Source organism: Paenibacillus sp. JNUCC 35 (genome assembly GCF_058269095.1).
The window spans coordinates 1,896,310-1,953,980 of the sequence record NZ_CM177771.1; the positions used below are offsets into that span (position 1 = coordinate 1,896,310).

The following is a 57,671-nucleotide window of genomic DNA, read 5'->3' on the forward strand; positions in this document are numbered from 1 at the left end:
CTCGGCAAGGGAACGTACCTGTTCCGTGCCCCGTACGGCGCCGTCAACGATAACGTCAAAGCGGTAGCGGCACAGCAGGGGCAGCTTATCATCGGCTGGTCGATCGATACGAAAGACTGGGCCGGTAATACGCCGGATCAGATTATGAACAATGTGAAACAGCATATTCATCCCGGCAGCATTATTCTGCAGCACAGCTTCGGAGGCAAGGGCGGGGACCTCAGCAATACCGTGGAGGCCACCCGCAGAATTTGCGAGTATCTGCAGGCTCAGGGCTACCAGTTTGTTACCGTGCCGGAATTGTTGGCTGCGAAATAATGAAATGCCCCGGACCGGTTTTGCGGAAGGCTGCCGAACCGGCGGAAGCGAGCCGTCCATGCCGTATTTGCCGGCATCGGGCGGTTTTTTCGTTCGCGTCCATGCAGAATTTTCAGGTCCTGCTTCCGGGGCAGCTTTGCTATAATGGAACCAGCACTAGAAAAGGGGAATGTCATGAAGAGAAGAATCAAATGGATACCGCGACCCGCAGCGGGCCTGCTGACGGCCGGACTCTCCATGCTGCTGCTCAGCGGCTGCCAGCTCATATCTTCTTCTCCCGCCGCTTTGCTGAAGGCTCCGGCCATGAGCTCGAGCCTGTATCAGCTCAAAGAGGCGGTGACCCACTATCTGCCTCCGGGCGCGGTGCTCAACACGCCGCTCAAGCTGCCCGACAACTCGGCGGCCGGCCCGATTTACCAGGTGGACCTTAACGGGGACAACCAGAAGGAAGCCGTGGCCTTTTACAGGCTGCAGAAGAATGAGTTCGAACTCGGGGCCCTCATTCTCGAACAAGTGAACGAAGAATGGCGGAAAGTCACCGATATCCATGAGCTGGGCAGAGAAATCGACCGCGTCGACTTCGTGGACGTTACGGGAGACGGGGCTCCGGAAATGCTCGTAGGCTGGAGTGCCGGAGAAGCTGTCAATCTCAATAAAGAATTGTTCGTTTATTCCATGAAAGGCTCGGTGGTGAGCCAGATGGAGAAAATTCCGTACACCGAGATCGCGATCGGCGATCTGACCGGCGACGGAGTGCCTGAGGTGGCCGCCCTGCTTCTCGACCGCGACAAGCTGGACGCTTCCGCTTCTTTATACTCGTTCAAGAACGGGGAGAAGAAGCTGATGCAGAAGCTGCCTATGGACGGCGGCGTCAACGGTTACTACCAGGTCGTGATCGGCAAAGCGACCGACTCGCAGAACGGGATTTTCGTGGACGCGGGGCTTGGCGCCAATACATCTTATACTTCTCTCTTGGTTTGGAACAACGGCAAACTTAAAGACGTTTTCAGTGCCAAGGACGAACAGGGGAACGTTCAAACCTTCAAGGAATACAAAGGAAGATCCCAAGACGTCAACGGAGACGGTATTATGGAGATCGAGCTGCTCAAGATCCCTCCTTTTATCGAAAACAGCAATCCGACCGATATGCCCTGGATCCACCAGTGGTATCAGTGGGACGGCACGAACGGGCTCAAATGGGTGCACGAAAATTACTACGACAACAACGTCACGTACCGGTTTGATTTTCCCGAATCGTGGAGAGGCAAAATTACGCTGGAACGGTCCAAAAGCGATCGTGCCGACGGGTACACGACTTTTTATTATTTAAGCGCGAACCGCAAGGAAAAAGCGGAGCTGCTGACCATCCGGTATTACCCGACGGAGCAGTGGGAGAACATGAAGAACGAGCTGCAGAAGAAGGAAATCGACTTCGTGGAGCTTGATACGTCGTACGGGCGCAAAACCGTAGCGTTTTTGCCGGAGAAGCCGACGAACCTGTCCGTCAAATCCTTGCAGGAATATAACCAGATGAAACTCGGATTGAAAGATATACAGGAGCGGCTGAAGCCGGTCTATTATTAGAGAAGGGGAGGGAGACCGGAATGAGAGTACTGATTTTGGAAGATGAAGAATCGATCCGCGGATTTATCCGGATTAATCTTAAACGCAACGATATTGATGTTACGGAGGCGGCGACGGGCGAGGAAGCCCTCCAGCTTGTAAAGGATGAAGGCCCTTTTCACATCGCCATTCTGGACGTTATGCTCCCGACTCAATTATCGGGATTCGACGTGTGCGCGCAGCTGCGGAAAATGTACCCGAAAATGGGCATCATCATGCTGACCGCGAAATCGCAGGATACGGACAAAGCCGAAGGTCTGGAGATCGGAGCGGACGATTACGTGACGAAGCCGTTCAGCCCGGTGGAGCTCATCGCGAGAATTAAGGCCCTGTACCGGAGGCTGGAAATTCCCGAGCAGGAATCGGCCAAACAGAGCCTGAGCTCCGGCATCTTTACGCTGCAATTGAAGGAACGGAAACTGTTTAAGGGACGGACCGAAATCGATATCACGCCGACCGAGTTTGCCATTCTGAAGCTGTTCATGGAACAGCCCGACCAGGGGATTTCCCGGGATGAAATTCTGGATGCCGTATGGGGTAAGCATTTTGTCGGCGATTTAAAAATCGTGGACGTCAACATCCGCCGTATCCGCCAAAAAATCGAGGTAGATCCGTCGCACCCTGCACATATCGAAACCGTTTGGGGTTATGGGTACCTCTGGAAGAAGGAATCCGCCCTTGAGCAGCATAAGGAGTAAAGTCGTCTGGAATTTTCTGCTGATCATCGTATTTATTGTGCTGCTTCTCGGAGGCTTGTTTCTGGGAACCATCTACCAATATTATTACGGAAGCGCCCTTCAGGCCTTAAGTGAACGCGCCAAATTCACAGTCGACTACAACAACCGCTACAATTCGCTTTCTCCTCTCCAGGAGAGGGCCCGCAACATTTTAAAAGAGCTTGCAAAGGACGAAATCAGCCGGGTCGAGGTAGTGGACCTGGAAGGGAATCTGATCCGGGATTCGTACGGGTTTACCTCCAAACGCAAAATCGATACGTCGGACGTCCAGTCCGCTCTGCTCGGAGAGCCCGGCAAGTGGATCGGGTTGAATACCGACACCAAAGAGAGGATCATGGCGCTTTCCTATCCCCTCAAGAACGGGGACCGCGTCGTCGGCGTCCTGCGCTACACGACTTCGATCGAGCAGGTCGACCGGATGGTCATGAGGACAGCCTGGATCATCATCGGCATCGGCGTGGCCGTCATTCTCGTATCCCTGGCGGTCAGTCTGCTTCTCGCCAACCGGATCGTCAGACCTATCCGCGAGGTCACGGATGTCGCCCAGAGCATGGCCCAGGGCGATTTCCACAACAAGGCCGTCAAACGGCATGACGACGAGGTCGGGCATCTGGCGGATACGCTCAATTACATGGCGGACGAAATTCTCCGCAACGACCGCCTGAAGAACGAGTTTATCTCCTCGATCTCCCACGAGCTGCGGACACCGTTAACGTCGATTAAAGGCTGGAGCGAGACGCTGGTTTCGGGTGACCTGAACGAGAAGGAAGAAACGCTTACGGGTCTTTCCGTCATTTCCAAAGAAACGGACCGTCTGATCGGGCTGGTCGAAGACCTCCTCGATTTCTCCAAGCTCCAGTCCGGCAATATGAAAATGCACCGTGAACCGGTGGACGTCAACCGCCTCGTGAAAGACATTTACCAGCAGTTTGCGGGGAACTGCCAGAGGCGCAGAATGGAGCTGCAAATCTCCCTTGCGGAGAACAGCCTCTACGTTTTCGGGGATCAGAACCGGCTCAAGCAGGTGTTGATCAACTTGCTTGACAATGCGATGAAATTCACGCAGGAGAACGGGGTAATCCGCATCATGACCCGCGTGGAAGGCAGTCTCGTGCAGCTGATCGTGGAAGATGAGGGCGAAGGGATTTCACCGGAAGCGGTGAAATATGTGACGGAGAAGTTTTACAAGGCCGACAACCGGCAGCCGGGCAGCGGCCTGGGCCTGTCCATTTGCCAGGAAATCGCCCAACTGCACGGAGGAACGCTGCAGGTCACGAGCGAGCTCGGGCAGGGAACGACCGTAACGGTCGAGCTCCCGCGTATGCCGGAAGAGGAGAAGGTCCTGTAAACGGAATGCCGCACGACCTGTCATGAACGTTTGGCGTTCAGACCCACGGGAGATCGCTTCGGCTGGCGGCGTTTGACAAGCAATTTTGCGGCAACGCGGGTTCCCGGCACGCGGCAAGGCGTTACATAACGGTGGTCGGCCTTAAGCGAGCGGCAAGCCAGTTGCTCGTTTCCCGCTTGTTCATTCATCCCTCGGGGCATTACCCGGGACAGAATACACCGACACCTTCAACTGAGAGACCCGATGGAATTCCGTCGGGTCTTTTTTGCCGTTTGCGGCTGAGAGGTAAAAAACAGCTATGAATGATTGTTTCCCGGTTAATTCGGGCCTTTTCCTGCTAGACTGGGAAGCAGATAGGATGAAAGGTGTGTTCACGGATTGAATTTAACTGAATTAGGCTGGAACGAAGAATTCCGGCAAGCTTTGACGGGAATGTCGGCGGAAGGTCTCACGGCAGGCCGCGTCGCGCTTGAACATAAGAGAATGTACAGGGTCAAAACCGATTCCGGCGAAGTGCTCGCCGAGGTGTCGGGCAGTATGCGCTACCAGGCGCGCAGCCGGGGAGATTACCCCGCGGTCGGCGACTGGGTGGCCTTAAGCGTGCGCGAGGAAGAGGGCCGCGCCACCATTCACGGCGTCCTGCCGAGAAAAAGCATGTTCGTCCGCAAAGTGGCGGGCAACGTGATCGAAGAGCAGATTGTCGCCGCGAACGTCGATGTCATCTTCCTCGTTAACGCGCTCAATGCGGATTATAATCTCCGCCGGCTGGAGCGCTACCTCGTCATGGCATGGGAGAGCGGCGCCTCTCCCGTCATCATCCTCAGCAAGGCGGACCTGTGCGCCTCGCCTGAGGAAGTGGCCCTCCGGGTTGCCGAGACGGAGGCCATAGCGCCGGGCGTGCCCGTCCATGCCGTCAGCTCGCTCCTCGGCGAAGGGGTGGAGGGCCTCCGCGCCGCCTACCTCGGTATCGGCCGGACGGCCGCAGTCGCCGGGTCCTCCGGAGCGGGGAAGTCCACGCTCATCAACGCGCTGCTGGGCCGCGAGGCGATGGACACCGGCGCGATCCGCGAGGACGACGCCCGGGGCCGCCATACGACGACCCACCGCGAGCTTCTCCTGCTCCCCGGCGGGGGCGTGCTGATTGATACGCCCGGCATGCGCGAACTTCAGCTGTGGGAGGCGGACAGCGGGCTCAGCCAGTCGTTCGACGATGTCGAGACGCTGGCGGCCTCCTGCCGCTTCCCGGACTGCCGCCACAACAGCGAACCGGGCTGCGCCGTGAGAGGCGCCATAGAAGACGGGACGCTGGACCAGGCGCGCTATGACAGCTACGTCAAGCTGCAGAAGGAGCTGGCCTTCCTGGCCCGCAAGGAGAGCAAATCCCTTCAGACTGCGGAGAAGGACAAGTGGAAGAAGATCCACAAGGAGATGAGGCGCAAGCCCTCCAAGCCATAAAAAGCGGCGGAACCGCTATCCGGGCGCGAGTGCGGACCCGGTTCCGCAGATTCACCTCCCCTCTGGTGGCGCTGACGGTCCTTTCGCTGCTTCCGTACTATTGATACAAAAATCCATAACCGCCTGGGAGAGACATCCGTCTTCCGGCGGTTTTACCTTTTTCTGGAACGACGCTCACTTTTTATTTTCTTTTTGACTCGTTATTCAGTATGATAAAAATATACATACAAATCTATGCACATGAGCATGTACGATTCGATAAAGGAGGAGACGAAACAGTGGATTGCTTATTCTGCAAAATCAGAGACGGACAAATTCCATCCAAGCAGGTATACGAGGACGAGCAGGTGCTGGCTTTTCACGATATCCAGCCGGCCGCTCCGGTTCATATCCTGATCATTCCGAAGAAGCATATCGCCTCGATGAAAGACGCCGGAGAAGAAGACTGGGCGCTGATCGGTTCGGTTCACAAGGCCGCGCAGCAAATCGCCCGGGATTTCGGTATCGAAGAGAGCGGCTACCGGCTCATCAACAACTGCGGACCCGACAGCGGACAAGTGGTTTTCCACATTCATTACCACCTGCTCGGCGGCACGAATTTGGGTCCTCTAGTAGCTCAAAGATAATTCATAGAATTTATTGTCATAGGAGTAAAGCTTTTAGGTTGACACCTAGAAACGTTTTCCCCTATAATGAAGTTTGATGAACCGCTTTGATTGGACGGTCTGTTCGGAGGGAGGGAAAACTGGTGTCAGAAACTCGAGTTCGCAAGAATGAAACCATAGATGCTGCACTTCGCCGCTTTAAGCGTTCCATTGCTAAGGATGGCGTATTGGCGGAGATTAAAAAGCGCAAGCACTACGAGAAGCCGAGCGTTAAGCGCAAAAAGAAATCTGAGGCTGCTCGTAAGAGAAAGTTCTAGGAGGCAACCCAAGTTCATGAGCTTAAGCGAACGTTTGAACGATGATATGAAGCAAGCGATGAAGAGTCAAGACAAGTTTACACTCTCCGTAATCCGTATGGTAAAAGCATCTATCAAGAATATCGAGATAGACCAGCGACGAACCTTAGATGACAATGAAGTGCTTGATGTTCTGAATCGCGAAGTCAAACAACGCAAAGATTCCCTCCAAGAATTTAAAAACGCCGGCCGGGACGATTTGGCCGACAGCCTGCACGCTGAGATCGACATTCTAATGAAGTACCTGCCGCAGCAGTTAACAGAGGAAGAAGTAAGCGCAATTGTAAAGCAGACCATCCAAGAAGTTGGCGCTTCCTCCAAAGCGGATATGGGAAAAGTAATGTCGGCCCTCATGCCGAAAGTTAAAGGTCGGGCTGACGGGAAATTAGTTAACCAACTGGTGCAACAAAACCTGTAATAAACCGACGGGGTCGGAAGCAGTGATGCTTCCGGCCTTTTTTCATAGCCGGAAAACGATAAAACGGAGGCCGCTGCGCAAACAAGCTTAAGCGGCTGCTCCGGCTTGTTCGCGGAACCTGCCGCCAACTTATGAACATTTGGTGAAACGTTTTTTATCCTGTTACGTAAAAAAGACTATAAGACAGTTACAGGGTTAGGAGGAAAAGCCATGATCAGCTTACGGAGAACATTTCTGGGCTCTGCCGCGGTCCTCGGATCAATCGGCTGCCTGCCCGGTTTGGCGGCGGCATCAGCCGGGACTGCGGCGCAGCAGGGCTTTACGAGTGCGCTTGGCGGTTTCCTGACACATCCGGCCGTTGCCGCGATCCTGCTTCTGATCGGGATTGTCGGAATCGGACTCGAGCTGCTTTTCTGGACGTTCGGTCTTCTAGGGTCGATCGGGGTTATCGGATTCGGGCTGTATTTCCTCGGCAATTATCTTGCTGGGGGAGCGGGGTCCGGAGATATCGGGCTGTTCGTTTTGGGCGTGCTGCTTTTGCTGCTTGAACTGATCATTCCGAGCTTCGGCATACTCGGTATAGCCGGTAGTATCTCCTTGTTCAGCGGAGTGATTCTGGCGGCCGAGAACCCTCAGACGGCGGCGCTTTTGCTTGTTATCGCTTTCGTTGCGGCGGCTGTTCTTCTCTTTATCGCCGTCAAGAAGTTTCCGGCGAGGGGAGTATGGAACCGTTTTATCCTCAAGGAGGAGCTAACTACCGAAAAAGGCTTTGTGTCCAGCTCGTTCAAGCTGCATCTTATGGGGCAGACGGGAACTTCACTTACGCCGCTTCGTCCGTCCGGTACGGCCCAATTCGGGGAAGACCGGGTGGATGTGGTAACGGAAGGCGGATTTATTCCTGCCGGACGCTTGGTCAAGGTCGTTCTCGTGGAGGGAAGCAGAGTCGTGGTGCATGAAGAAGAAGCCGGCGCAGAAAAATAAGGTACAGCCGGCAGAGCGCCATTTAATTACGTAAAGGGAGGTTTTTTGACGAATGGAATCTTATTTTTATCTGTTGATTGCCGCTGTGGTTCTGATTTTGTTAATGGTATTTTTCACGTTCGTTCCGGTTATGCTCTGGATTTCCGCACTGGCTTCGGGCGTCCGTATCAGTATTCTTACTCTGGTGGCGATGAGACTGCGGCGTGTTATTCCGAGCCGGATCGTGAATCCGCTCATTAAAGCGATTAAAGCCGGACTGGGGCTGAACATTAATCAACTGGAAAGCCACTATCTGGCGGGCGGTAATGTTGACCGCGTTGTCAATGCCCTGATCGCGGCACACCGTGCAGATATCCAACTGCCGTTCGAGCGGGCGGCTGCCATTGATCTGGCCGGCCGTGACGTGCTCCAGGCCGTTCAAATGAGCGTAAACCCGCGTGTCATCGAGACACCGACCGTTTCCGCGGTGGCCAAAGACGGGATCGAAGTGAAAGTTATCGCCCGGGTAACGGTTCGGGCTAACATCGATCGCCTCGTCGGGGGCGCCGGCGAAGAAACGATTATCGCCCGTGTCGGCGAGGGGATTGTTACGACTGTCGGTTCCAGCGGCTCGCATAAGGACGTTCTTGAAAATCCGGATATGATTTCCCGGACCGTACTCGGTAAAGGTCTGGACGCAGGTACCGCTTTTGAGATCTTGTCTATTGATATCGCGGATGTCGACGTAGGCAAGAACATCGGAGCGCATCTTCAAACCGAGCAAGCCGAAGCCGACAAGCGGATCGCGCAGGCCAAAGCGGAAGAACGCCGCGCCATGGCCGTTGCCCAGGAGCAGGAAATGAAAGCCCGCGTCGTGGAAATGAGAGCAAAAGTTGTGGAGGCCGAATCCGAGGTGCCTCAGGCAATGGCGGATGCTATGCGTAACGGAAAGCTCGGCGTAATGGACTACATGAATTATAAAAATATCGATGCCGATACGCATATGCGCAGTTCCATCGGCAAAATGTCGGAAGAGGGTAAAGAAGCTAAAGAATAAAGGCGGTGAAAATCTCCGGGCTTTGCTCGGCAGATGTGCCGGTTCCACCCGGTCTCGGAGGGAATCGGCATCCCTTTATTAGTTGCTTCACCGAAGTTTACCGGGGCATCTCTTGTCGAGACTGACCCGGGAAAGGGGGCGTGGTGATGGAGCGTCTGATCGAACTGATTGCGAACAATTTCTTTTTCGTTATAATGATCGGTATTTTTCTGGTGTCCATGCTGTCGGGCAAGCGCAAAAAGACCGGCAATCCGAACCGGATGCCGGATTTCAGCGGCCAGGGCCTTCCGCGACGTTCGGCCGCATCTACCCGGCCTTCGTCCGGGACCGGACGGGAGCCCGACCGGCGCGGTGATTGGTCCGCCGAAGATGCGGCGGACGATTGGACGGCGGCCGAGCCAGCAGCGGCCGGGCGCGGGCGCAGCGGCGGCTTTGCCGCGAGCGATGCCCGCGGCAGCTTCGCAACGTCGGCGGAGACGCCGCGCAAGCGTGAAGCGCGCGCCGTGCGCGAAGAGGCTCCCGGCGGCGGGGACTCCGCCGCCGGTGTCGACCTGAACCCGCGTCAGGCGGTGCAGGGGGTTATCTGGGCCGAAATACTCGGCCCACCGCGGGCTAAAAAGCCGTTCCGCCGGTAATACCGGACGGAACGGCTTTTTTGTGCCCGAGCGAGCCGTGCCGCCGGGCTGGCGTCCCAAAGACCGTAGAACGCCCGCAGAGGCATTCTGCGGTCTTTTCCAATATTATACTCATCAGAAAGATTGGCGTCTCCCGAGGGTGTTTGGAGGCGTCTTGCACGTGTGAATCTTTCTCTGTCGCTTCTGCGCATGCCGAAGTAATTTCAGATATAACCTATCGCATCCCTTTATTTACACGCCGATAAACACGAAATGCTCCAATTCGCGGCCCGCAGGATAGGGACGAAACACCGCTCATAAATCACGTGCGTCTCGCATAGATTGGAAAAAGCAGCGTCTGAACAAGAAGCGCCTGAATTTGCGCCTGCGTGCTGAAAGCATGGGGCAAAGGCTGGGAGGGACGAGAGAATGCGCCGGCTCACGCAAAAGTGGAAGCAAATGACTGCTAATATGCTCGACCTTCCGCAGGATGTCGTACAAGATATTCCCCGGATCACGATGATCGGCAACGTCCAGCTTTACGTGGAGAATCACTGCGGCGTTATGCATTTTTCCAGCGAGATGCTGCGTCTGCAGCTTACACGAGGGAAGCTTGAGGTAAGCGGTAAGGAATTGGTGATCCGCGCCATTTTAACGGAAGAAGTACTTATCGAGGGGATTATCGCGGATATCAGATATATGCCATAACGGGTCCGGAAAGGGGAGTTTCGGCGTGCAATCGGCGGTGTTAAAGTGGATACAGGGATACGTGAAGATCGAAGTGAAAGGTGAAAGAGCGGCGGAGTTTATCAACCGCGCACTTTCCAAAGGGTTTTCGTTATGGGACATACGGGTGTCGGGAGACAGGCTGGTCGAGCTCTGCCTGCCTTGCCGGGATGCGCTGCGTCTCAGGCCGCTTCTGAAAGAGACAGGCTGCCGGATGCATCCGCTAAAGCGCGAGGGACTGCCCTTCGCTGCCCGGAAATTGGCCAAGCGTAAAACTTTTCTGGCCGGCGGCGTTGCTTTTATCGCATCCCTTTTCATTCTATCTTCTTTCGTATGGACGATTAAGGTGGAAGGCAACGTAAAGATCGGGACCCAAACGATCCTGGATGCCGCCCGCAAAGAAGGGCTGTACCTCCACCAATGGAAATACCGGATGGGCGATTCCGAGAAGCTTTCGTTCGGCCTGCAAACCCATCTGCCCGGCACATCGTGGGTCGGGGTGGAGATTAAGGGCACCCAGGTTACGATCAAAATCGTCGAAGCGGACAAGCCGGAAGAAAAACCGCTCGTCAGCCCTCGCAATCTTGTGGCGTCCAAACACGCCGTCGTGACGGAAATCCAGGCGAAAAGAGGCCGTCCGCTCGTCCAGCCCAATGCCTACGTCCGCAAAGGGGACGTGCTTATTTCCGGTACGCTCGGCGACGAGGCGAATCAGAAGATCGTCGTAGCGGACGGATATGTGAAAGGCATGGTCTGGTACACCTCCAAAATCGAGGTGCCGATGATCCAAACGTACGAAACGTATACGGGCGATTCGAAGACGCGGAATTATCTCGTGTTCGGCTCCAAAGGGATCCAGGTAAGCGGCTACGGGAAGCTTCCATTCGAACACTATCAGACGATTCCGGAGCAGAAAACGCTCCAATGGCGCTCTTTTAAGCTTCCTGTCGGCTGGCTAAGCGAGAAGCTTATGGCTTCCGAAACGGTCGAGCGGAAACTGGACCCGGCCGAATCAAAAGCCATCGGTCTGGAACGGGCCCGGGCCGATCTTATGAGCGAAGCGGGGAAAGACGCGCGCATCGTAACCGAAAAAATTTTGCATGAAAAATCAGAGAATGGTAAAGTTTATATGGAAGTGCATTTTGAAGTGGAAGAATTTATCATGGAAGAGCAACCTATCGTACAGCAAGGAGAATGAGGCCTTTTGGGAGAAAACGCTAAGACTATTAAAGTAGCACTTGCAGATACTTCGGTAGCGCAGGCCGTATTCGGTCCGCAGGACCGCTTTCTGCATCTGATCGAGCAGGAAACGAACGCGCGTATTTTTACCCGGGACGCGGAGCTTACGATTCAGGGGGATGCGGAGGAAGTCCGCAAACTGGAACATTTATTCGAGGTACTGCTGGAGCTGGTCCGCAACCAGTATCCGCTTTCGGAACGCGATGTACTGTATGCCGTCGAGCTCGCCAAGCAAATGAAAGCGGATCAACTGCTGGAGCTTTTCAAAGGGGAGATTACGACCACCCACAAAGGAAAGCCCATTCGCGTTAAAACGATCGGACAAAAACAGTACGTCTCCACCATACAGAAGAAAGACATCGTGTTTGGAATCGGACCGGCAGGTACGGGGAAAACGTACTTGGCGGTTGTTCTTGCCGTTACGGCTTTGAAGGAAGGCAAGGTCAAACGGATCGTTCTGACCCGGCCCGCGGTTGAAGCGGGAGAAAGCCTGGGCTTCCTGCCGGGAGACCTCCAGGAAAAGGTTGACCCCTATTTACGTCCGTTGTATGATGCTCTTAACGATGTTATGGGCCCCGAGCAGGTCGTGAAATCGCTGGAGCGGGGGCTTATCGAGATCGCGCCGCTCGCTTATATGCGCGGCCGTACGCTTGACGATTCCTTCATTATTTTGGATGAAGCGCAGAATACGACCCCGGAACAAATGAAAATGTTTCTGACCCGTCTGGGATTCGGTTCCAAAATGGTTGTAACGGGTGACGTGACGCAGATCGACCTTCCCCGCGGCAAAACGTCGGGCCTGATCGAGGCGCAGCGCATTCTGAATGGCATTGAAGAAATCGGATTCATTATATTTGCGGAGCAGGATGTCGTCCGTCATTCCTTAGTTCAAAGAATCATCGTCGCTTATAATGAGGACTCGCTAATATCGGGTTGAGTTACAGGGAACGAAGAGGCAAGAGAGGGATGACCTTCCATCATGAAAAAAGAAGTTGCGGTACAAGATATGCAAGCCAACACGAAGCTAAGCGGCTGGAAAACGAGTTTTCCGGTTCGCTTGCTTCTGCTTTTCGCGCTTATGCTCATTTTCTGCGTGACTTTGTTTTCCAGGCTTATTCCACAGACATTTGACATCAAATTGGGCGCGGTTGCGGAAAAGAACATCTATGCCCCTTTCCAGATCGAAAACTCTGTGGCGACCGAGAAAGCGAAGGAAGACGCGGCCAAGAAACTGCAGCCTGTCTATAAAATCGCGAATCTTCGGAACGAAGCGATGATCGATGCGATTTACGACCGGATTTTGCAGATCAATGCGGACCCCGACGTAAAGTTCGAAGATAAGGTAAGCGTCTACCGGACCGTTATTCCGGCGATAATTTCGGATACGGAAAAAATGGCGATCCGGACGATCGGCGAAACTAATTTCGGCAACGAAACGTTGATCGATGAAATCAATTCCAAAGTCAGCGACCAGAAATATCGGATTCCGGAAGAAATTTACTACAAATTTCCGCGCTTAACCAAGGAAGATGTAGCTGCTATGGCGCCCATTACCCGGGAAATTGTTTCCAAGCTGATGAGCGATCAGATTTCGGATGCCCAGACGGCCCGTGCGAAAGTAGCCGAGCTTGTCAATTCGTCCGACTTGTCCAAAAATACGCTGCGCGAACTGGTTCAGGAGATTGCCAGAGTCGTCATCACGCCGAATAAGTTTCTGGATCAGAAAGCAACGGACGATGCGAGAGGCGAAGTCCGCGAGAACGTCAAGCCCGTTTATATCAATCAAGGGGACATTATCGTCAACGAGGGCGATGTCATTACCGATGAGATCTATAAACGTCTGAAAGCGGCCGAGCTGCTTAAGGAGAAAGCGAACTATTGGCCTCACGTCGGTCTCGTGCTGCTGGGCCTGCTGTTCGTTATGATGATCTATCTGTTCGTTCGGCAGAGTACGCTGCCGATACGGACGAACAATTCACAGCTTCTGATGTTCGTTCTTATTTTCGCCATTAACATGATCGGCATGAAAGTGGTGGCCCTTGGGCAGAATCCGGAATATCCGTTCATCGGATATTTGGCTCCGGCAGCTATCGGCAGCATGCTGATTACGATTCTGCTGAATCCGCAGCTCGCCTTTATCGCCAGTGTCCTGTTCAGCATTATGTCCAGCATTATTTTCAACATGCACGGGACTCAGCTATTCGATTACAGATACGGGCTGGTCACGCTCGTTACGTGTTTCGCTTCGGTCTTCGTTATTCAAAAGGCCAGCCAGCGTTCCTCCATTCTGAAAGCGGGAATTCTCATCTCGTTTATCGGCATGATTACGATCGTTTCGCTGATGCTTCTCGACAACGTGACGCGCCAAGATATGCTTTACTCGCTGTCTTTTTCGGCCGCCAGCGGAATTCTTACCGCCGTGTTTGTAATCGGGCTCCTGCCCTTTTTCGAGACGGCGTTCGGGATCTTGTCTCCGCTCAAGCTTGTGGAGCTCTCGAACCCGAATCATCCGCTGCTGCGCAAGCTGCTGACGGAGACACCCGGGACGTATCACCACAGCATCATGGTCGGCAATCTCGCGGAATCGGCGGCCGAATCCATCGGAGCGGACGGTCTGCTGTGCCGGGTCGGTTCTTACTACCATGACATCGGCAAAACGAAGCGGCCGAGCTATTTTATCGAAAATCAGACGAATATCGAAAATCCGCACGACCGTATCGATCCCGCGCTGAGCAAAAGCATTATTACCGCCCACGCCCGTGACGGGGTGGAGATGCTTAAGGAATACAACATTCCGAAGCCGATTCGCGATATCGCGGAGCAGCACCACGGAACGACGCTGCTTACGTTCTTTTATCACAAAGCAAGGAAGCTGGCCGAGGAAGAAGGCCGTGAAGTGCGCGAGGAAGATTTCCGTTACGAGGGGCCCAAAGCGCAGTGCAAGGAAGCGGCCGTAGTCGGAATCGCCGATTGCGTGGAGGCGGCGGTTCGTTCCCTGCGCAATCCGACCATCGAGCAGATCGATACGATGGTCCGCAAAATCATTAAATCCCGTCTGGATGACGGCCAGTTTAACGATTGCGATCTGACTTTGAAAGAACTGGACACCATCGCGAAGACGCTCAACGAATCTCTGCTGGGCATTTTTCACTCCCGGATCGAATATCCGAGCGAGCTTCCCGCCAAAGCGAAATAAACCATTTGACCTATACATCTAGGAGGAATTAAACGTGGCCCTGATTTTAGCCTGGAACGACGAGCAGGACATTCTGCCGATCTCCCCTAAATTCGCCGAGAAGCTGGAAGAGCTGCTGAAGCTTGCAGGAGAAGAGGAAGGCGTTGAGGACGGGGAAGTCGCCCTGACGTTTGTAGACGACGAGACGATTCACGAGCTGAATCGTACGTACCGGAACATCGACCGTCCGACGGACGTTTTGTCCTTTGCGATGCTGGAGCAGGGGGAGGACGAACCCGCTATTCTCTACGGCGAGGAAGAGCCGGATGAAGATTCGGCGGAAGGCGATGCCGACGCTGACGGGGAAGAAGGCTTTGAGGAGCCGCTCGGCGATATCGTCATTTCGGTTCCACGGGCAGCTGCGCAGGCCGAAGAATACGGCCATTCCGTTGAGCGTGAACTCGGATTTTTATTCGTTCACGGATTTCTGCATCTGATCGGATACGATCACGACAACGAGGAGGCCGAACGGGAAATGTTCGCGAAGCAGGAACAGATCCTGCAGAAAGCGGGGCTCACCCGTTGAGTTCCTTTCAGCGATTTCTGCGGGGCTTCCGCTTCGCTTACGAAGGAATTAAATACGCTTTTGATACTCAGCGCAACATGAAATTTCATTTCGTTGTTGCCTTTCTTGTATTTCTGGCCGCCGTAATTTTGGGACTGCCGCACTGGGACGTTCTTTTCCTGCTGCTGGCAGTCGTTCTTGTCATCATGACCGAACTCATTAACACGGCGGTGGAAAAGGCAGTGGATCTGGCGATGCCGGATCTGCACCCGCTGGCGAAGATCGCGAAGGACACGGCGGCCGGCGCCGTTCTCGTGGCTGCCCTGTTCGCGGTCGTCGTCGGCATGGTGGTCTTCTACGGTCCTGTGGACCGGATGCTCCGCAAGGCGCAGGAGGCGGCCTCAGCCAACATGCCGGGCATGGTATGGACGCTTATCGCACTCGTCGCTCTTGTCACGATTGTAATCGAGACAAGGTTCAGCGACCGCGGGAAGCTGGTCCGGCCCAGCCTGCTGGCGGCGGTGCTGGCGGCGCTTGCGACGCTGATCGCCGTGATCGCCGGCCAGACGATCGTGACGCTGCTCTCCGGCACGCTTGCGGCGCTCGCCCTGATGGTTCTGGCCGAGCGGAAGCACCGGGCGCTGTCGTCTCTGCTGCTCGGTTCCGTTATCGGGGCAGCCGTCACCCTTCTTGCCTGGTTGTGGAGAGGCTGGGGGTAGATGCCTGACGGGCCGGCCGCCTGAATGGTTACATTTTGTGGGTTAACGGAAAGGAAAAGATGCTTTATGAAACCGGAAGAACTGCTGGAACATGCGCGGCAGGCACGGCTGAAAGCTTACATCCCATACTCGAACTTCGGAGTGGGAGCGGCCCTGTTGGATAAAGACGGCCACATTCATTACGGCTGCAATATCGAAAATGCGGCTTACGGGCCGACGAACTGCGCCGAACGCACCGCCGTTTTCCGCGCCGTTGCGGACGGGCACAAGCCGGGATCCTTCCAATCTATCGCGGTTATCGGCGATACGGAAGGTCCGATTGCACCTTGCGGGGTATGCCGGCAGGTTCTAATCGAACTGTGCGGACCGGACATGCCCGTTATTTTAGGCAACTTAAGCGGTGACTATACCGTAACGACAACGGGTGAACTGCTGCCCGGCGCGTTTACGTCGAAAGATTTGCAATCCTAGGAGGAAATAATTACAGCATGAACAAAGAAAAATTCAAATCCGGATTCGTTTCGATTATCGGACGGCCGAACGTAGGGAAATCCACCCTGATGAACCAGGTAATCGGTCAGAAGATCGCGATTATGTCCGATAAGCCGCAGACCACGCGCAACAAAATTCACGGCGTGTATACGACCGACAATTCCCAAATTGTATTTTTGGACACGCCGGGTATTCATAAACCGTCTTCCAAGCTGGGCGATTACATGATGAAAGTTGCCCACAGCACCTTGGGGGAAGTCGATGCGATTCTGTTTCTTGCCGACGTTTCGGAAGGAATCGGCGGCGGAGACCGCTATATCATCGAACAGCTGAAGAACGTTAAAACACCGGTCATTCTAGTCCTGAACAAAATCGATCAAGTGCATCCCGAAGAATTGCTGCCGATCATTACAACCTATAAAGATCTGTACGAATTCGCGGAAATCGTACCGGTTTCGGCTCTGCTCGGCAACAATGTGAACACGATGCTGGAGCAGGTCGTTAAATATTTGCCGGAAGGCCCGCAGTACTATCCCGCGGATCAGATAACCGACCATCCCGAGCAGTTTGTTTGCGCGGAGCTTGTCCGCGAGAAGATTCTCCATATGACAAGAGAAGAAATTCCCCACTCCATTGCGGTAGCGATCGAGGATATGAAGGTCGAAAAAAACGGCGTGGTTCATATTTCAGCCGTCATTTACGTAGAGCGGGATTCGCAGAAAGGCATTATTATCGGCAAGCAGGGCTCGCTGCTGAAAGAAATCGGCAAGCAAGCGAGACATGATATCGAAGCGCTGCTCGGCTCCAAAACGTTCCTCGAGTTGTGGGTGAAAGTCAAAAAAGACTGGCGCAATCAGGAACGCGTGCTGCGGGATCTGGGCTTCCGAAACGAATAACCGCAAGGCTTTCCCCGCCGTTCCATTAATTGCCGGGCATAAACTGCTTCAACGGGTACATCCTAAGGGTAATCATCAACACGAACATCTTACGGAGAGAGGATGATCCAGAGTGAGAGATTTTACCTGGCACTATTTTTGGTCGACGGGGGAAGTGGACGCTTACCTGCTGTACAAAGATTTAGCGTCTGATCCCGAACTTGCAGGAGAAGAGCTGATGCAGCAAGAGCAGGAAGCCGTGCATTCGGTCGAAGCCTGAGAACGCCTGGAGACTGATCCGGCGTTTCCGGAAAGGAAGCGCATAAGAGATGCTGCACCGGGTGCAAGGAATTGTTCTCCGTAGCGTCGATTACGGGGAAGGGAACAAAATCATTACGCTTTATACCCGTGAACTGGGTAAAGTAGGGGTGGTCGCGCGCGGAGTGAAGAAGGTGAAAAGCCGGCTCGGCGCCGTCACCCAGCTGTTCACGTACGGGGATTACGTTTTTTATAGACAGGGTAAGCTTGGAACGCTTAACCATGGGGAGATCATAGAACCCCATCATAAATTGAGAGAAGATCTTTATAAATCTGCGTATGCCTCTTACCTGGTTGAAATGGTTGACCGGATGCTGGGAGAGGAGGATCGCAGTTTATTCTTGTTCGATCAATTGGAAGCGGGACTCATGGCCATCGAGCAGGAGAAGGATATGCAGATCGTCGCGCATGTTTTCGAGCTTAAGATGCTTGCGGCCTCCGGGTATACGCCGGTTCTCGATAAATGCGCGTCATGCGGGCGCACGGAGGAACTTGCCGCTTTCAGCGCAGCAGCGGGCGGCGCAATGTGCAGCCGCTGCAAGCATCTCGATCCTTATGCCGCGGCCGTGACGGAAAGTACGCTGAAGCTTATGCGGCTTTTACAGCAGGTCGATCTCAGCCGGATCGGCAATGTTAACGTAAAGCCCTCTACCAAATCTCAGCTGAAGCACAGCATGAGGCTGTATATGGACGCCCACGTGGATGTCCGCTGGAAAGCCAGAAGCTTTTTGGACCAGATGGATAAGTACAATATTTAAAACCTGCGGGTTTGACAAACGTAAGCGGGTTCCTTATAGTAAGTGATTGGAAGCAGTAACTGGTACGGATAACTGGAAGAACAGAGTACTACAATGTTGCCGTGGTGATAAACCGCCGGGACCTTAGGGTCGTACGTGGCGGCCGCTTTGATTTTCGAAGCTACCACGGTCCTTTTGTCTTCGTTTCCGCTTAGCTATTCCCGAATAGGTACAGGGAGGGACAACATTTATGAATCCTTCAAACAATCCGGTTATCGTTTACGTGGTATCGGATGCGATCGGAGAGACGGGCGAATCTGTCGTCAATGCCGTCGCGCTGCAATTTTATCCCGCCCCGATTGTGATCGAACGGGTTCCTTTCGTGCATGATACGGAGGAAATCGACCGCCTTCTCGCCAAAGTCGCTCGTCAGCAGGGCATCATCGCGTTTACGCTGGTCATTCCCGAGCTTCGCGATTATTTGACCCAGAAAGCGGAACAAGCGGGATTCGCTTACGTCGATCTGCTGGGACCGCTTATCCAGACGTTCGAAAAAGCGTTTAACCGCAAGGCCCGCCATCAGCCGGGAGGCAACCATCCCTTGGATGAGGATTATTTCAAAAAAATGGAGGCGATCGAGTTCGCCGTCAAATACGACGACGGCCGCGATTTCAGCGGGATCGTCAAGGCGGATATCGTCCTTGTCGGCGTATCCCGCACGTCGAAAACTCCGCTTTCCATGTACCTGGCGCACAAAAAATACAAAGTCGCCAATGTCCCCCTCGTTCCGGAAATGCAGCCGCCCGACGTGCTTTTCAAAGTGCCTAAAAACAAGGTGATCGGCCTGCTTATCGATCCGGATAAACTCAACGCTATCCGCAGGGAACGGCTGCGCACTCTCGGACTCGCGTCCAATGCAACTTATGCCAAAACGGAACGTATTAAACAAGAGCTGGAGTTCGCGGGAACGGTGCTTTCCCGGATCGGATGCCACGTCATCGACGTATCCAACCGCGCCGTCGAAGAAACGGCCAGCCTGGTTCTCGAACAAATCCGGCGTCATCCTCATTTATCCTGAACTTGCAGGATTTTTCGCGCGATGAGCGTATATACTAGTACAGCAGGACTATTAGCAGGTATCGGGGGCATTATCCATTCAACATTCATCCTTTCAAATTGTTGTGGATGCGGATGCGTGTCCGGTTAAGCCCGAGATCATCCGGGCGGCCGCGCAGTATTCGGTTCACGTACTTATGGTGGCTTCGTTCGACCACCAGCTGAAGGGGCAGGAAGGGATCGAGGTGATCCAGGTCGACCGTTCGGACCAGTCCGTCGATTTGTTTATCGCCAATCATATCCGGCGCGGAGATATCCTGGTTACGCAGGATTTCGGTCTGGCCGCCATCGGTCTGGGCAAAGGGGCGGTATGCCTCTCGAACCGCGGGCAGGAATATACCGACCGGACCATTGATTTTCTTCTTGACCGGCGTCATACACAGGGCAAGCTGCGCCGTGGAGGCAAGCATTCCAAAGGACCGAAGCCTTTTACGGACGAAGACCGGGAATTTTTTCTACATGGTTTGACAAAAGTTTTACTTCGTTTGCAGGAGAATAGGCCTGTTTAGCGAATACGTATAGTTGTTTACCGCACATGAAGCTTTTTTATAAGGATTGAAGGTGGGGGAAATGGGTTACGGACGCATTCCGGATGAAGTGATCGAAGCTGTTCTGCAGCGTCATGACATTGCCGATGTGATAGGAAAATACGTCCATTTGACCAAACAGGGCCACTACCTGAAGGGGCTTTGTCCGTTTCACTCGGAAAAATCGCCTTCGTTTACGGTAACGCCCGAGAAACAGATTTACCACTGCTTCGGCTGCGGAGCGGGGGGCAACATGTTTCAGTTTCTCCGGGAAATCGAAGGCTACACGTTTGCCGAAGCCGTCCGGCACCTGGCGGAGGAAGCGGATATCCCCGTAACGTGGGAGGAGTCATTGTCCGCGGACAACCCGCAGCAGAAGGACCGGTCCAAAATGCTGGAGGCCAATGAGAAAGCGGCCAAACTGTACCGTTATATTCTAATGAATACCGATCAAGGCAAGAACGCACTCGATTATGTGCGCAACCGGCAGATGTCGGATAAATTGATCGACGCTTTTCAGATCGGATATGCTCCCGCCATGTGGGATACGCTTGTACAGCAGCTTCAGAAAGCGGGCTACGATCTTCCGCTGATGGAACGGGGAGGGCTCGTTTCGGCCCGTTCCGAGGGAGACGGTTATATCGACAAGTTCAGGGACAGAGTGATTTTCCCGATCTGGGACGCGCAGGGCAAAGTCATTGCCTTCGGCGGCCGGGCGCTCGGGGATGTGCAGCCTAAGTACTTGAACAGTCCTGAGACGATGCTCTTCAACAAAAGCCGTGTGCTGTATAATTTTCACCAGGCACGTCCGCAAATCCGGAAAACGAATACCATGGTATTGTTTGAAGGTTATATGGATGTGGTAAAAGCTTGGGAAGCTGGGGTGAGAAACGGTGTCGGTACGATGGGTACCGCGCTGACCCCCGAGCATGCGGAACTGATCCGGCGCAACGCCGGACGGGTCGTGATCTGTTACGACGGAGATTCGGCCGGACAGAATGCGGCTTACAAGGCAATCCCCCTGCTTGAACAAGCAGGCTGCGAAGTGAAAGTGGCTATGCTTCCGGATGCCAAAGATCCGGATGAATACATTACTGCATACGGCTCCGAGAGATTTGTACGGGAAATCATTGATTACGCCGTACCCTCGATCAAATACAGGCTGCACTACATTCGCCGGCATTTCCGTTTGCAGGAGGAAGGCGATCGGATACGCTACCAGCAAACGGCTTTGAAGATGATTGCGGACTTGAGCTCGATCGAACGGGAGCATTATTTAAAACAGCTCGCCGGGGAGTTTGAGACCTCTTACGAGTCGCTCAAGCAAGATTTGGCCAACCTCCGGATGAAATCGGAAAAAAACCGGACAGTCAGGGATAATATCGACGTTCCGTGGAATAATGGTAGGCATAATAGGAAAGAAACGCCAAAAGCGCCGCTTTATCCGGCTTATCATAACGCGGAACGGCAGCTTCTAGCCGTCATGATGCACGATCGGGATGTTAGCGCCTATGTGGAAGAACGATTAGGCGACGAATTTAACGTGGATGCTCATGCCGTTCTGGCGGCTTATTTATATGCTTTTTACGCCCAAAACTCCACACCGAGCGTGAGCCGTTACATGGCGATGATTCAGGACGACAAGCTCGAAAATCTGGCGAGTTCCATCGCGATGATGGGCGCGCATCACGGTGTGAACGAAATCGTCATCGACGATTACATCAAAGAAATCAAAAAATATCCGAAGCAGCAGGAAATATCGAGAAAAAAAGAAGAAATGATCCGTGCGGAGCGCTCAGGGGATCCTTTGCGAGCTGCTCAAATTCTTAGTGAAATTATTGCCCTAGAGAAACAGCTTAAACTTTCGTAACGCAGGTTCCGGATAATCTAGGGAGGAGGGAGTTGGATTATGGCGAACGATCAACATACTGAGATCGAAACCGAGTTGACCCTGGAGCAGGTAAAGGAGCAGCTCATCGAGTTAGGCAAGAAGCGCTCCTCGCTCACTTATAAAGACATCACAGAACGGCTGGCTCCTTATGATCAAGATCCGGAACAGATTGACGAGTTTTTCGAACAATTGTCCGAAATGGGAATTGACGTAGGGAACGAGTCCGACGAGGACGAAGGAAGAATGCGTCCGGAGGGCGATCAAGAGAACGATGAATTCAGCTTTGAAGATGATCTGACTCTCCCGCCAGGCATTAAAATCAATGACCCGGTGCGGATGTATTTGAAAGAGATCGGGCGTGTTCCCCTTCTTTCGGCAGAGAATGAAGTGGATCTGGCGAAAAGAATCGAGCAAGGCGACGAGGAAGCGAAGCGCCGTCTGGCCGAAGCGAACCTCCGTCTCGTCGTCAGCATCGCCAAACGCTACGTCGGACGGGGCATGCTGTTCCTGGATCTGATCCAGGAAGGAAACATGGGTCTGATCAAAGCGGTGGAGAAATTCGACCATACCAAAGGGTATAAATTTAGTACGTATGCCACCTGGTGGATTCGTCAAGCCATTACGCGCGCCATTGCCGATCAGGCGAGAACGATCCGTATTCCGGTTCACATGGTGGAAACCATCAACAAGTTGATCCGGGTATCCCGTCAACTGCTGCAGGAACTGGGGCGTGAACCGACGCCGGAAGAAATCGCGAAGGAAATGGAACTGAGCACGGATAAAGTCCGCGAAATCATGAAGATCGCGCAGGAACCGGTATCCCTGGAAACTCCGATCGGTGAAGAGGACGATTCCCATCTGGGCGACTTTATTGAAGATCAGGAAGCGCTGGCACCGGCGGATGCGGCGGCTTACGAACTTCTTAAAGAACAGCTTGAAGATGTTCTCGATACGCTGACCGAGCGTGAAGAAAACGTGCTTCGTCTTCGCTTCGGTCTGGATGACGGGCGTACCCGGACTCTGGAAGAAGTGGGCAAAGTTTTCGGGGTTACCCGTGAACGGATTCGTCAGATCGAGGCCAAAGCGCTTCGCAAGCTGAGGCACCCGAGCCGCAGCAAACGGTTAAAAGATTTCCTTGAATAGAATCCGAATGCCCGCCTCCGGCGGGTTTCTTTTTTTCAAATAGAAGGAGGAAGGTTGAAATGTCAAAGACCCTGTTGATCAGTTTGTGCATACTTGCGGTTCTTGCTGTGGCTTTGACAACGGCAGCCTTCTATATGTTCGGGCTGGGAATACGCAGCAGCAGCAAGGAATTTCTGCAGAACAGCCCGGATCTTGCGGGTCACATGGAAGAAATCGTGGTAGACCCGTCACCGGCTACGGCGGATAACTGGCTTGCCCGCCAGACGCTCGAGCAGGTGTCCATTCAATCGGCGGACGGCCTTCGACTGAACGGCTGGTATCTGGAGGCCGAGCGGCCTTCGGGCGTAACGGCGCTGCTGGCGCACGGGTATTCCGGGCAGGGCAGGGACATGGCCAGCTTCGCTCAAATTCACCACGAGCTCGGGTATAACGTGCTGATGCCGGACAACCGGGGTCACGGACAGAGCGAAGGGGAGTATATCGGCTTCGGCTGGACGGACCGATTGGATTACGTCAACTGGACCCGATATATTCTGCAGCGGAGCGGTGAAGACGCCCGGATTCTGCTCCACGGCGTATCCATGGGCGGAGCTGCCGTGCTAATGGCAAGCGGCGAAAGGCTGCCGGAGCAGGTGAAAGGAATCATCGCCGATTGTTCCTATACGTCCGTCAAAGACATTCTGAGCTACCAGCTCAAGCGGATGTTCAAGCTGCCCGCGTTTCCGCTCATTCCCCTTACCAGCCTGATTTGCAAAGTAAAAGCGGGCTATTTCTTCGGGGAAGCTTCGGCGCTGAGACAGGTAAAGCGTACGGAAAAGCCGATTCTTTTTATCCATGGAGAAGCGGATACGTTCGTTCCGTTTTTTATGGTGCACGGCTTGTATAAGGCGGCTCCCGCGGGCAAAGATCTGTTCATGGTGCCCCGTGCGGGACACGGGCTTGCTTTTATGACGGACAAGGACGGCTACCGGAGCAGGGTGACCGATTTCGCCAAGCAATGCCTGGAAGAAAAGCAAAAGGTCCTGCAGGCACGGTCAGAAGCTTGAATCCGCAAATGCAGGATCATCGGATTTCCTTCTCAAATTCGGAAGGCGGCGAACCGATAAAGTTGTTGGGAAGGTGAAGCTAATGGATGACGAGAAACGAACGGCTATTATTAAGGAAATCGAACACTGGCGGAGATCTAGGCTTCTGCCCGCACAGTACTGCGACTTTCTGCTCAATTTGTACATGGAAACGGGTGCGGACCATTCCAGAAGGGTTTTGGGCATATCGACCAAATCCATCCGGGGGAGCCACTGGAAATTCTGGGTTGCAGCCGTCGTCACTATCATTGTTTTATCATTGACACTACTTAATTTTAACTCTTTTGGAATTTCTTTGCAAATTGGCGTTTCCGCCGTATTTGTTGTATCTTGGTATATAATCGGCTTCCGGCAAAAAGAAGAGCAGCCTTTCAGGGCCCAGCTTTCGACGGGCATCGCTTCGGCGTCCCTGATCGGTTTCGGAGTCTGGATTCTTTATGGAAACGGCTTGACCGCGCAGTTGTACCTCGGGTCCTTCGTAGCCCTTTGCGGCCTCGTCTGGCTGCTTGTCGGTCTTCTCGGGCGGACACCGCTGCTTCAATACTGCGGATGGCTGGCACTGCTTATTACGTACGGATTCGTATTAAGCCAGCGTCTGGAGCCTGCTACTTGGTACAAGCTGCAGCTTGCGTGGCTTCCGCTTTCTTTTATCCTCATGTGGATCGGGTGGCTCATTCAGCACCGCTGGAAGAAACCCGGCCTGGTTCTGCTGCTCGCGGGAGCGACCGTATGGATCGCGCCCGAGCTGTTCGGACTGGCCTGGGGCACCTCGGCGCAGCAGCTTCTCCAGCTTTCGCTTGCCGGTAAAGTGGCGGCGGCGGGAATCGCGCTGTTTGCTTATCGTAAAAATTGGACGGAATGGGTTGCTTAAAATATGGTGAAATTGTCTCAACGTTTATTGGAAATTGCGAAAAAAGTCCCTCAAGGGGCAAAACTTGCGGATATCGGATCCGACCATGCCCTGCTGCCGACCTTTCTGGTGCAGCAGGGCACTGTTCCGTCTGCGGTTGCGGGCGAGGTGAACCGCGGTCCGGCCGAGGCGGCGCAGCGGCAGGTCCGTGACGCCAATCTGAGCGGGCAGATCGAAGTCCGCCTTGGGGACGGACTTTCCGTGCTGCGGCCGGGCGAAGTGGATGCGGTGACAATCGCGGGAATGGGCGGGGCTTTGATTGCGTCCATTCTTGATGCGGGCGAGGACAAGCTTGCAGGCGTGAGCACGCTGATTCTGCAGCCGAACGTGGGCGAGGACATCGTGCGCAAATGGCTGCGCAGTCACGGCTGGCACCTGGCCGGCGAGACCATTCTGGAGGAGGACGGCAAAATTTATGAAATTTTGACGGCCGTCCGGATGAAACCGGAGGATGAGGGGGATGCCGCGTTATATGCGGATCGTCTTCCTGACGGGCTCCGGGTAACCGGCGACACACTCCTGCAGATGGGTCCCTACCTGATTCAGGATCCCCCGGCGGTCTGGTTTGCGAAGTGGGAATACGAACTCGATAAACTGGCCATGATCCGCAGACAGCTGGACCGTTCGGTTTCCGAAAATGCGGAAGAGAAGCGGTTCGGGCTGGAGGCGGAAATCTCGCGTATCAAGGAGGTCCTGGAATGTTTGCGAAAGGACAAACCGTAATTCAATTGTTCGAAAAGCTGGCGCCCAAGCACTACGCCGTGCCTGACGATAAAATCGGCCTGCAGCTCGGTACCTTGCAGAAGGAAATCAAAAAGATCCTCGTGGCGCTGGACGTTACCGACGAGGTTGTGGATGAAGCGATCCGGACGGGCGCGGATCTGATTATCGCGCATCATGCGATCATTTTCAGACCTCTGGCCCACCTGCAGACGGATACTCCGGCCGGACGGCTATACGAGAAGCTCATCAAGAACGATATCGCGGTCTACATCGCGCATACGAATCTGGATGTGGCGGAAGGAGGCATCAACGACCTGATGGCCGAAGCTCTCGGCTTGAAGGACCTGGTGCCCCTGGACGAGGTTCACACGGAGAAGCTCAGCAAGCTGGTCGTCTTCGTGCCGGAAAGCCATCACGAGAAGGTGCTTCAGGCGCTGTTCCAGGCCGGAGCGGGCTGGATCGGCGACTACAGCCACTGCTCGTTCAACATTCCCGGCACGGGGACGTTTATGCCCCGCGAGGGCACGAAGCCGTTCCTGGGCGAGCAGGGCAAACTGGAGCGCGCGGACGAGGTGCGCGTAGAGACGATCGTGCCCGCGGGCATCCAGCGGGCGGTGGTGCAGGCGATGCTGAAGGCGCATCCGTACGAAGAGGTCGCTTACGACCTCTATCCGATGGACCTCAAAGGCCGTACGTTCGGCCTTGGACGCGCCGGCAAGCTGCCGGAGCCTCTTACGCTGCGCGAGCTTGTCGCGGCCGCGAAGGAGGCCTTCGACGTGCCGATGGTGCGCGTCGTCGGCGATCTGGACCGCACCGTCCGCAAGGCGGCGGTGCTGGGAGGCTCCGGCGGCCGGTATGTGCGCGGCGCGATGTTTGCGGGAGCCGATGTCCTCGTGACCGGGGACATCGACTACCACACCGCGCACGACGCGCTGGCCGCCGGCATGTGCCTGATCGACGTGGGGCATAACGTCGAGAAAATCATGAAGCGCGCGGTGGCGGATTACATGAACCGCGCGCTTGCGGAAAAGAAATACGGAACGGTGGCGGCCGCTTCGGAACCGAGTACGGAACCGTTCCAATTCCTCTAAAAAACGCGAATTGGCTGCATTCCCAGTCATTCGTTGTTGAATTCGGCGCCGATAACCTGTATACTAGCAAATGTTCTCGGAAAGTTTGACAGACAATCGCTGGTGATGCTTGCATCACGAGAGGAAAGTCCGGGCTCCATAGGGCAGGGTGCTGGATAACGTCCAGTCAGCGCGAGCTGAAGGATAGTGCCACAGAAATGGACCGCCGATGGCGTCGCAAGACGCACAGGCAAGGGTGGAACCGTGGTGTAAGAGACCACGAGGGGTACTGGTGACTTTACCCCTGGTAAACCCCACTTGGAGCAAGACCTAATGGGACGCGGTCTGCAGGCTTGCCTGACAGACAGCCTTAGCCCGAGGCGCGTCCGGGTTGGTCGCTTGAGCTGTATAGCAATGTATGGCCTAGATAGATGATTGTCACTTCAATGGTGGGAGGGTATCGTAGCCCGCTGCACCACCGGAAGTACAGAACCCGGCTTACGGCAAGCTTTCCATCCTTACGACATCGAAAAACCGCCCGTTATCTTCGGATAACGAGGCGGTTTTTGAGTTGTGCGCCGGGACGCTATTTTTTTCGCGCTTCCTTCATACTTTAAAGTACGGCGGAATTTTAGTTTATCACCCGGCCGATTCTCCACGGCCTCGGCTTGAATGTCCCGGATCGAGACGCGCGTTGCGGAGCTTACGGGTGCAGTTGCGACAATCCCGGATACGAGGAGGCCTTTTGTTTATCAGCAGGCCATTTGTCTGCAGCCTCAGCTTGAATGTACCCGTGGTTCAGGCGCAGTGCTGGTTTGATGCCGCAGCCCCCGGCTTACATATATCCAGGCCAGGACAGTATAGTTACGGGGCTACGGGCGCCGGTTTCGTCCCCGGAAGGCCGGCCTGTACGGGACCCCGGCCAAGAGCGGCTTCCACGGCTTTGTCTACATTGATGAGCCCGAACCCGAAGTAAGTGTCCCGGCCTTTGTCTCCGATATCCGAGGCTGTCTGGCGCATCAGTTCCATCACCTCGGTATTTTTGAGGGACGGATTCGCCGAACGGAGCAGGGCCGCCAGTGCCGTTACATGCGGGCAGGCCATGGATGTGCCGGAGAGAGCCGCGTACTGGTTCTGCGGGTAGGTGCTGGCGATGCTGACGCCCGGAGCGGCGACGTCGATATAGTCTCCGTAGTTCGAGAAAGACGCCCGCCCGTTGCTTGAATCCGTAGCGGCTACCGCAAACACTTCGGGGTAGGCCGCGGGGTAGCCCGGCCGTTCCGTGTTGTCGTTGCCGCTTGCGGCGATTAGGACCACGTCGCGGTCGTAAGCGTATTTGATGGCATCGTGCAGGAAATCCGAGCTGGCGTAGTTGCCGAGACTGAGGTTAATCACCTTGGCGCCGTGGTCAGTGGCCCAGATGATTCCCTGGGCAACGGCATATGTGCTGCCAACTCCGCTGCTGTCCAGAGCCTTGACCGGCATAATTTTGTTATACCAGGTCATACCGGCTACTCCCAATCCGTTATTAACCTTCGCGCCGATAATTCCGGCTACGTGCGTGCCGTGTCCGACATCATCCATCGGCTGCGCGGTCGGATCCAGGACGTTGTAGCCTTCGATGAGTTGACCTTTCAAGTCCTCATGATTGACGTCGGCTCCCGTATCCACGATCGCAACCTTGACATCCTGAGTGCCCTTGTTGAAATTCCAGCCTCTCAGCGTATTCGTGATCGGAAGGTTCCACTGATATTTGTTGAAAAGAACGTCATTGGGAATGACGTCCGGCTGCGCGGCCGCCTGCTCCCCGGCCCCGGAGCGTGCCGGTCCGGAATTGTCGCTTCGGTTGCCGGGCCACCAGTCAAAAAACCAGCTTAGCGGTTTGGTGCCGCGGGACAAGTCATTCGTTTCGTAAATATAGTGGGGCTCCACAAAGCGGACATCCTGGCGTTTGCGGAAATAATCCATTAGCTGCTTGGCTTCGAGACTGCGGGCGGTAATAATATACGTATTTCCGATAAGCTTGATCTTGGTGGCGCCGATCTCAGTCCGGATACGGGACAGCTCGGCTTCGCGCGGAGGACGGTTAAACTGGACCACGACGTCATGACGCTCGTAATGGCTGGTGCCTTCATGGTCGTCGGGATGAGTCACCCGTTTGCTGCGCAGCGTGTCGGTATCTACGCTTTCGATTTTCCAGCGGCTTTTATCGGAATGGAAAGATTGCAGGCGGAGATTTTTACGCTGATGATTGGAAACCTCCTGCAAAATATGCTGGCGTACGACGGCGACGACTGAGCTTTTCTTGTCGGGAGCGGGCACGTTCAGCACAAAGTACGGTTTATCCGCTACCGTGAAATTAGGCGACTGATAAGCGTTTCCTTGTGAGGCCGCTTTTTTCGCCTCCTCGATATAAGGCTGGGCGCTCTTGGCAAGTTCTTTGGACAGTTTGCCGGAGACGATTTCGGAAGCGCCGGCAGCGGAACCGGAAGCGCCCGAACCGGACGGAGCTGAAGATGCGCCGGGAGTCTCGAGAACACCGGCAGTACCTGAGCTGCCGGATGTACCCGAACCGGTCTTGGTGGAACTGTCGGATAGAACAGAAGAAGGCGATTTGCCCGGTACAACACCCGGATCAGACTTCGCGGGAATCCAATCCAGCATAATAATGTGGCCATGCTTGCTCTGCATGTCCTTCAGCGTTTCTTTGATCTTTTTAGGATCGGCTTGGTTCAGGGAAGCATACATTTGGTTAACATGGAGCAGGCACTGGTTCCGGCACAATTGGTCGGTTACGGCGACATCCTGTTCGACAAGCGCTTGTTTATATTTCAGCTCGGCTTCCGGCTGTACGTTCCTTGCTTCGGGTTTCGTCTGACAGGCGCTTGTTACGACAAGCAGGCTGCCGAGTATCATTCCGCCTAGGGCGGCAGTGGGGCGTCGCATGGGTCGGAGGCCTCCTTTCCTTCGTCTGGACTGCATAAAAGTAGGGTGGGAAAGGGGCGCTTTTTTTATACGGAAGCCGGACATTTCCCCTCAAGAATCGGGTACCTTTTCCAGAGAAAGTGTGATACTATATGGATGGGCTGAGCCGGGTGCGAGTTCCCGCTCTGTTAACTAGAGGAGGTCATAACCGTAATGGCAATGGATAATGTTAAGAAGGCGTGCGAGACAACGAGAAAGAAACTGAAGGAAGCGGCGGACCGTATCGAGTCGTTTCTGAACACCTACTCTCTTCCGCAGTTGAATGCAGAGTCCGATTCCGAAATGGAAGAGTTTTACCGCGGCTATTTGCAGGATACTCGTCACCTGCTTGTTTTCTGCGAGGTGGCTTACGAGAAGCTCGGAGTCAGCTTGCGCAGACCGACCTTCAATGTGGACTTTACCGAAAAAGTGCTGTATGAAGTGTACCACAACTGTATCAGCCCTTTCTTTTACCCGAAGAACGAGTGCTATTCCGAAGACGGCCGCTACGCGTACACCGGACAGGATGCCATTCGTTTCCGCAAAAAACCGAATCGTGAAGTACGAGATCTGACGATTGAATTGTCCAAAATTTTCGAAGAGCTCCGCGAAGAACTGTCTTACTATGAAAATGACTACATTACCCAGCGCCGCATGCAGGGCGAACGGGTTTAAAATAATTACGAACTACATTAGCTGCTCCATTAGGTTACACTGGAACAAAATCGCCAGTTAAAAGTTTTCAATGGCTTTAAGCAAATAGATTATAATAGAACTATTAATCTTAAAAAAAATTATAACGCATCCTTAGAGTAGGACCGGGATATCCTCGGCAACTGACTAAGGTGCGTTTTTTTGCTTTCAAATAAGATTAAGGATTAGAAAAAAAATAACTCTTAAATATGGAAATATAGGGTTTACTAAAATATTTTAATATGATAACCTAAAAAAGATTTAAAAATACAATATTTAGGAGGTGTTATACGTGTTAAATTTCTTTTCAAATTTGTTAGGTATTAAAAATGATTCCGTTTCTCCCATGGCAGACAGTTGGGTAACTTGCACTATGATCCATACTGCCCCTTGCTATGTTAATAACAATTTAAGGCCAGCAGAAAACATCTGTAACAAATTTAATTGTATACAAACAGGTAATTGTTGTTAATACTAAACAGATATATTAAAGCTAGCTGACATTCGGCTAGCTTTAATATTGACAGTGGAGGATTACATTGACAGTAAACATACTTTCATTTTTATTTTCAGTGCCTATAATCGCGTTTTTTTTCCTTTCCTATTATAGTATCTTACATTTAACTAAAAAGATTTATTTTGAAATAAAACTAGGACTAAAAAGAAATGTATATAATCAACTCATAAAAAACCCTTTATATCTCAAAAAAATCGAAACATTTTCGTCTATACCTATGACAGTCAATGGTGTTTTTTTTATGGCTATAATAGTCGATCCGACCTGTAAAGCTTGTTACATAGAGCTGGATAAAATCGTTGGAAAATTAAATTCAGATTTTGTATGTTTCGTTATAAAAACTGATGGGAATTATTTTGAGGATTTTATGCTGAAATATAAAGGTAAGATGATGATTTCAATAATCAATCTACAAGATATTCAAGAATTAAAATCAACACCTGTTTACTTTATAGGTAGTCCTGAAGGGCTAATTATAAATGTGGAATATAGGTTTGAAAATATATCTTCTTATTTTAGAAATGTAATAGGAGCTAGAGATGTTTAAAACACAAAAAAAAGTAATAAAATTTGTTTGGGATAACAATAAAACTTGGGTTATAATTTCAATTCTGATTTTATTAATCCAAGGCTTTGTCCCGTACTTTATATTAATAATATCAAGAGAACTAATTAATAATATCAGTATTTTTTTAATGCAAGGTAAAGAAACATATGAAACGATTGTTTTATTATTACTTGTTCAGTTCTTACTAATTATTCTCTCATCATCTCTTAATCATTTGAAGGAATATTTAGATATAAAAGTTGAAATGTCTTTAGAAGTTATTCTTCAAGAAATTTTTATGAAAAAAACTTCTTCTTTATCATTTGAGATATTAGATGATAGTCTCATCCATAATCAAATTGAAAGAGTTGGACGGAGTATAGGAAGTAGAGTTATCAGCCCAATTCGAAATTATATGGAAGTCCTTAAAGAAATGATAATAATAACATCATTTGTTTATTATTTGTTTAAAATACACTGGTTTTTAGTTTTAATTACTTTAGTATCTATATTTCCTATGATAATTATGAAAATAAAATTATCTCACCAACAATTTAATCAAATATTAGATCTAACCCCAGCAGGACGTATGGCAAATTATATTTCTTACCTCTTAAAAGATAAAGTTGTATTAAAAGAGATTAGGATATATGGACTAGCAAAATATTTAATTAATAGATGGAAAATTATTTATAATGGAATGAAAAAAGAAAAATTAAATCTGCATAAGAAAAAGAATTTTATTGAAATATCTATTGTCAGTGTAAATAGTTTATTTTCTTTTATAACTACAATGATGTCAGTTTTTTTGTTAAAGAGTAAATCATTGAATATAGGTGATTTTGTTGCGATTAATCAAGCTATTCAAGGTCTTCAAAATTCTAGTATGTTAATAGCAACCAAATTATCAAATATTTACGAAATGAATTTGTACTTAAAAGATTTTTATGAATTTATGGAGAATAAAAATAATGTCACTTCTGAATCTCTTGCCATTTATGACTATCCTGTACCTTTGAATAAGGGGATAACTGTTAATAATCTTTCTTATACTTACTTTAATAAAAAGAATAAGGTTCTTAATAATATTACCCTAGATATCAAGCCTGGCGAAAAAATTGCTATAGTAGGACATAATGGATCTGGAAAAACAACATTAGCTAAATGCTTGTTAGGTCTTTACAAAGTTAATAATAATGTAATTTTTGTAGATGGAAAGGATATAAATTTAATCTTTAAAAATAGTTATCACCAAAATACTACTGCTTTATTTCAGGAATATACAAACTTTAATTTTACTTTAAAAGAGAATATTATTTTTGGTAATGTTAAAGAGGAAAATGAGCATAGATTAGAGGAAGTAATAAAAAATAGCGGTCTACATAACTTTGTGAATAAATTAGAGAATGGCTTAGAAACCCCTCTAGGTAGATTATTTTACAACGGAGATGAATTATCTGGTGGCCAATGGCAGAAAATTGCTTTTGCTAGGGCATTATATTCAAATGCTCAAGTATTTGTTATGGATGAGCCAGCTTCATCTCTAGATCCGAGTAACGAAAAAGAACTATATTCACAATTTAACAGAGCTTTGAAAAATAAAACTGTAATCTTCATTACTCATCGCCTAGCCTCAGTTCAAATAGCTGACAGAATAATAGTTTTAAAGAATGGAGAAATTATTGAAGAGGGAACTCATGAAAGTTTATTAAAAAATAAAGCAGAGTATTATCATCTCTATTCTTCACAAAATGAATTCAAGAAAGATGGGGAAATGGATTAATGTTTGATATTTATATATACATTAAAACACTGATATTTATTATTTTCGCAAGTACATTTTACAGTAAGATATTTTATTATAAAGAACACGTAAAAACTATTATAGATTATAAAATACTATCAGAAAAATGGTCGGTTTATTTCGCTGTTGTCGATAGTATCTTTCATACTATAGGGTTGATGATGTTAGTGATGAATATAAATATAAATGTAGTTTGCCTAATTTTTATCAGTATGTTATTGCTGTATAATTTTTCTATTGCTGTTAATGTAATAAAGAAAAGAAAAATGATAAGTTGTGGGTGTGGGGGCGTGGTTGGAAATCATAACTTATCTTGGACTCTAGTTTTTAGAAATTTTATAATTATTATATTTCTATATGTCGCATACAATGAATCTTTGCAATATAACATAGGTATGACCAATATACTCACATTTATTTATTTGTGCATCAATATAAGTATAGTTATTATTTGGTTTATAGTTAAAGAATTATTTTATATTCATAACAAGATGAGTACCTTGGAGGAGCTAATTTGAATAACTTTTTAATTAATTCTATTATTGTTTTGTGGATAATTGTTATTATTCAAATAGCTGTTATATATTTATTACTTAAAAATATTACATTTTTTTTGAAAAATGTTCGGCTTGCATCTGAATTGATAAAAAATAAAAAGCCAAGTATTGGTGATCAACCTCCAATGATATTAAAAGAGGATAAGAATGAAAAAGGATTGGTGCTGTTATTATTCTCAAACGAAAATTGTCAATCATGCCAAAAAATTCTAGGAAACTTGGAGGCGTTGTTGCAATTAACTCCTGATGTAATAATATCGGTAATTTATGCGCAATCCAAAAAAACAATCAGCGAAGAAGATGAAAAAAATAAGAGAATTAATTATTATGTCTCTCAAGAAATGTTTAATAAATATGATATAAGTGAAGTTCCGTTTTTCGTATTAATATCTTCTGAAGGAATAATTATTGATTTAGGATTAGCTGTAAACATTGAAAACTTAACACTTCATTTAAAGGAAGTTATTTGACGGGCGACATGAAAATTTTAGTTTGGAATGAAAAGACATTATGGGCATTATCAGCGGGCGTTCTTTCGGGACGTGCTTATGGTAATGCCTTCTCTTTTATAGATGCCTGGTGGACACCAGACGAGTTCACGCTGTCTTCGAAGATACAGTGCGATCTTTCGTTATCCATATCGAATTTTAGTTTAATGCGAAGCTCCGGGATCTTTCTATAATTTGGTTTTAATCTTTATCACGTTAGGAGCAGTCTTCAAGATTTTGTTTGCGGTCATGATGGGATCATGATTGCGGTCATGGTTGCGTCAAGTCCGTCTGTCAGGTTGTGACAGCACTCCCCGCGGATATCCGCCCAGCCTTCGTGAGACCCTATGCTTGGGGGTGATCGATATGCCAGAAGTCAAATGCGCCGTTTCGAACTGTGCCTACTGGGGACAGGGGAACAACTGCCGTGCGGATATCATTATGATCGAAGTGGACGAGCATGCGAATGCCGACCTGTCTTCCGAATTTGCCGGTGAAGAATTTGATACGCGTCATAAGGATCAGGCTGTGGACCGTGCCAATACGTGCTGTCACACGTTCAAAGAGAAGAAGTAACACGCACACCCGAAATTCCTCAGCACAGCAAGAGGAGGTCTTCACGTATGTCTCACCACAAAAGCCGTAAGAAGCAGGAGCGCAAGCGGGAACATTCTCAAAAGCATGACCCGGCTAAAGCGAATTCTTCTGCGGGTCGGGAGCACGCCGGGCGTTCGGACCGTGAGGAATATGCGGGCGAACTGGCCCCGGGGCTTGCGGGACGCAATGTGGAAGACGCAGGCGCCCGAAGCAGGGAGGATGCCGACTCGGATGCGTGGATAAGCGCCCGTGCGCTCGGAATAATGGCGCTCGTGTCGTCCGTTTTTTCTTTTTTCCTGCTCCCGTTTGTACTCGGGCCCCTTGGGGCGATTCTCGGGTACATGGCTTTTGCGGACGGAAGCAGGAGAGCCGGCGGCTGGGCAATCGCGATCGGACTAATCAGCTTTTTTTCCAATTTGTTTTTCGTCCCGTTTGTGATCTAGCGGACGGCGGAAAAGGGCCTCCGGGCCCTTTTTTTATATCGGTCATGGAAGGGACGGGGCAGACGAAATTAGACGAAACCCCTTTAAACCGTTATAATTTGCTCAGACATGCTAGTGCTGGATAGGATTGGAGGATCCAATGGAAACCGAACAAGCTATGGAACTGGTAGGCGTATCGAAAACGATAGGCGGAAAACCGATTATCAAGGACTTGTCTTTTTCCGTCCGGCGGGGGGAAATTTGCGGTTTTCTGGGACCGAACGGTTCCGGTAAAACGACGACGATCCGCATGATGGTCGGCTTGATGTCGATGAGCGCGGGCGAAATCCGGATTGCGGGCTTTCCCGTAAGGACACAGCGTTCCAAGGCGCTTGCCCATGTGGGCGCTATTGTCGAGAACCCCGAGCTGTACCCGTATATGTCGGGCCATAAAAATCTCGTCCACTTTGCCCGGATGGCGGCTGGGTCCATACCGGCTGGACGGATGGAGGAAATCGTAGAACTGGTCGGGCTGACCGACGCGATTCACGACAAAGTCAAAACGTACTCGCTTGGTATGCGGCAGAGGCTGGGAATCGCCCAGGCGCTTCTTCACCGGCCGACGGTGCTTATTCTGGATGAACCGACCAACGGTCTCGATCCGGCCGGCATACGGGAGCTCCGCGATTATTTGCGCAATTTGGCCAAGACGGAATCGATTGCGATCCTCATCTCCTCCCACCTTCTGGCGGAAGTCGAGCTAATCTGCGACCGTGCCTTGATTATCCAGGAAGGCCGGCTTGTCGGCGAACGTATCGTTCGCGGCGGAGCGACCGCAGAGGACGAGCTGGTGCTGGTCGAATTCGAACTGAAGGGAATCGAGGCGGGAGAGCATACGGCCGGGGAATACGGGCTGCTGAGGCGCGAGAACGGGCTGTATACCGCCAATTTGTCCAAGTCGGCGATTCCGGAAATCGTGTCCCGGCTTGTCGGGCAGGGGATTGATGTGTATCAGGTGGCCATCCGCAAGCCGACGCTTGAAGACACCTTCCTCCAGCTGACGAAAGGAGAGGACAGCCGATGAAATTCCTTTCGCTCGTACAAAATGAAATCATGAAAATCACAAGCAAAAAATCGACTTGGATTTTCTATATCTTTCTGCTGCTGCTCAGTCTGTTTGTCGGTCTTCCCATTAAACTGTGGATTCCCGGCTATTCGGACGGCCACAATTATATCAGCTTTGCCGGCACCGTTTTTATGGTCTGCTCGCTGTTTGTTACCTTGTTTGCCCTTGTTCTCGGGGCGCAGACGGTGACGGAAGAGTACAAGGACGGAACGATCAAGCAGCTGCTGATCCGTCCGTCCGGCCGGACAGCCATTCTGCTGTCGAAGTATACCGCCTGCGTGATTATGGTGCTCATCGCTTACGCGGTTCTTTTTCTGAGCTCAATAGCGGCAGGGGCCGCACTGTTCGGGACGGCCGAGCTGCCTGACGAGCATTTTATCGTGCTGTCCAGCTCGTACTGGTACTCGCTGCCCGACATGCTTTTCATGTTCACACTCGCCTTCTTTATCGCGACGGTGTTCCGCAGCAGCGCGCTGGCGATTACGGTGTCCATTGTCATGAATCTGGCGGGTTCGGCTTTTGCCGCCCTGCAGTACAACTGGGCACGGTACCTGATATTCAACAATACGAACTGGAAGATCTATGATCCCGATCCTCTTGTCAATCAGGGTACGCCGCCTCCTTTCCCGGGAATGACTTTCGGGTTTTCACTGACGATCTATGTGCTGCATCTGATCGTCCTCCTGGGCGTTACGATCCTGGTCTTCCGGAAAAGAGACGTGGCCTGAGCGGATAATTCCGGCTGCGAAGCCGGATTTTCGGCAAATTTGGCTAAAAGGGTTCAAAACGGGACGATTTGTGCCGATATAAGGTTTATAATTTGCTTATGGGCTTACAAACGGGGATGAGAAAATGACGTCTATTGATCCGCGATTAATGAAAGAGCTTTTAAAACTGGAGATGCTGAACAAATCGACGTTGTTTTCCGGCGCCGGCGGAGCAGTGTCGGGTGCCTCCGAATCCGGCGAGGAATTCAGCTCGCTCCTCAACACGCTTCTCATGGAGCAAAGCGGCCTGTCCGCCGATCCGGCCGGGGAGGATGCACTCGGCATTCTGCCGCTGGAAGCGCTGCAGGGCGCGTGGACGGGCTCGGCAGGCGCGGTTCCGGCTGCCACCGGTACGGGCTTAAACGTTCAGCGGCAGGCTAAGGCACTCCGTTCCTACGAAACGGCCGCCGGAGCCGTACAAGCCTCTCTGCCCGCTTCCGCGCGCGAAGCGGCTTACGACGCTTACATCGTACAAGCAAGCGAGCGTACGGGCGTAGATCCCGCCCTGATTAAAGCGGTGATCCGCCAGGAGTCCTCCTTTAACCCAAATACGGTTTCGAGAGCGGGAGCCAAGGGGCTTATGCAGTTGATGGACGGCACGGCAAACGGACTGGGCGTCACGAACGCCTTCGATCCGCAGCAGAATATCCAGGGCGGAGCGCAGTACTTGTCCTACCAGCTTAAGCGTTTCGACGGAAATGTCGGCGTCGCTTTGGCGGCCTATAACGCGGGACCCGGACGGGTCAACAAGCTGGGAATCAAAAACGATTCCGATTTACTAGAGAAAATGCATCTGCTGCCGAATGAAACTCAGCAGTATGTGAAAAAGGTTATGAATGCCAAGGAACGGTACGACCGGGAATTTACTTAAGCCTTAATAACGTTGGAAAGAAGCGGTTTCTCCGGCTGGAGAGGCCGTTTCTTTCTTTTTTTTCAGAAGGTCCGGCAAGGTGCGGAAGCGATCTTGGAAAAGGCAATCGGCTTGCTTTGATGATAAAGGCGGCTTGTGTTCGGGGTGGTTTTGCGATTTAATGAGGAATATGCACGTGACAGGCAAACCCTTAACGCGATCTTTTTTTCTATTAGAAAGGACAGAGATAGATGCTTTATTTGGATAACGCGGCAACAACCCAGCCTTACAAGGAAGTGGCGGAGACGGTTGCGGACGTGATGCTCCAGCATTTCGGCAATCCGTCTTCGATTCATAAATTCGGCCTGGACGCCGAGAAACTGGTTAAAAAGAGCCGCGAGGTGATTGCCTCCGCTCTTAAGGCCCGGCCGGAAGAAATTATTTTTACGTCGGGCGGTACGGAGAGCAGCAATCTGGCCATTAAAGGAGCGGCTTACCGGTATCGCAGCCGGGGCCGTCATCTGATTACAACAGCTGTCGAGCACGCTTCCGTAACGGAAGCTTTCCGTCAATTGCAGGCGGAAGGCTTTGAAGTGACGGTTCTTCCCGTAGACGAAACGGGCCAAGTCCGTGTGGAGGATGTGAAGGCGGCCGTCACCGGGGAGACCATTCTCGTCAGCGTCATGCATGTGAACAACGAGATGGGGCGGATACAGCCGATCGGAGAGATCGGCCGGTGGCTGCGCGAGAAGCAGACCGTGCTGTTTCATGTGGACGCCGTACAGGGAGTAGGCAAGCTGCCTCTTTCTCCAGACGAGCTGGGCATCGACCTGATGAGCGCGTCCGCTCACAAGTTCAAAGGCCCCAAAGGAGCGGGCTTCCTCTATAAGCGGACGGGCATCGACCTTCAGGCCCAGCTTGCCGGGGGAGGCCAGGAGCAGGGAATACGCTCCGGCACCGAGAACGTGCCCCTGATCGTCGGGATGGCTAAAGCGCTTCGGATCGCCACCGATAATCTGGAAGTAGACATCCGGCGTAAGCGGGCTTTCCGCACCATTGCGGTCGAAGGCATTCTCGGGCTTCCCGAGCTGGCTCTGACAGGCTCCCGCGAAGAGGAAGACATGGCGCCCCATATCGTTCATTTTACTTACCCGGGCATGAATTCCGAAGTTGTCGTACATGCTTTGGAGCAGCGGGGCATATATATATCAACGAAGTCGGCTTGTTCTTCGGGAGAGCCGGAGCCGAGCAAAGTGCTGCTCTCCATGGGGCTGGACCGGGCGCATGCTACAAGCGGCCTGCGGGTCAGCTGGACCGAAGAGCATTCGGAAGAGGATGCCCGCCGGTTCGTAGAAGCGCTCCGCGGCGTAATCGCCGATCTCGTACCGGTCTCTGCGCGTGCGAAAGGGGGACGCTGATCATGATGTCTCCTTTGAAGCCCGATCTGCTGCTCGTCCGTTTCGGAGAAATGATGCTGAAGGGCAAAAACCGCTCGCGGTTTGAAAAAAAGGTCGTCAGCCAGCTCCGCGGCGTTCTTGCGCCCTTTGCGCAGGTCAAGCTGGTGACCGAATACGGCCGGGTGTATATCCGGCTCTCCGATGCGCCCGCCGAAGATGTAGGCAAAGCCGTCTCGAAAGTGTTCGGTATTGAAACATACAGTCCCGTGTATACGGCTCCATCCGACAGCGAAGCGATTCAGGCGGTGGCGGTCGCGCTTATGAAGAAAGTCGTGAAGCGTCCGCAGACGTTTAAAGTGGAAGTCAAGCGCGTGGATAAAAGCTTTCCGTTCGATACGCTGGAAATGAACCGGATCGTCGGCGGCGCCGTGCTCCGGGCTTGTCCGGAGCTCAGCGTAGATGTGCGCAGCCCCGAAACGACCCTGCGGGTGGAGCTTCGGGAGAAAGGGGCGCTGCTGTTCGTGGAGACCTTCGAGGGAGCGGGCGGTTACCCGCTCGGCACGAACGGCAAAGCCGTGCTCCTGCTTTCCGGCGGGATCGACAGCCCGGTGGCGGGCTGGCAGGCGATGCGCCGGGGTCTTGAGCTGGAAGCGGTGCATTTCCACAGCTTCCCGTACACAAGCGAGCGAGCCAAAGAGAAGGTGATCGAGCTGGCCCGCAAGCTGTCCGCGTACAGCGGCGGAAGCATCAAGCTGCACCTCGTGTCTTTCACCGAGGTGCAGACGTCGATTTATGCCGCGTACAAGGACAATCTGCTCGTCACCATTCTCCGCCGCGCCATGTACCGCATTGCGGAGACGATTGCGGAGCGGGAGAAGGCGCTGGCGCTGGTGACGGGAGAAAGTCTCGGGCAGGTGGCGAGCCAGACGCTGCCGAGCTTGAATGCGATCGGCCGGGCCGTATCGCTTCCTGTCCTGCAGCCTTTGATTGCGACGGACAAGAAGGAGATTATCCGCATGGCCGAGCAGATCGATACGTATACGTTATCGATTCAGCCTTACGAAGACTGCTGTACGCTGTTCCTGCCGCCGTCGCCGAGCACCAACCCGAACCTCCGGGTCATCGAGGCGATCGAAAGAGGCCTTCCGCAGCTAGAGGAATGGATCCTGCGGGCTGCGCAGGAGGCGGAAACCGTCGTCGTGACTCCTGAGGATGAGGCGGAGGAGGACGCCTATTTCTGATTCCTTCCGTCACGGACGGATAAGGAAAAGGAAGGGGTGTCCGATCCGGCGATGCGAGGCGGCGATCGGCTGCGGGCAGCTTTAAGCTCTAGGCTTAGGCGGCTTTGCTTTGACTACGAGTGGAGCCTGAAGCGGAAGGGGAGAAGCGGTGTGCTCGAACAGCTTGGACTGTTTCTGCAAATCATGCTGATCAACATCGTACTCAGCGGAGACAACGCCGTCGTCATCGCGATGGCAAGCAAAAATCTGCCGGCCGCGCAGCGCAGGCAGGCCGTATGGTGGGGAGCGTTCGGCGCGATCGCCCTGCGGCTCATTTTGACCATTATCGCCGTGGGCGTTCTGAAAATCCCCTTTATCCAGGCGGCAGGCTCGGTATTCCTGCTCTGGATCGCCGTGAAGCTGCTGATGGACAATGATGCCCATTCGTCCGTTCTGCAGGCCAGCACCCTGTCAAAGGCGGTCTGGACGATCATCGCGGCCGATTTCGTCATGAGTTTGGACAATGTGCTGGCGATTGCCGCCGCTGCCGGGAATAATCTGACCATTCTGATCCTGGGAATCGGGCTGAGCATTCCCATCATCATTTGGGGAAGCGCCGTTGTCGTGGAGCTTCTGGAAAAAATGCCGGTGCTCATTTACATGGGGGCGGCCGTTCTGGGCTTTACCGCCGGAGAGATGTTCCTCAGCGATGCGAAGCTGAGCGGCTGGCTTCTCGGGGAATGGCCGCATTGGCCGGTCCCGTGGCTGGGGGCCGTTCTGGTCGTTGGCATCGGTCTCTTGAAAAAATGGCTGCTTCCGGCCAAAAGAAAAACCGTGTTCTGACATGGCATCGCAGTCTAGCCTGCTTTTCCAAGGTGTATGCGTAGTCTGATCATTCAAACGGCCGGTCTTTTCATGCCGGATGCGATAGGGTAAGATGTAGATAATTGATAACGGTTCTCATTTTTTGGAAGTAGTGAAGACAAGGCACTGCCGACCCGGCAGGCTGATTTTACAGGGGGTGAGAGATGTGCAGACGGAAAACAATCACGCATGGACGGAAGATCCGGCGAAATTCCGTGAATTTTATGCCAAACAATTTCGTGTCCTTCTAGGTGGAGAGAAACTCCTTGAGAAAACGACCGGAGGAAGCGATTTTTTGCAGGAAGGCTTGCAGGAAATGATCGGGCATTACAAGGACGTGTATAAAACCGAACACCTTCGCGCAATCGGCGCCACTCTATCGAGCTACCTGAGCCTGATACCGGCCGCTTTTCTTCACGCCATGTCGCACCATAACATCGCTTTGCCGCTGGATCCGGCTTCAACGTCCATCCAGTACGATCAAGAATCGTTCTATTTGCATCTGCAGGGAAGCCCCTCAGCCTTTGCGGGGCCGGAACTTTCACGGGAAGAGAGGCGGGCACATTTGGTCGGCGGCTTGTTCGACTCTTATATGAAGCCTGTTTTTCAGAGGCTCCGGGAACTGACCGGGATAGATAAACACTCCCAGTGGTCGTACGCGGCCTTAACGCTGCAAAGAAGCTATGAAAATTGGATGGATAAGGCTTCCGCGGAGGAACTTAAATATGTTCTCCGGGAAGACTATGAATATGTCGTCGGAGTCTCGGACCCTGCCTGGTTCGAATGTTCGGGAATCCGGGACCGGCACCCGCTGGATCTTCCTTTCAAGTTTGTGCCGGACGTTTATAACACAGGCAAAACAGTGCGCATGAAATACCGCTGCTGTCTGTATTACAAGCTGACGGACACCTACTGTTACACGTGTCCGGCCATTACGGAAGAACACCGCTCCCGCCGTGGGGAAGAAATTATTTCGGCCCGAAGCAAGTAGACTGCGGGCAAGCCGGTTGCATCTGCAGTCCCGGCCGTTTAACCCGCCTCGCGCACCAATAACCGCCGTTGCTCCCGGAGTAACGGCGGTTTTTTTGGGGTTCGGGTAATTTGGCAAGCTTGCTCCTAATGCAGGGCCAGCTTGCAGCGGCTGTGGTGCAGGCGGTTGACGGCGCCATGCGATGTCGCACGGTGCGCCGGGACCCTGCCTGCGCGGGATTGTCAGCCGTTTTGTTCTCCGCGGCGTGCCCGAGTTTACCGGGCGTCTGGTTAAGTCGCTTTAAGCCGCTTTAAGCTGCGCGCTTTTGCGCCGTGTTAACAGCAGATAGACGCTGTAAATGACGATCAGCAGTACGATGAGCAGCACGGACCAGCGATAGGCGGCCCCGTAGCTGCCGACAAGGGAAGCGAACGCGCCGAGCAGCATCGAGCCGGTCCCGATGCCCAGATCGTTGGCGGAGTAGAACGTGCCGTTGGCCGCTCCCCTTCTGGACGGCTCCGTCCGGTCGATCGTCCACGCCAGCAGGGCGGGCTGCACGGAGCCGAATCCCGCTCCGAAGACAGCCGCAGCTGCGGCAAGCGACGACGTGGAATGGGCGTAGGAGAGCAGCCACAGACCCGCGCCGGTAAAGAAGGCGCCCGGAAACAGCACCCACGCCGGCCCCTTGCGGTCATAGACCAGTCCCGTCAGCGGACGGGTGATCAGCAGCATGACCGCATTGCAGACGAAGAACCAGCCGACGTTGCCGATACCGGCTTCTTTACCGAACAGGGTGAGAAAAGTGACGATTCCGCCGTAGCAGACGGCCGTACAAAACAGCAGAAGGGACGGAAGCAGCGCCCCCGGCTCGATGAGCCCTTTGCGGAACCCGCGCCATGAGAAGGTTCCGGAAGCAGCGGGTGGTTTTTTACGCCCCGAACTGATAAACAAGGAGAGCAGCAAAGCCGAGAAAGCGAGGACAGTGGAGAAAATGAACAACGGGTGAAAGCCGTACTCCGCGGCGATCCACAAGCCCGTCAAGGGGGCCAGGGCCATCGCCATCGTATTGGACAATCCGTAGATGCCCATCCCTTCGCCCCGGCGCTCGCTCGGGACGATATCCGAAATCACCGTCCCGAGCGAGGTGGTGGAAATTCCCCAGCCGATTCCGTGAATAAAACGGAGCGCGAGCAGCATGGCGACAACGGCGGCCGCCGAATAACCGAGCACGGCCAGTCCGCACAAGGCGAGCCCCGCGGAAAGCACATGCCTCCGGCCGATCGTGTCCAGCGCTTTGCCCGCGAACGGGCGCGTCAGCAGAGAGGCGACGGTAAAAGTACCCATGGCAAGCCCGATCTGGGTCTGCCCGCCGCCGATACCGGCCGCATAAAGCGGAATGGTCGGAATGAGCAGCTGAAAACTGAAAAATAAAAGCAGGTTCGAAAGGGAGGTTACCGCAAAGTCTCGGGTCCAGAGCGGTTTTTTCTTGGATTTCCGGTTCGTAGCCATCTCCGTTCTCCTGTCCTTCTGGTTACCGGTAGTATCCCCTTTTTACATCGGCTTAATAATACCCCCTTAATTTAACAAACTTGCGCGTTTTCTTTTAACTGTCGGAAATAGTAAAGCCGTACGATGAGACTTGTTGGGAACTTAAAGTCGGAGGGGATTCTTTTGAAAAAGATCATTCATCGTTCGATGATTGCCGGAACGGCAATCGCACTTCTTCCATTCACGCTGGCAAGCGGCGCACTGGCCGCAGGCACAACGGCTGCAGAGAAAGAACAGAAAGCGGTATCCAAGAACGTGATCGTGCTGATCGGCGACGGAATGGGACCGGCCCAGGTGTCGGCCGGACGTACGTTTTCCAAACATAAGCTGGGCAAGGATCATTTGGAGCTCGACTCCTACTACGTCGGACAAGCCACTACATATGCGGACCGGGGGGAAGACGGCGGCACAATCGTTTCCGGTGAAGTGACCGACTCCGCTTCGGCGGGAACGGCTTTCGCAACGGGCAATAAAACGTACAACGCCGCGATCAGCGTTTCGAACGAAGACGTGTCCAAGCCGTTCGCTTCCGTAATCGAAGCTTCCGAGCTGGCGGGCAAAGCGACGGGACTCGTCACCACCGCTCGTATCACTCACGCTACACCGGCCGTTTACGCTTCTCACGTGCGCAACCGCGACAACGAGAGCGCCATCGCGTCCCAATATTTGAACGACGGAAATGTGGACGTGCTGTTCGGCGGCGGCAAGCAGTTTTTCCTGAGCAAGGACGAGAAGGGCAAGCGGACGGACAAAACGATCATTCCGGACTTCGAAAAAGAAGGCTACAAAGTCGTGTACGACAAGCAGGGGCTGTCATCGCTGGACGGCAAAACCGGAAAAGCGCTCGGCCTGTTCGGAAACTCCCACGTGGATTATGTGCTGGACCGCACGAACACCGTCCCTAATCTCGCGGAAATGACCAGCAAAGCGATCGACATTCTTTCCGCCAATCCGAAAGGGTTTACGATGATGGTGGAAGGCGGACGCATCGACCATGCGGGACATGCGAACGATCTGCCGTCCGTCGTGCAGGAAATGCTCGATTTCGACGCAGCGGTTAAAGTCGCCATGGAATTTGCGAAAAAAGACGGCAACACGTCCGTCGTCGTAACGGCGGATCACGAAACAGGCGGTCTCTCGCTTTCCCGTGACAACATTTACGAGATCAACGTGGACGCTTGGGACGACCAGCAAAAATCGTCCGAACTGATCGGCGGAGAACTCAAAAACGCCAAAACCGTCGAAGACGTGAAAGCGCTCGTAGCCAAATATACCGGCCATACGGATCTGACCGACGACGAAGCGAAATTCATTCTCGCCGGAGACGGCTCTTCGTACAAGCAGGAAGGCGCATTTAACGCCGTAATGTCCAAGCGCTACCTTGTAGGCTGGTCCGGACACGGTCATTCCGCCGTCGACGTGGGCGTATGGGCTTACGGTCCTATCGCCGAGAAGGTCAAAGGCCAGATCGACAACACCGAGATCGCGCGTGCCGTGGCTTCCGTGGCGGGTATCGATCTGAAAGCGGCGACAGACAAGCTGCAGAGCGAATATGCGTACCCGAAATTCAAAGTGACCCGCGAAGGCGCGGTCCTTTATCCGGCCAGAGCGCTGGCTGAAACGCTGGGGGCCGAAGTGAAATGGAACGGGGATGCACGCGAAGTCGTTCTGAGCGCGGGCGGCGTCAATCTTTCCGTAAACATCGATACGCAGGCAGCGGCCTTGAACGGCCAGCCAAGCGGCTTCAAAGCGAACATCGACAACAACGTCCTCTATCTCCCGCTGGAAGCATTCAACAAACTTACGGGCAAAAACTTGACATGGGACGCGCTCTCCGAGCGGATCAAGCTGAAATAATCGGCCGGGCGGAGCAGTACCGGCATCATCCGACGGACAGGGGCATGAAGCTCCTGTCCGTTTTCAATGGAGGCTGATACATGATGATTAAGCTTACAGGCATTAAAAAACAGTTCCGGCTGCCCGGCGAAGGGAAGCTCCCCATTTTATCCGTTCCGGAATGGGAAGTGGGGGAAGGCGCGCAGCTTGCGTTAACCGGTCCCAGCGGAAGCGGCAAAAGCACGCTGCTCCATCTGCTCTGCGGCGTACTCGCCCCGGACGAAGGGCAGATAACTGTCGACGATGTGCCTCTTCATGCCCAATCCCAGGCCCAGCGCGACCGCTTCCGTTCCGAGAAGGTCGGAATCATCTTTCAGGATTTTCACCTCATGGCCTCGCTGACGGCCAGGCAGAATGTGGAGCTGGCCCTGCCCGTGAAAATGCCTAAACCGCGCAAGCGGGAACTCACAGCGGAATGGTTCGAACGCGTCGGGCTGGCCGACCGGATGAATCATCTGCCCGGTCAGCTGTCCCGCGGACAGCAGCAGAGGGTGGCGATGATCCGGGCCCTGATCCGCAGCCCGAAAATCGTGCTGGCCGATGAGCCGACGGGAAGCCTGGACCGGGAAACGGCAGAGGACGTGATGCGGCTTCTCCTCGAGCTTACCGCATCCTCGAATGCGACGCTGCTGGTCGTGACCCATGATCTCGAGCTAGCGGCCGGGTTTCGGACACGGACGCACATCGGGGAGCTTAACGAGTGGTACACGCCGAAGGAAGCGATTCGCCCGGCAGACGGGCCTGGTCGTGACCGTATTTTGCCGGGAGATATAGCTGAACCCTCGGGTACGTCCGGCTGGAAAGGGGAAAAGTTGGGATGAGTGTTTTCCGGGTTATTTGGCGCAATGCGCTTCACCGTAAGACGTTATCGGTCTTAACGATGCTTTCGGTCGCCTTGACGGCCGCTTTGTTGCTCTTCGTGCTGATGTGGAACGAAGGCGTGGAGAAAGGCGCCGAGAAAGGATACGGTCCTTTCGAAATTACGATGGGCGCGGAGGGGAGCAAGACCCAGCTTGCGATGAGCACCTACTATCATATCGGGGCGCCGACCGGGAATATTCCGAACGCCTTATACGAGCAGGTGAAGAAAGAAGCCGAGGCGGAGGAAGTTTTCGCCATAACGACGGGAGATAATCTGAACGGTTATCCCATAGTCGGCGTAGACGCCCGGTATTTCGCCGTCCGGTACGGAGATAAACAGCTCGCGTCAGGAAGCTTGTACGGCGGGCTCGGCGAAGCGGTTATCGGCTCGCATGCCGCCCGTACGCTCGGCTTGAAAGTGGGAGATACGTTCAAGGGCGGGCACGGCCTTGTCCATTCCGCCGAAGCGGCGGGAGAGCATGCGGAGGAGCACCATGAGGAAGAGAGCGGGGAGCATGTGGACGCAAGCCATGAGGGCGCACAAGGCGATCATAACGGGCATGACGAGCATGACGAGCATGACGAGCATGAAGCTTTCTCGTACAAAGTCGTCGGCATCCTGCCGCCTCTGCACTCTCCCGACGATCGTGCCGTGTTCACGACACTGGACTACGCCTGGGCGGTCCACGGGGAAGCGGCGCAGCACGACCGCGAAGTGACGGCGCTTATGGTGAAGCCGAAATCGCTGCTCGGCGCACAGGCGCTCAAAAACAAATACGACGCAATGACGGGCCTTCAGGCCATGTATACCGGCAAGGCCGTAGCGGATGTCGTCAATGTGGTGGATAAAGGCACCCAGGTCGTGCAGATCGTTACGTACCTTTGCGTCCTTCTGGCCGCTTTGACCCTGCTGCTGTCTTTGCTGGCGGCGGCAAGCGAACGCCGCAAAGATGTCGCGCTGCTGCGCCTGATCGGCAAACCGGGACGATACGTGTGGACGGCGCTTGTCGGCGAAGGGGTTTTTCTGACAGCGGGAGGTCTGCTTGTCGGCCTTCTGCTCGGCCATAGCGCCGGAGCCGCCGGAAGCTCTCTGCTGTTTGACTTCGCGGGAATCCAGATCGATCCATGGTCGCTTGCGCCCGGTGAGCTGCTGCTTGCGGGAGGAGCCGTCCTGCTCGGCATAGCCGCTTCGGCGATTCCGGCCTGGCAGGTTTACCGGGTGGACCCCCTGTATCTGTTCCGTTCTTGAGCCGGTAGCAAGCAGCACCGCAGCCGCATGGTCCGTAAAGACGGACAGCAATTCCATTCCCTTATGTAGGAGGAGATCCACAATGAAGTATACCCGCACGGTTTTGACGATTCTCGCCGCCGCGCTCCTGACATCCGCCTGCGGCAAAGAAGAGGCGCCGAAGCCTGCCGTGCAGTCGTTCGGCTCCGCATCGGCCGCGCAGACGCCGGCAGACACCGCCGCGTCTCCGTCCGCGGCAGCGACTCCCGCGGGAAGCGCCGCGCCGGAGGGGACGCCCGCCCCGACCGGCACAGGCGCCCCGGGCGGCCTGCCGCCGGCTACCGGCGATGCGGGCGGAGCGTCCGCCCCGTCCGCATCGCCCGGAACGGCTCCGCGGCAGAGCCCTGCGGCGCCGGGCGCGGCAGCCGCGGGCGGCGCCGTGCAGCCGACGGCGGCTCCTTCCGGCGGCACGGCCGCCGGGACCGCTCCTGCGGCAAGCGCGCCGCCGCAGAAGAATGCGTCCGCCGGGACCGGCCCCGCGGACAAGACTCCGGCCGCCGCGAAGCCGACGGCGGCCCCGGCCAAATCTTCGTCCCCCGTGCTGAAGTGGACGGAGTTTTTCGACGACGAGAAGCAGGCGACGCCGTCGAATAAATTCTGGGATCTCAACGGCAAAAGCGTAGAGATCCGCGGGTTTATGGGCGAAGTCCTGTCCTTCGACAAGCACTGGTTTCTGCTCATTCCCGCACCCGGGGCGGAATGCCCTTTTGACAACGGGGACGAGACTTACTGGAACAAGATTATGATCGTATTCGTGCCGAAGGAGACGAAGCTGCGCTACACGTCAGGTCCCCTTAAAATCAAGGGCAGACTCGACGTGGGCATTAAAGTCGACGAGTCCGGCTACAAAACGATGTTCCGGCTCTACGACGCCTCTTTTGAATCGATAAAAGAATAGCTTATCCGCATTTCCGCCCGAGGATTGGCTCTAGCCAGCATTTCCCGTTTGCGATAAACTGGAAATAAAAAGCGTGTCGATACCGGGCGGAATGGCCCGCGAACGCGGAGGGTCGGACTGGCGGGCTTCCAAGATGCAGAGATGGCGACAAGGAAACCTCGCCGCAATTCCGGCAATCCGCAGATCCGCTATCCGTCAAGGTGTCGTCCGAATACAGGGGGATCGCAGATGTCGAACAAACCGTTATCTATGGGAATCATTCTTGTCGGGGTGGCTCTAGTTCTGCTGCTCGGAAAAATCGGCGTTTTCACGTTCATCGGGGCGCTTTTGTGGCCGCTTGTGCTGCTCGTGCTGCCCGGCCTTGTGCTGCACGCCCTCGTCTTCAACCGGACATTGCCATCCGCGGCGGTTTTTCCGGGCGGCGTTCTCGTTACGTACGGCATCCTCTTTTTCCTGTGCAGCCTGTTCGGCTGGGGGCTCATGTCCATTCTGTGGCCGGGATTCATTTTCGGGATCGCGGTCGGGCTCTATGAACTCGTATATTTCGAAAAAGGCCGGGATAACGGGCTGCGGATGATTGCTATCGGACTCGCGCTCGTCTCCGTGGTGCTGCTGCTCTTCAATCTGGTGTTTACGGTGAGCATCTACGTGTTTATCGTGCTTCTGCTGGCGGCCGGAGCCGTACTGATCATATCGGGCAAAAGAATCTGGTAGCGTGTAAAAACAGTGGAAATCGGAGGAGAAAACCTCTTTTACTGCCGAAAAATCTTGCTTTTAGAAGTTCTATCGCGTATAATCGGAACGTTGTAGCGTCGGAATGCATCCGGCGCTTATTTTGAAACAGAGCCCGGTCGGGTGCTTTACGGTTCTCGCAGCCTTCCCGGCAAACCGCCCGGTTTACAAAGCTGTCAAAGCTGTCCCAGACAGGCATGTTCCCCGGAACGGCCGAAGCTCAGGCTTACGGCTTTCCGCGTCACATACGGTACCACAACGTTTTTGCCAAGCATCATGGCTTTGCCCATTCAATAAAAGCGCGCAGCGCCCAAGGAGAGAGGACCTACCTTTATGTTTCCCAGAGAGAAAATCCGCAACATCGCGATCATTGCCCACGTTGACCACGGTAAAACCACGCTAGTTGATAAGCTGCTCCAGCAGTCCGGTACATTCCGCGAGAACGAAGCCGTTCAGGAACGCGCTATGGATTCCGGCGATTTGGAACGGGAACGCGGCATCACCATTCTTGCCAAAAATACGGCCATTAACTATAAAGACCACTTGATCAACATCATGGATACTCCCGGACACGCCGATTTCGGCGGAGAAGTGGAACGGATTATGAAAATGGTTGACGGTGTTCTTCTGGTCGTCGATGCTTTCGAAGGAACGATGCCTCAGACGAAGTTCGTGCTTCGTAAAGCACTCGAGCAGAACCTGACTCCGGTTGTCGTCGTGAACAAAATCGACCGTCCGAACGCTCGCCCGCTCGAAGTCATTGATGAAGTGCTGGATCTGTTCATCGAACTGGGCGCCAATGACGATCAGCTGGAATTCCCGGTTGTTTACGCATCCGCTCTGCAGGGCACGTCCAGCTTGGAATCTGATTCTCAAGGCGAGAATATGCTGGCTCTTTACGAGACGATCGTCAGCCATATCCCGCATCCGACGGAAAGCGTGGACGAGCCTCTTCAATTCCTCGTTACCCTGATGGATTTCAACGAATATCTCGGAAGAATCGGGATCGGCCGTGTGAACCGCGGTATCATCAAGCAAGGGCAGCCCGTGGCCGTTATGACCCGCGAAGGCGGAATGAAGCAGGCGCGCATCGAGAAACTGTTCGGTTTCCAAGGCTTGAAGCGTGTTGAAATCGAGCAGGCGGGCGCCGGTGACATTATCGCCATCTCCGGTATTAAGGACATCAACATCGGTGAAACGATTGCCGATCCGACTAACCCGGAAGCACTGCCGGTTCTGAAAATCGACGAGCCTACTCTGCAAATGACGTTCATCGTCAACAACAGTCCTTTCGCAGGCCGCGAAGGCAAATGGGTGACATCCCGCAAGCTTCGCGAGCGTCTGTTCAACGAGCTGGAAACGGACGTTTCCCTGCGCGTGGAAGAAACCGACAGCCCGGATATGTTTATCGTATCGGGACGCGGCGAGCTTCACCTCGGTATTCTCATCGAGAATATGCGCCGTGAAGGCTTCGAGCTTCAAGTTTCCAAGCCGGAAGTCATTATCCGTCAAATCGACGGCCAGAAAATGGAGCCGATCGAGCGTCTTCTGATCGACGTACCGGAAGACAGCATGGGCGCCGTAATGGAAAGCCTCGGAACGCGCAAAGCCGAAATGGTGAACATGGTGAACCACGGCAACGGCAACGTTCGCCTTGAATTCCTGATCCCGGCCCGTGGCTTGATCGGTTACCGGACGAACTTCCTGACGCTGACACGCGGTTACGGCATCATGAACCATGCTTTCGACAGCTACGGCCCTTATGCCGGCGCGGGTGTCGGCGGCCGTCACGAAGGCGTGCTGGTTTCCATGGAGAACGGTGTAGCCACCACTTACGGCCTGATGTCGATCGAAGACCGCGGTACGCTCTTCGTAACGCCGGCTACTGAAGTGTACGAAGGTATGATCGTTGGCGAGCATACGCGCGATAACGACATCGTCGTTAACATTTGTAAAGAAAAACAGCTTAACAACATCCGTTCCGCAGGGAAAGACGATACCGTTAAGCTGAAAGTTCCGAGAATCTACTCTCTGGAGCAGGCTCTCGAATATTTGAACGATGACGAGTATTGCGAAATCACGCCGAAGTCGATCCGTCTTCGCAAGAAGATCTTGAACAAGAACGAGCGTGAACGCGCGGAGAAGCAGCGCAAAACCGCTGACGCCAACGCGTAAGCTTAACTGAATCCATCTTTTCACCTACGAAGGGAAATAAGCGGGAATTTGTGTTCCTTCGCCTTATTTCCCTTCTTTTTTAACTATACAAAGGGGGTTGCAGCGTAATGTACCAATGGTTCGCCGAAAATTTTTGGCTGACGTGCCTCATCATCTTCATCATGATGTCCTTCGTGTATAACAAGGTTTTCCGTACACGCAGACTGCCGGTTTTGAAAGCGCTGATCGTTTACGTCCTGCTTGCGCTGGGTTCGTTTATGCTTACGTTTTTCCAAGTGCTCGGACCGCAAATTCCGATTGTCCCTTCTCTCGCCGTAGCGATTTTACTTATGCTGATTCTGCGGATCCGTTATTTTGTCGAGGGACGTCGCAAGAAGAAAGATTCCGGACAAACGGGTCAGTAACGACGACAAGGTTGTACCAAATTTGATTTCAAACCGGGGGGCCGAATTCTATGACGCTTCAGGACGCTTTGTTCAACTGGCTGCAGATTCGCATTGTGGCCGATGCAAGACCTCTTGACGAGGCGGCAGGGAAAACGGCCGACTTCTTCGAAGAGATTTTGCGGGAAGATCATGGTGTAAGCGAATTTGAAAAGACAGAGGCGGATGAGTACCGTCTTCGGATCGACTATGTGCGGCAGGGGGAGAAGCATTCCGTCTTTTTCGACCGTGAGCATGCCGAGCGCCTGCTTGCCGATATCGGTTCCAACCCCAAATATAACGAATAACTAGCGCTCTTTTTCACCCCCGGATAGACAAGGGTGACATATCTTCCTTGTGGAGACGAATACAATGGTTGTATCTGTCGCTAAAGGAGTGTGAATCCGTGTCTGACCGCTGCTGTACATAGCGTGAAGCTTTTTCCATATGATATAATGAAATCAGGCGGGCCTTGGTTCGCTAACAGCACTTATTTAAAATGATGCAGGAGGCGCTGCAGGCATGGCGGAAGAAATTACAGCTCTCTCGGAACAATTGATTGCGGAATTTCACAAGGAAAAGCTCGTCCTGCTGCATACGATCGACTCGGAAACGGGAGCACCTACGGCCAATGCCATTTCGTGGGTATATGCACCGGACCCGGGGAGAATACGCTTTGCTGTTGACAAGCGCTCCCGTCTGATTGCTAACTTGGAGAAAAACCCGTCGGCTACCGTGACGATGATTGCCGCGGGGACCGTACACGCTATTTACGCGGAAGCCGCGCCGGCGGCCGAAGTTCTTGAAGGGGTTCCCTTCAAGCTGGCCTGCTATGATCTGAATATCCGTGTCGTTCGCGACGCGATGTTCTACGGCGCCCGTATTTCCGTAGACCCTGAATTCGAGAAAACTTATGACAAACGTGCAGCCGACAAGCTGGACGGACAAGTATTTGAAGCGATGAAAAAAGCCTAGGCACTTTTGTGCCCAGGCTTTTTGTCACTTTGGCGCTTTGTCTGAAAATGCCGCTTTCTGCGGAATCGGGGTATGCGGGCGAACGACGGGAAGGAACCGAGAGCTGGCGTAGCTGGCGTAGCCGCCGGGTACCGATCCGCGGAAAGGATGTAAACCTGTAGCTTTTCCCCAGGGGCCGTATCGTGGTAACCCCGTAAACATTACAGATTCGGGAGGGAATTTCGGGAATGAAAAAAATTTTCGTGCTCGATACCAACGTACTGCTGCAGGATCCGAACGCGATGTTTTCTTTTGAAGATAACGAGGTCATCATTCCGGCCGTCGTGCTGGAGGAGATCGATTCCAAGAAGCGCAACGCCGACGAAATCGGACGCAACGCCCGGATGGTTTCCAGACTGCTGGACGCGATGCGGGCACGGGGACGGCTGCATGACGGAATTACGCTCGACAGCGGAGGCAGCCTGAAAGTGGAGCTTAATCACAAGAGCTTCAATAAAATGCAGGAAGTCTTCGCCGAGGTGACGAACGATAACCGGATTATAGCGGTGGCGCTTAATTACCGGACGGAGGAACAGACGAAATCCGAGCCGCGGCCCGTCATCCTGGTCAGTAAGGATACGCTCGTCCGTATCAAGGCGGATGTGCTCGGTCTGACCGCACAGGACTACTTGAGCGACCGTGTCGTATCCGATCACGAAATGTATGCGGGCTGCACGACGCTTCATGTCCATCCGTCCGTCATCGACGAGTTTTACTCGTTCCGGTTTCTGAGCGTGCCTACGCTGAATCTGGGCTACCGGCTCAATCCGCATGAATTCGTCATTCTCCGCGATGAGCTGGGCACCTCGAAATCGGCGCTGCTCAAAACGTCGTCCGACGGCAAAAAGCTGGAACCGCTCTTCTTGTCGAATGAACCGGTGTGGGGAATCGCCGCACGCAACGCTCAGCAGCGGATGGCATTGGAGCTGCTTCTGAACGACGACATTTCCTTCGTCACCCTTTCGGGCAAGGCCGGTACCGGCAAAACGTTGCTGACGTTGGCAGCGGGACTGCTTAAAGTGGAAGACGAGCGTAAATACAAAAAATTGACGATCGCGCGTCCTGTCGTTCCGATGGGGAAAGATATCGGCTACCTGCCGGGTGAGAAGGACGAGAAGCTCCGGCCTTGGATGCAGCCGATCTACGATAACCTGGAATTTCTCTTCGATACGAAAAAAGCGGGCGATATCGAGAAAATACTCGCCGGGCTCGGCAGTATTCAGGTCGAAGCCCTAACTTATATCCGCGGACGCTCCATACCGGGACAGTTCATTATTATCGATGAAGCGCAGAATCTCTCCAAGCATGAAGTGAAAACGATCGTATCCCGGGTAGGCGAAGGCAGCAAAATCGTTCTGCTGGGAGATCCCGGCCAGATCGATCATCCTTACCTGGACGCGGCCAGCAACGGTTTGACCTATGCGGTCGAGAGGTTCAAGCAGGAAGAAATCAGCGGACACGTCACACTGGAAAAAGGCGAGCGCTCCCACCTCGCCCAACTGGCGGCCGATCTGCTGTAGCGCATAACAAAAGCGGCGGGCCTAGAGCCCCGCCGCTTTTTGCTGTGCCTGCCGGAGGTTTCCGGTACAGCATTCGTTAATCAAGAGATGATAAAATGCACCGTACAGCCGTAAGCGCGGGCGGTCCGGTCCATCAATTCGTCATGCTGCCGGTCAACCACGAAGTGAAGACCGTCCGCTTCGTGAAACCGGGCGATCACGTATTCGTCCATCTGCCGCTGCGCCAGCTCCGGTTCCGCTTCAGATGCGGTTTTCAGGGGTGAATCCGGATATTGTACAGCCCCCGTTTGGAGACGGAAGACGGCGATGCCGGGTTCGTACAAGTACACGTGTCCGGCTCCGCTTTCAAACCCGTAGTCCGAAAAATGTCTCGTCCGTTCCGCATGGGGAGGAAGCAGCACGAGATTCATCGGCTCGGCTTCATAACCGTGCCGGCTGACCAGCTCTTTAGCTTGGTCAAGCTCTTCTTCGCGGTTAAAAACAAATACTTCCTTATCCTGATCGAACAGTTCAACTGTCTTTTTGAGCTCCTGGTCAAACGGGGCGAAATCAGCCGCTGATCCGTCTTGGCGGAAATCCACGATAAGGGCAGGCTTAAGCTGCATATTCAATTCCTCGCTTTCGTATCCGGCGCATTTACGTTAACCCGATGAAGACCCTTCTTCCCGAGCACCTCATCAGCCTTACGAACAATAAACACTGGCCCTGCAAAGCGACGGATATCGCCAGACGGGACCGGTTTACCAGTTTAGCCCGAGCTTAATGGCCAAAAGTCCGTCTTCCAGGGTAATCTGTTCCACGGAAACGAAGGAGAAGAGCTTCTTCGGATAAATGCGCAGATTAAATTCCTTTTCCAGTGACTTACCCGTTGTATCCGGCAGTTTAAACCCGTTAAACACTAATTCCTGAACGCGGAAGGCGATGACGGGCTGGTCTCCGTCTTTTTCCATTTCGTAGGTGCCCTTTATGGAGACATCCATATCGTCCTTGGTGCCGAAGGCCATGACACCGTCCGGCTTGAACTGAAACGTTAGATCGTCGAACTTGCTGTCTTTGCTGCGAAGGAACGCGTTAAGCTGATGGTCGGTCATTTGAAATTTGCCGCCGCCCGTTTCCAGGGTCAAATGACTGTCCTTGCCCCCGGGTGTCAGCAGTTCCGGGAAATAATCCATCACACCGGCCAGCGAACGGAAATAAGTACGGAACAACGGCAGTCCTTCCTGTTCCCAGCGTCCGTTGAGTTCCTGGATTAGAGCGAGAATCAGTTCGCTCCTTCCGCTTGCGTCCAGTTCCCGGTTCAGCTCGGACTGAAGAGCGAGAATCCGCTCCTTTTGCTTAAGATAGTTTTCTTTGGTTTTCTGCAAATCGGTGCGCTGATTCGCCAATTTCGTTTTCATGGCGCCCAGCTCGCGGTAGGCGTCCTGATGAGCCGTCAGCGAACGGTGATCATGATCGAGAATGATGTCCAGATACTCGTACGTTTTGAGGAGATCCGGCAGCGAACGGACCGACAGCAGGACGGACCAGAGCGATTCGCGCTCGCCGGCATAATAGGAGCGGATGACCTTGCCCGCTCGTTTTTTCGCATCTTTAACGACGATTTCCTGGGCGGCGATCTTTTTCTCTGTATCGGTTAGCTGACCGCCCAGCTTCACGTCATCCTCCGCGAGGCGGGCGATTTCACGGTCGATTTCATGGACGGTCAGCCCTTTCTGCAGAAGAGCTTCGGTTTCTTTCTTTTCCGCTTCCGTCCTGTTTTCCGCATGAACCGGAACAAAGAGGAGGCTTGTCCCGAACAGAAGGGTGCAGAAGGTGAGGGTGAATTTTTTCAAAATCATGTGGTGACCCCTTTAATTCCGAAATTATCCCATTCTATGAGAACGGGTTCTAAAAAAATACTTACCTCCCGCAGGCGGGAAAGTAAGCAGCATGCTCTATTGTTTGCCGGCGCTGCCAAGACTCTTGAGAACTTCATCGATAGACTTGGTTTGCCGGGGCAGCGGCTTCCGGAATTCCGGTGTTTGGTTAACGGCATCGAAAGACTGATGGAAGGAGAAGGTCTGGGCGGATGCGGAAGATTTATTCCCTCCGGGGCCGGTAAACTTAAATTCCATATCGAGCTTTCGTAAAAAACCTTCCTTGTTGACAAGGACCGTCCATTTACCTGGGGCGGATAATTTAAACGAACTTGCCGAACGCCCAAATTCGGCGGCCTGCGCATCGGAAATAAGCCCGTTTGATTTCAGCGCTTCCAGGAAACGGGGGAGCTTCTCCTGTACCTTCTTATTCCAGGCGCCGGCGTTCATGCGGGTTACGGAGGCTGTATACGACTGGGCAGCCGAACCGTCTGTCAGCTTGACTTCCCCGTCATGCTCAAACCAGGCCTCGTCGGCCCCTTCCTGCAGTAGCTTGGACAAATCGGAAGAAAGCCGGGAGAGATGCTCCAGCGCGGGAGAAGCCGCGGCTTTCGGAACCGTGCCCGTCTTATCCCCTGCGGAAGCCGGAGAGTCCGGCGGCAGCCCCAGCCGTGTCACGAAATATTCGTTATCCGGGTTAAGAAGTGGCATATGGAAAAACAATTTGTTATCTTGGAAAAGAAGAGGGACCGTCAGTTCGGCCGAACCGCTCCGTGAAGCTGCCTTGAGATCGGATTCCCACCGGACCGGATTTAAGGAAGCGGCGCCTTTCCATTCCAACTTGCTGTCTTTGAGAAACGAAAACAGCTGCCCGGG

The 57,671-nt window shown here is 53.2% G+C and carries 58 protein-coding genes and 1 other RNA gene (2 of these 59 only partly in view); 54 read left to right on the forward strand and 5 right to left on the reverse strand.

Translation table 11 applies throughout. The features are described from left to right. The 30 genes from AC2TF6_RS08645 to rnpB form a co-directional block, all read left to right on the forward strand. Positions 1-318, forward strand: partial view of a polysaccharide deacetylase family protein gene (locus AC2TF6_RS08645; protein ID WP_491310702.1) — the 3' portion only. Its footprint begins 627 nt before the window's first position; 318 of the gene's 945 nt are visible here — the last part of the coding sequence; its start codon lies off the left edge, out of view; the stop codon is at positions 316-318. A 174-nt stretch (positions 319-492) separates the two neighbouring features. Next, entirely contained in the window at positions 493-1,902 is a 1,410-nt protein-coding gene (locus tag AC2TF6_RS08650; protein ID WP_491310703.1) for a hypothetical protein, read from the forward strand. Positions 1,903-1,922: 20 nt separating this feature from the next. Further along, complete coding sequence (locus AC2TF6_RS08655) at positions 1,923-2,639, forward strand: response regulator transcription factor (protein ID WP_009675036.1); 717 nt, start codon at positions 1,923-1,925, stop codon at positions 2,637-2,639. Continuing rightward, positions 2,620-4,026 (forward strand): HAMP domain-containing sensor histidine kinase, encoded by a 1,407-nt coding sequence (locus tag AC2TF6_RS08660; RefSeq protein WP_217557953.1) that lies wholly within the window; start codon positions 2,620-2,622, stop codon positions 4,024-4,026. Before AC2TF6_RS08655 ends, AC2TF6_RS08660 begins: the two co-directional genes overlap by 20 nt. Before the next feature lie 378 nt (positions 4,027-4,404). After that, positions 4,405-5,481 carry a ribosome small subunit-dependent GTPase A gene (gene rsgA / locus AC2TF6_RS08665; RefSeq protein ID WP_491310704.1) on the forward strand — a complete coding sequence of 359 codons (1,077 nt, stop codon included), beginning with the start codon at positions 4,405-4,407 and terminating at the stop codon, positions 5,479-5,481. A gap of 278 nt (positions 5,482-5,759) precedes the next feature. Next, positions 5,760-6,107 (forward strand): histidine triad nucleotide-binding protein, encoded by a 348-nt coding sequence (locus tag AC2TF6_RS08670; protein WP_009675046.1) that lies wholly within the window; start codon positions 5,760-5,762, stop codon positions 6,105-6,107. Positions 6,108-6,229: 122 nt separating this feature from the next. Then, positions 6,230-6,403, forward strand: coding sequence for a 30S ribosomal protein S21 (gene rpsU, locus AC2TF6_RS08675; RefSeq protein ID WP_024094532.1), 174 nt, complete (start codon positions 6,230-6,232; stop codon positions 6,401-6,403). A gap of 16 nt (positions 6,404-6,419) precedes the next feature. Continuing rightward, entirely contained in the window at positions 6,420-6,860 is a 441-nt protein-coding gene (locus AC2TF6_RS08680; RefSeq protein WP_009675051.1) for a GatB/YqeY domain-containing protein, read from the forward strand. Positions 6,861-7,070: 210 nt separating this feature from the next. Further along, complete coding sequence (locus AC2TF6_RS08685) at positions 7,071-7,841, forward strand: NfeD family protein (RefSeq protein ID WP_491310705.1); 771 nt, start codon at positions 7,071-7,073, stop codon at positions 7,839-7,841. Between the two features lie 52 nt (positions 7,842-7,893). Next, entirely contained in the window at positions 7,894-8,877 is a 984-nt protein-coding gene (gene floA, locus AC2TF6_RS08690) for a flotillin-like protein FloA (protein ID WP_491310706.1), read from the forward strand. A 146-nt stretch (positions 8,878-9,023) separates the two neighbouring features. After that, the gene (locus AC2TF6_RS08695; protein WP_491310707.1) at positions 9,024-9,512 is read left to right on the forward strand and encodes a YqfB family membrane protein; all 489 of its coding nucleotides are present in this window, start codon (positions 9,024-9,026) and stop codon (positions 9,510-9,512) included. A gap of 408 nt (positions 9,513-9,920) precedes the next feature. Beyond that, positions 9,921-10,199, forward strand: a complete 279-nt coding sequence (gene yqfC / locus AC2TF6_RS08700) for a sporulation protein YqfC (RefSeq protein ID WP_009671655.1) — start codon at positions 9,921-9,923, stop codon at positions 10,197-10,199. Between the two features lie 25 nt (positions 10,200-10,224). After that, positions 10,225-11,415, forward strand: coding sequence for a sporulation protein YqfD (gene yqfD, locus AC2TF6_RS08705; RefSeq protein ID WP_491310708.1), 1,191 nt, complete (start codon positions 10,225-10,227; stop codon positions 11,413-11,415). 6 nt (positions 11,416-11,421) lie between these two features. Next, complete coding sequence (locus tag AC2TF6_RS08710) at positions 11,422-12,393, forward strand: PhoH family protein (RefSeq protein ID WP_491310709.1); 972 nt, start codon at positions 11,422-11,424, stop codon at positions 12,391-12,393. Positions 12,394-12,435: 42 nt separating this feature from the next. Further along, positions 12,436-14,652: an HD family phosphohydrolase gene (locus AC2TF6_RS08715; RefSeq protein ID WP_491310710.1), complete on the forward strand. Its 2,217-nt coding sequence runs from the start codon at positions 12,436-12,438 to the stop codon at positions 14,650-14,652. A 34-nt stretch (positions 14,653-14,686) separates the two neighbouring features. Next, positions 14,687-15,217, forward strand: coding sequence for an rRNA maturation RNase YbeY (gene ybeY, locus AC2TF6_RS08720; RefSeq protein WP_491310711.1), 531 nt, complete (start codon positions 14,687-14,689; stop codon positions 15,215-15,217). Beyond that, the gene (locus AC2TF6_RS08725; protein WP_491310712.1) at positions 15,214-15,915 is read left to right on the forward strand and encodes a diacylglycerol kinase family protein; all 702 of its coding nucleotides are present in this window, start codon (positions 15,214-15,216) and stop codon (positions 15,913-15,915) included. Before ybeY ends, AC2TF6_RS08725 begins: the two co-directional genes overlap by 4 nt. Positions 15,916-15,981: 66 nt before the next feature. Next, positions 15,982-16,386 (forward strand): cytidine deaminase, encoded by a 405-nt coding sequence (locus AC2TF6_RS08730; protein ID WP_491310713.1) that lies wholly within the window; start codon positions 15,982-15,984, stop codon positions 16,384-16,386. Positions 16,387-16,403: 17 nt separating this feature from the next. Continuing rightward, on the forward strand, positions 16,404-17,303 hold the full coding sequence (gene era / locus AC2TF6_RS08735; RefSeq protein ID WP_042230034.1) for a GTPase Era: 900 nt from the start codon (positions 16,404-16,406) through the stop codon (positions 17,301-17,303). 112 nt (positions 17,304-17,415) lie between these two features. Then, positions 17,416-17,562: a YqzL family protein gene (locus AC2TF6_RS08740; RefSeq protein ID WP_009671644.1), complete on the forward strand. Its 147-nt coding sequence runs from the start codon at positions 17,416-17,418 to the stop codon at positions 17,560-17,562. Positions 17,563-17,611: 49 nt separating this feature from the next. Further along, on the forward strand, positions 17,612-18,358 hold the full coding sequence (recO, locus tag AC2TF6_RS08745; protein ID WP_042230032.1) for a DNA repair protein RecO: 747 nt from the start codon (positions 17,612-17,614) through the stop codon (positions 18,356-18,358). Positions 18,359-18,587: 229 nt separating this feature from the next. Next, positions 18,588-19,415 (forward strand): pyruvate, water dikinase regulatory protein, encoded by an 828-nt coding sequence (locus AC2TF6_RS08750; protein WP_009671643.1) that lies wholly within the window; start codon positions 18,588-18,590, stop codon positions 19,413-19,415. 103 nt (positions 19,416-19,518) lie between these two features. Continuing rightward, positions 19,519-19,962, forward strand: a complete 444-nt coding sequence (locus tag AC2TF6_RS08755) for a YaiI/YqxD family protein (protein ID WP_491310714.1) — start codon at positions 19,519-19,521, stop codon at positions 19,960-19,962. A gap of 61 nt (positions 19,963-20,023) precedes the next feature. After that, positions 20,024-21,850: a DNA primase gene (dnaG, locus tag AC2TF6_RS08760; protein ID WP_491310715.1), complete on the forward strand. Its 1,827-nt coding sequence runs from the start codon at positions 20,024-20,026 to the stop codon at positions 21,848-21,850. A gap of 39 nt (positions 21,851-21,889) precedes the next feature. Further along, positions 21,890-23,014, forward strand: a complete 1,125-nt coding sequence (rpoD, locus tag AC2TF6_RS08765) for an RNA polymerase sigma factor RpoD (RefSeq protein WP_009671652.1) — start codon at positions 21,890-21,892, stop codon at positions 23,012-23,014. A gap of 59 nt (positions 23,015-23,073) precedes the next feature. Next, positions 23,074-24,060 (forward strand): alpha/beta hydrolase, encoded by a 987-nt coding sequence (locus AC2TF6_RS08770; RefSeq protein WP_491310716.1) that lies wholly within the window; start codon positions 23,074-23,076, stop codon positions 24,058-24,060. An 82-nt stretch (positions 24,061-24,142) separates the two neighbouring features. Beyond that, a complete protein-coding gene (locus AC2TF6_RS08775; protein ID WP_218228380.1) occupies positions 24,143-24,970 on the forward strand; it encodes a hypothetical protein in 828 nt (275 codons plus the stop codon). 3 nt (positions 24,971-24,973) lie between these two features. Further along, a complete protein-coding gene (locus AC2TF6_RS08780; protein ID WP_491310717.1) occupies positions 24,974-25,732 on the forward strand; it encodes a tRNA (adenine(22)-N(1))-methyltransferase in 759 nt (252 codons plus the stop codon). After that, positions 25,708-26,823 (forward strand): Nif3-like dinuclear metal center hexameric protein, encoded by a 1,116-nt coding sequence (locus AC2TF6_RS08785; RefSeq protein WP_218228382.1) that lies wholly within the window; start codon positions 25,708-25,710, stop codon positions 26,821-26,823. Before AC2TF6_RS08780 ends, AC2TF6_RS08785 begins: the two co-directional genes overlap by 25 nt. An 80-nt stretch (positions 26,824-26,903) precedes the next feature. After that, an RNA gene (rnpB, locus tag AC2TF6_RS08790) (RNase P RNA component class A) lies at positions 26,904-27,318 on the forward strand. Positions 27,319-27,666: 348 nt separating this feature from the next. Here the strand turns inward: rnpB and AC2TF6_RS08795 are convergent. After that, positions 27,667-29,748, reverse strand: a complete 2,082-nt coding sequence (locus AC2TF6_RS08795) for a S8 family peptidase (RefSeq protein WP_491310718.1) — start codon at positions 29,746-29,748, stop codon at positions 27,667-27,669. A gap of 192 nt (positions 29,749-29,940) precedes the next feature. Between AC2TF6_RS08795 and AC2TF6_RS08800 the strand changes: the two genes are divergently transcribed. The 14 genes from AC2TF6_RS08800 to AC2TF6_RS08865 all read left to right on the forward strand — a co-directional run bounded on the left by AC2TF6_RS08800 (position 29,941) and on the right by AC2TF6_RS08865 (position 42,606). Then, complete coding sequence (locus tag AC2TF6_RS08800; protein WP_009674001.1) at positions 29,941-30,441, forward strand: YpuI family protein; 501 nt, start codon at positions 29,941-29,943, stop codon at positions 30,439-30,441. A gap of 557 nt (positions 30,442-30,998) precedes the next feature. Then, a complete protein-coding gene (locus tag AC2TF6_RS08805) occupies positions 30,999-31,523 on the forward strand; it encodes a hypothetical protein (protein ID WP_491310719.1) in 525 nt (174 codons plus the stop codon). Then, positions 31,516-33,306, forward strand: a complete 1,791-nt coding sequence (locus AC2TF6_RS08810; protein ID WP_491310720.1) for an ABC transporter ATP-binding protein — start codon at positions 31,516-31,518, stop codon at positions 33,304-33,306. Before AC2TF6_RS08805 ends, AC2TF6_RS08810 begins: the two co-directional genes overlap by 8 nt. After that, positions 33,306-33,845 carry a MauE/DoxX family redox-associated membrane protein gene (locus AC2TF6_RS08815; protein ID WP_491310721.1) on the forward strand — a complete coding sequence of 180 codons (540 nt, stop codon included), beginning with the start codon at positions 33,306-33,308 and terminating at the stop codon, positions 33,843-33,845. The genes AC2TF6_RS08810 and AC2TF6_RS08815 overlap by 1 nt, the downstream gene beginning before the upstream one ends. Next, positions 33,842-34,354 (forward strand): TlpA family protein disulfide reductase, encoded by a 513-nt coding sequence (locus AC2TF6_RS08820; protein WP_491310722.1) that lies wholly within the window; start codon positions 33,842-33,844, stop codon positions 34,352-34,354. Before AC2TF6_RS08815 ends, AC2TF6_RS08820 begins: the two co-directional genes overlap by 4 nt. A 384-nt stretch (positions 34,355-34,738) precedes the next feature. Next, entirely contained in the window at positions 34,739-34,948 is a 210-nt protein-coding gene (locus AC2TF6_RS08825) for a DUF1540 domain-containing protein (protein WP_491310723.1), read from the forward strand. A gap of 47 nt (positions 34,949-34,995) precedes the next feature. Continuing rightward, positions 34,996-35,412, forward strand: a complete 417-nt coding sequence (locus AC2TF6_RS08830; protein WP_491310724.1) for a hypothetical protein — start codon at positions 34,996-34,998, stop codon at positions 35,410-35,412. Between the two features lie 139 nt (positions 35,413-35,551). After that, positions 35,552-36,475, forward strand: coding sequence for an ABC transporter ATP-binding protein (locus AC2TF6_RS08835; protein WP_491310725.1), 924 nt, complete (start codon positions 35,552-35,554; stop codon positions 36,473-36,475). Continuing rightward, entirely contained in the window at positions 36,472-37,245 is a 774-nt protein-coding gene (locus AC2TF6_RS08840; RefSeq protein ID WP_491310726.1) for an ABC transporter permease, read from the forward strand. The genes AC2TF6_RS08835 and AC2TF6_RS08840 overlap by 4 nt, the downstream gene beginning before the upstream one ends. Positions 37,246-37,369: 124 nt before the next feature. After that, positions 37,370-38,155, forward strand: a complete 786-nt coding sequence (locus AC2TF6_RS08845; RefSeq protein WP_491310727.1) for a lytic transglycosylase domain-containing protein — start codon at positions 37,370-37,372, stop codon at positions 38,153-38,155. A gap of 230 nt (positions 38,156-38,385) precedes the next feature. After that, entirely contained in the window at positions 38,386-39,552 is a 1,167-nt protein-coding gene (locus tag AC2TF6_RS08850; RefSeq protein WP_491310728.1) for a cysteine desulfurase family protein, read from the forward strand. A 2-nt stretch (positions 39,553-39,554) separates the two neighbouring features. Then, positions 39,555-40,772 (forward strand): tRNA uracil 4-sulfurtransferase ThiI, encoded by a 1,218-nt coding sequence (gene thiI / locus AC2TF6_RS08855; RefSeq protein WP_491310729.1) that lies wholly within the window; start codon positions 39,555-39,557, stop codon positions 40,770-40,772. Between the two features lie 150 nt (positions 40,773-40,922). Then, the gene (locus tag AC2TF6_RS08860; protein ID WP_009674003.1) at positions 40,923-41,594 is read left to right on the forward strand and encodes a TerC family protein; all 672 of its coding nucleotides are present in this window, start codon (positions 40,923-40,925) and stop codon (positions 41,592-41,594) included. A 187-nt stretch (positions 41,595-41,781) separates the two neighbouring features. Beyond that, positions 41,782-42,606 carry an IucA/IucC family C-terminal-domain containing protein gene (locus AC2TF6_RS08865; RefSeq protein ID WP_491310730.1) on the forward strand — a complete coding sequence of 275 codons (825 nt, stop codon included), beginning with the start codon at positions 41,782-41,784 and terminating at the stop codon, positions 42,604-42,606. A 279-nt stretch (positions 42,607-42,885) separates the two neighbouring features. Here the strand turns inward: AC2TF6_RS08865 and AC2TF6_RS08870 are convergent, their stop codons facing one another. Further along, positions 42,886-44,094, reverse strand: coding sequence for an MFS transporter (locus AC2TF6_RS08870; protein WP_491310731.1), 1,209 nt, complete (start codon positions 44,092-44,094; stop codon positions 42,886-42,888). Positions 44,095-44,256: 162 nt separating this feature from the next. On the opposite strand from AC2TF6_RS08870, the gene AC2TF6_RS08875 reads away from it, so the two are divergent. The 10 genes from AC2TF6_RS08875 to AC2TF6_RS08920 all read left to right on the forward strand — a co-directional run bounded on the left by AC2TF6_RS08875 (position 44,257) and on the right by AC2TF6_RS08920 (position 54,939). Then, positions 44,257-45,990, forward strand: coding sequence for an alkaline phosphatase (locus AC2TF6_RS08875; RefSeq protein WP_491310732.1), 1,734 nt, complete (start codon positions 44,257-44,259; stop codon positions 45,988-45,990). An 80-nt stretch (positions 45,991-46,070) separates the two neighbouring features. Further along, complete coding sequence (locus tag AC2TF6_RS08880) at positions 46,071-46,850, forward strand: ABC transporter ATP-binding protein (RefSeq protein WP_491310733.1); 780 nt, start codon at positions 46,071-46,073, stop codon at positions 46,848-46,850. After that, on the forward strand, positions 46,847-48,139 hold the full coding sequence (locus AC2TF6_RS08885) for an ABC transporter permease (protein WP_491310734.1): 1,293 nt from the start codon (positions 46,847-46,849) through the stop codon (positions 48,137-48,139). The genes AC2TF6_RS08880 and AC2TF6_RS08885 overlap by 4 nt, the downstream gene beginning before the upstream one ends. Positions 48,140-48,221: 82 nt before the next feature. Further along, positions 48,222-49,076 carry a hypothetical protein gene (locus AC2TF6_RS08890; protein WP_491310735.1) on the forward strand — a complete coding sequence of 285 codons (855 nt, stop codon included), beginning with the start codon at positions 48,222-48,224 and terminating at the stop codon, positions 49,074-49,076. 228 nt (positions 49,077-49,304) lie between these two features. Next, on the forward strand, positions 49,305-49,790 hold the full coding sequence (locus AC2TF6_RS08895; protein ID WP_491310736.1) for a hypothetical protein: 486 nt from the start codon (positions 49,305-49,307) through the stop codon (positions 49,788-49,790). 351 nt (positions 49,791-50,141) lie between these two features. Further along, positions 50,142-51,983, forward strand: a complete 1,842-nt coding sequence (gene typA / locus AC2TF6_RS08900) for a translational GTPase TypA (protein WP_491310737.1) — start codon at positions 50,142-50,144, stop codon at positions 51,981-51,983. Positions 51,984-52,090: 107 nt separating this feature from the next. Next, on the forward strand, positions 52,091-52,387 hold the full coding sequence (locus tag AC2TF6_RS08905; RefSeq protein ID WP_009671349.1) for a YlaH-like family protein: 297 nt from the start codon (positions 52,091-52,093) through the stop codon (positions 52,385-52,387). A 50-nt stretch (positions 52,388-52,437) separates the two neighbouring features. Beyond that, on the forward strand, positions 52,438-52,713 hold the full coding sequence (locus AC2TF6_RS08910) for a hypothetical protein (RefSeq protein ID WP_491310738.1): 276 nt from the start codon (positions 52,438-52,440) through the stop codon (positions 52,711-52,713). A gap of 214 nt (positions 52,714-52,927) precedes the next feature. Beyond that, positions 52,928-53,380: a pyridoxamine 5'-phosphate oxidase family protein gene (locus AC2TF6_RS08915; RefSeq protein WP_218228393.1), complete on the forward strand. Its 453-nt coding sequence runs from the start codon at positions 52,928-52,930 to the stop codon at positions 53,378-53,380. A gap of 227 nt (positions 53,381-53,607) precedes the next feature. Then, on the forward strand, positions 53,608-54,939 hold the full coding sequence (locus AC2TF6_RS08920; protein ID WP_376124947.1) for a PhoH family protein: 1,332 nt from the start codon (positions 53,608-53,610) through the stop codon (positions 54,937-54,939). Between the two features lie 80 nt (positions 54,940-55,019). Here the strand turns inward: AC2TF6_RS08920 and AC2TF6_RS08925 are convergent, their stop codons facing one another. From AC2TF6_RS08925 to AC2TF6_RS08935, 3 genes are all read right to left on the reverse strand, one after another. After that, positions 55,020-55,544 carry a hypothetical protein gene (locus AC2TF6_RS08925; protein ID WP_491310739.1) on the reverse strand — a complete coding sequence of 175 codons (525 nt, stop codon included), beginning with the start codon at positions 55,542-55,544 and terminating at the stop codon, positions 55,020-55,022. A gap of 135 nt (positions 55,545-55,679) precedes the next feature. After that, the gene (locus AC2TF6_RS08930) at positions 55,680-56,777 is read right to left on the reverse strand and encodes a coiled-coil domain-containing protein (RefSeq protein ID WP_491310740.1); all 1,098 of its coding nucleotides are present in this window, start codon (positions 56,775-56,777) and stop codon (positions 55,680-55,682) included. Between the two features lie 96 nt (positions 56,778-56,873). After that, on the reverse strand, positions 56,874-57,671 hold the 3' portion of the coding sequence (locus AC2TF6_RS08935) for a hypothetical protein (protein ID WP_491310741.1). It continues 198 nt past the right edge of the window; 798 of the gene's 996 nt are visible here — the last part of the coding sequence; its start codon lies off the right edge, out of view — the gene reads right to left on this strand; the stop codon is at positions 56,874-56,876.

Coding starts and splice junctions, on each gene's coding strand:
- AC2TF6_RS08785 (WP_218228382.1), top strand. CDS start 25,708: ATGTTTGCGAAAGGACAAACCGTAATTCAATTGTTCGAAAAGCTGGCG.
- AC2TF6_RS08715 (WP_491310710.1), top strand. CDS start 12,436: ATGAAAAAAGAAGTTGCGGTACAAGATATGCAAGCCAACACGAAGCTA.
- AC2TF6_RS08880 (WP_491310733.1), top strand. CDS start 46,071: ATGATGATTAAGCTTACAGGCATTAAAAAACAGTTCCGGCTGCCCGGC.
- AC2TF6_RS08835 (WP_491310725.1), top strand. CDS start 35,552: ATGGAAACCGAACAAGCTATGGAACTGGTAGGCGTATCGAAAACGATA.
- AC2TF6_RS08825 (WP_491310723.1), top strand. CDS start 34,739: ATGCCAGAAGTCAAATGCGCCGTTTCGAACTGTGCCTACTGGGGACAG.
- AC2TF6_RS08840 (WP_491310726.1), top strand. CDS start 36,472: ATGAAATTCCTTTCGCTCGTACAAAATGAAATCATGAAAATCACAAGC.
- AC2TF6_RS08810 (WP_491310720.1), top strand. CDS start 31,516: ATGTTTAAAACACAAAAAAAAGTAATAAAATTTGTTTGGGATAACAAT.
- AC2TF6_RS08795 (WP_491310718.1), bottom strand. CDS start 29,748: ATGCGACGCCCCACTGCCGCCCTAGGCGGAATGATACTCGGCAGCCTG.
- AC2TF6_RS08885 (WP_491310734.1), top strand. CDS start 46,847: ATGAGTGTTTTCCGGGTTATTTGGCGCAATGCGCTTCACCGTAAGACG.
- AC2TF6_RS08750 (WP_009671643.1), top strand. CDS start 18,588: ATGAATCCTTCAAACAATCCGGTTATCGTTTACGTGGTATCGGATGCG.
- AC2TF6_RS08780 (WP_491310717.1), top strand. CDS start 24,974: ATGGTGAAATTGTCTCAACGTTTATTGGAAATTGCGAAAAAAGTCCCT.
- AC2TF6_RS08800 (WP_009674001.1), top strand. CDS start 29,941: ATGGCAATGGATAATGTTAAGAAGGCGTGCGAGACAACGAGAAAGAAA.
- AC2TF6_RS08815 (WP_491310721.1), top strand. CDS start 33,306: ATGTTTGATATTTATATATACATTAAAACACTGATATTTATTATTTTC.
- AC2TF6_RS08680 (WP_009675051.1), top strand. CDS start 6,420: ATGAGCTTAAGCGAACGTTTGAACGATGATATGAAGCAAGCGATGAAG.
- thiI (WP_491310729.1), top strand. CDS start 39,555: ATGATGTCTCCTTTGAAGCCCGATCTGCTGCTCGTCCGTTTCGGAGAA.
- recO (WP_042230032.1), top strand. CDS start 17,612: ATGCTGCACCGGGTGCAAGGAATTGTTCTCCGTAGCGTCGATTACGGG.
- dnaG (WP_491310715.1), top strand. CDS start 20,024: ATGGGTTACGGACGCATTCCGGATGAAGTGATCGAAGCTGTTCTGCAG.
- yqfC (WP_009671655.1), top strand. CDS start 9,921: ATGCGCCGGCTCACGCAAAAGTGGAAGCAAATGACTGCTAATATGCTC.
- AC2TF6_RS08925 (WP_491310739.1), bottom strand. CDS start 55,544: ATGCAGCTTAAGCCTGCCCTTATCGTGGATTTCCGCCAAGACGGATCA.
- AC2TF6_RS08695 (WP_491310707.1), top strand. CDS start 9,024: ATGGAGCGTCTGATCGAACTGATTGCGAACAATTTCTTTTTCGTTATA.
- rpoD (WP_009671652.1), top strand. CDS start 21,890: ATGGCGAACGATCAACATACTGAGATCGAAACCGAGTTGACCCTGGAG.
- AC2TF6_RS08930 (WP_491310740.1), bottom strand. CDS start 56,777: ATGATTTTGAAAAAATTCACCCTCACCTTCTGCACCCTTCTGTTCGGG.
- AC2TF6_RS08845 (WP_491310727.1), top strand. CDS start 37,370: ATGACGTCTATTGATCCGCGATTAATGAAAGAGCTTTTAAAACTGGAG.
- floA (WP_491310706.1), top strand. CDS start 7,894: ATGGAATCTTATTTTTATCTGTTGATTGCCGCTGTGGTTCTGATTTTG.
- AC2TF6_RS08920 (WP_376124947.1), top strand. CDS start 53,608: ATGAAAAAAATTTTCGTGCTCGATACCAACGTACTGCTGCAGGATCCG.
- AC2TF6_RS08775 (WP_218228380.1), top strand. CDS start 24,143: ATGGATGACGAGAAACGAACGGCTATTATTAAGGAAATCGAACACTGG.
- AC2TF6_RS08770 (WP_491310716.1), top strand. CDS start 23,074: ATGTCAAAGACCCTGTTGATCAGTTTGTGCATACTTGCGGTTCTTGCT.
- typA (WP_491310737.1), top strand. CDS start 50,142: ATGTTTCCCAGAGAGAAAATCCGCAACATCGCGATCATTGCCCACGTT.
- AC2TF6_RS08685 (WP_491310705.1), top strand. CDS start 7,071: ATGATCAGCTTACGGAGAACATTTCTGGGCTCTGCCGCGGTCCTCGGA.
- AC2TF6_RS08915 (WP_218228393.1), top strand. CDS start 52,928: ATGGCGGAAGAAATTACAGCTCTCTCGGAACAATTGATTGCGGAATTT.
- era (WP_042230034.1), top strand. CDS start 16,404: ATGAACAAAGAAAAATTCAAATCCGGATTCGTTTCGATTATCGGACGG.
- AC2TF6_RS08895 (WP_491310736.1), top strand. CDS start 49,305: ATGTCGAACAAACCGTTATCTATGGGAATCATTCTTGTCGGGGTGGCT.
- AC2TF6_RS08905 (WP_009671349.1), top strand. CDS start 52,091: ATGTACCAATGGTTCGCCGAAAATTTTTGGCTGACGTGCCTCATCATC.
- AC2TF6_RS08655 (WP_009675036.1), top strand. CDS start 1,923: ATGAGAGTACTGATTTTGGAAGATGAAGAATCGATCCGCGGATTTATC.
- AC2TF6_RS08890 (WP_491310735.1), top strand. CDS start 48,222: ATGAAGTATACCCGCACGGTTTTGACGATTCTCGCCGCCGCGCTCCTG.
- AC2TF6_RS08730 (WP_491310713.1), top strand. CDS start 15,982: ATGAAACCGGAAGAACTGCTGGAACATGCGCGGCAGGCACGGCTGAAA.
- AC2TF6_RS08650 (WP_491310703.1), top strand. CDS start 493: ATGAAGAGAAGAATCAAATGGATACCGCGACCCGCAGCGGGCCTGCTG.
- AC2TF6_RS08850 (WP_491310728.1), top strand. CDS start 38,386: ATGCTTTATTTGGATAACGCGGCAACAACCCAGCCTTACAAGGAAGTG.
- AC2TF6_RS08830 (WP_491310724.1), top strand. CDS start 34,996: ATGTCTCACCACAAAAGCCGTAAGAAGCAGGAGCGCAAGCGGGAACAT.
- AC2TF6_RS08910 (WP_491310738.1), top strand. CDS start 52,438: ATGACGCTTCAGGACGCTTTGTTCAACTGGCTGCAGATTCGCATTGTG.
- AC2TF6_RS08870 (WP_491310731.1), bottom strand. CDS start 44,094: ATGGCTACGAACCGGAAATCCAAGAAAAAACCGCTCTGGACCCGAGAC.